Annotated in this window: 51 protein-coding genes; 21 read left to right on the top strand and 30 right to left on the bottom strand. The window is 71.1% G+C overall.

Annotated elements, in window-relative coordinates; all coding sequences use genetic code 11:
* Positions 1–294: 294 nt before the first annotated feature.
* Together E1289_RS12755 and E1289_RS12760 are read right to left on the bottom strand one after the other, a co-directional pair.
* Complete coding sequence (locus E1289_RS12755) at positions 295–918, bottom strand: glyoxalase (RefSeq protein ID WP_131979481.1); 624 nt, start codon at positions 916–918, stop codon at positions 295–297.
* Positions 919–955: 37 nt separating this feature from the next.
* On the bottom strand, positions 956–1312 hold the full coding sequence (locus tag E1289_RS12760) for a VOC family protein (RefSeq protein ID WP_131979484.1): 357 nt from the start codon (positions 1310–1312) through the stop codon (positions 956–958).
* Between the two features lie 157 nt (positions 1313–1469).
* Here E1289_RS12760 and E1289_RS12765 point away from each other — a divergent pair, with 157 nt between their 5' ends.
* Positions 1470–4259, top strand: a complete 2790-nt coding sequence (locus E1289_RS12765) for a LuxR C-terminal-related transcriptional regulator (RefSeq protein WP_131979487.1) — start codon at positions 1470–1472, stop codon at positions 4257–4259.
* 1123 nt (positions 4260–5382) lie between these two features.
* Entirely contained in the window at positions 5383–5778 is a 396-nt protein-coding gene (locus tag E1289_RS12770) for a LuxR C-terminal-related transcriptional regulator (RefSeq protein WP_207928941.1), read from the top strand.
* On the opposite strand, the gene E1289_RS12775 is transcribed toward E1289_RS12770, so the two are convergent.
* Complete coding sequence (locus E1289_RS12775) at positions 5760–6419, bottom strand: response regulator transcription factor (RefSeq protein ID WP_131979493.1); 660 nt, start codon at positions 6417–6419, stop codon at positions 5760–5762. The genes E1289_RS12770 and E1289_RS12775 overlap by 19 nt on opposite strands.
* Positions 6398–7681, bottom strand: a complete 1284-nt coding sequence (locus E1289_RS12780; protein WP_207928937.1) for a sensor histidine kinase — start codon at positions 7679–7681, stop codon at positions 6398–6400. The genes E1289_RS12775 and E1289_RS12780 overlap by 22 nt, the downstream gene beginning before the upstream one ends.
* A 557-nt stretch (positions 7682–8238) precedes the next feature.
* On the opposite strand from E1289_RS12780, the gene E1289_RS12785 reads away from it, so the two are divergent.
* The 4 genes from E1289_RS12785 (at position 8239) to E1289_RS12805 (ending at position 14440) form a co-directional block, all read left to right on the top strand.
* On the top strand, positions 8239–9498 hold the full coding sequence (locus tag E1289_RS12785) for a serine hydrolase domain-containing protein (protein ID WP_207928938.1): 1260 nt from the start codon (positions 8239–8241) through the stop codon (positions 9496–9498).
* A gap of 218 nt (positions 9499–9716) precedes the next feature.
* Entirely contained in the window at positions 9717–10418 is a 702-nt protein-coding gene (locus tag E1289_RS12790; RefSeq protein WP_207928939.1) for an ABC transporter ATP-binding protein, read from the top strand.
* 3 nt (positions 10419–10421) lie between these two features.
* Entirely contained in the window at positions 10422–12368 is a 1947-nt protein-coding gene (locus E1289_RS12795) for an FtsX-like permease family protein (protein WP_131979496.1), read from the top strand.
* A 677-nt stretch (positions 12369–13045) separates the two neighbouring features.
* Positions 13046–14440: a DUF1996 domain-containing protein gene (locus tag E1289_RS12805; protein ID WP_131979502.1), complete on the top strand. Its 1395-nt coding sequence runs from the start codon at positions 13046–13048 to the stop codon at positions 14438–14440.
* 225 nt (positions 14441–14665) lie between these two features.
* Here the strand turns inward: E1289_RS12805 and E1289_RS12810 are convergent, their stop codons facing one another.
* Positions 14666–15448 (bottom strand): VOC family protein, encoded by a 783-nt coding sequence (locus tag E1289_RS12810; protein ID WP_131979505.1) that lies wholly within the window; start codon positions 15446–15448, stop codon positions 14666–14668.
* A gap of 323 nt (positions 15449–15771) precedes the next feature.
* Positions 15772–16608: an LLM class flavin-dependent oxidoreductase gene (locus tag E1289_RS12815; RefSeq protein ID WP_131979508.1), complete on the bottom strand. Its 837-nt coding sequence runs from the start codon at positions 16606–16608 to the stop codon at positions 15772–15774.
* Positions 16609–16926: 318 nt separating this feature from the next.
* On the opposite strand from E1289_RS12815, the gene E1289_RS12820 reads away from it, so the two are divergent.
* Entirely contained in the window at positions 16927–17574 is a 648-nt protein-coding gene (locus E1289_RS12820) for a class I SAM-dependent methyltransferase (protein WP_131979510.1), read from the top strand.
* 306 nt (positions 17575–17880) lie between these two features.
* Here the strand turns inward: E1289_RS12820 and E1289_RS12825 are convergent, their stop codons facing one another.
* Entirely contained in the window at positions 17881–18687 is an 807-nt protein-coding gene (locus E1289_RS12825; protein WP_131979513.1) for an SDR family oxidoreductase, read from the bottom strand.
* 66 nt (positions 18688–18753) lie between these two features.
* Between E1289_RS12825 and E1289_RS12830 the strand changes: the two genes are divergently transcribed.
* Positions 18754–19539 carry a helix-turn-helix domain-containing protein gene (locus E1289_RS12830; protein ID WP_131979516.1) on the top strand — a complete coding sequence of 262 codons (786 nt, stop codon included), beginning with the start codon at positions 18754–18756 and terminating at the stop codon, positions 19537–19539.
* 321 nt (positions 19540–19860) lie between these two features.
* Here E1289_RS12830 and E1289_RS12835 read toward each other — a convergent pair whose 3' ends face one another.
* Entirely contained in the window at positions 19861–20739 is an 879-nt protein-coding gene (locus E1289_RS12835) for a polysaccharide deacetylase family protein (protein WP_131979519.1), read from the bottom strand.
* A 66-nt stretch (positions 20740–20805) separates the two neighbouring features.
* On the opposite strand from E1289_RS12835, the gene E1289_RS12840 reads away from it, so the two are divergent.
* Positions 20806–21186 (top strand): MerR family transcriptional regulator, encoded by a 381-nt coding sequence (locus E1289_RS12840; protein ID WP_131979522.1) that lies wholly within the window; start codon positions 20806–20808, stop codon positions 21184–21186.
* Positions 21187–21299: 113 nt separating this feature from the next.
* Here E1289_RS12840 and E1289_RS12845 read toward each other — a convergent pair whose 3' ends face one another.
* Entirely contained in the window at positions 21300–22226 is a 927-nt protein-coding gene (locus E1289_RS12845; protein WP_131979525.1) for an RNA polymerase sigma-70 factor, read from the bottom strand.
* A 200-nt stretch (positions 22227–22426) separates the two neighbouring features.
* On the opposite strand from E1289_RS12845, the gene E1289_RS12850 reads away from it, so the two are divergent.
* Positions 22427–23911, top strand: a complete 1485-nt coding sequence (locus E1289_RS12850) for an MFS transporter (RefSeq protein ID WP_131979528.1) — start codon at positions 22427–22429, stop codon at positions 23909–23911.
* A gap of 30 nt (positions 23912–23941) precedes the next feature.
* Here the strand turns inward: E1289_RS12850 and E1289_RS12855 are convergent, their stop codons facing one another.
* Positions 23942–24988: a sigma-70 family RNA polymerase sigma factor gene (locus tag E1289_RS12855; RefSeq protein WP_243712791.1), complete on the bottom strand. Its 1047-nt coding sequence runs from the start codon at positions 24986–24988 to the stop codon at positions 23942–23944.
* 218 nt (positions 24989–25206) lie between these two features.
* Between E1289_RS12855 and E1289_RS12860 the strand changes: the two genes are divergently transcribed.
* Entirely contained in the window at positions 25207–25872 is a 666-nt protein-coding gene (locus tag E1289_RS12860; protein ID WP_131979534.1) for a maleylpyruvate isomerase family mycothiol-dependent enzyme, read from the top strand.
* Positions 25873–26017: 145 nt separating this feature from the next.
* On the opposite strand, the gene E1289_RS12865 is transcribed toward E1289_RS12860, so the two are convergent.
* The 3 genes from E1289_RS12865 to E1289_RS12875 all read right to left on the bottom strand — a co-directional run bounded on the left by E1289_RS12865 (position 26018) and on the right by E1289_RS12875 (position 27741).
* Entirely contained in the window at positions 26018–26479 is a 462-nt protein-coding gene (locus E1289_RS12865; RefSeq protein ID WP_131979537.1) for a hypothetical protein, read from the bottom strand.
* 84 nt (positions 26480–26563) lie between these two features.
* Positions 26564–27319 (bottom strand): potassium channel family protein, encoded by a 756-nt coding sequence (locus tag E1289_RS12870; protein ID WP_131979540.1) that lies wholly within the window; start codon positions 27317–27319, stop codon positions 26564–26566.
* A gap of 194 nt (positions 27320–27513) precedes the next feature.
* Positions 27514–27741, bottom strand: coding sequence for a DUF3311 domain-containing protein (locus E1289_RS12875; protein WP_131979542.1), 228 nt, complete (start codon positions 27739–27741; stop codon positions 27514–27516).
* Positions 27742–27887: 146 nt separating this feature from the next.
* Here E1289_RS12875 and E1289_RS12880 point away from each other — a divergent pair, with 146 nt between their 5' ends.
* The 3 genes from E1289_RS12880 to E1289_RS12890 are packed head-to-tail and all read left to right on the top strand — an operon-like array spanning position 27888 to position 30342.
* Complete coding sequence (locus E1289_RS12880) at positions 27888–29432, top strand: sodium:solute symporter (protein ID WP_131979545.1); 1545 nt, start codon at positions 27888–27890, stop codon at positions 29430–29432.
* Complete coding sequence (locus tag E1289_RS12885; protein ID WP_131979548.1) at positions 29429–30061, top strand: SigE family RNA polymerase sigma factor; 633 nt, start codon at positions 29429–29431, stop codon at positions 30059–30061. The genes E1289_RS12880 and E1289_RS12885 overlap by 4 nt, the downstream gene beginning before the upstream one ends.
* Positions 30058–30342, top strand: a complete 285-nt coding sequence (locus E1289_RS12890) for a hypothetical protein (protein WP_131979551.1) — start codon at positions 30058–30060, stop codon at positions 30340–30342. The genes E1289_RS12885 and E1289_RS12890 overlap by 4 nt, the downstream gene beginning before the upstream one ends.
* 63 nt (positions 30343–30405) lie before the next feature.
* Here the strand turns inward: E1289_RS12890 and E1289_RS12895 are convergent, their stop codons facing one another.
* From E1289_RS12895 to E1289_RS12905, 3 genes are read right to left on the bottom strand one after another with little or no spacing between them, the layout of a single operon-like run.
* Positions 30406–31398 carry an ArsA family ATPase gene (locus E1289_RS12895; RefSeq protein WP_131979554.1) on the bottom strand — a complete coding sequence of 331 codons (993 nt, stop codon included), beginning with the start codon at positions 31396–31398 and terminating at the stop codon, positions 30406–30408.
* On the bottom strand, positions 31389–31646 hold the full coding sequence (locus E1289_RS12900; RefSeq protein WP_131979557.1) for a cory-CC-star protein: 258 nt from the start codon (positions 31644–31646) through the stop codon (positions 31389–31391). The genes E1289_RS12895 and E1289_RS12900 overlap by 10 nt, the downstream gene beginning before the upstream one ends.
* Positions 31643–33343: a carbon starvation protein A gene (locus E1289_RS12905; protein WP_131979560.1), complete on the bottom strand. Its 1701-nt coding sequence runs from the start codon at positions 33341–33343 to the stop codon at positions 31643–31645. Before E1289_RS12905 ends, E1289_RS12900 begins: the two co-directional genes overlap by 4 nt.
* A gap of 233 nt (positions 33344–33576) precedes the next feature.
* Here E1289_RS12905 and E1289_RS12910 point away from each other — a divergent pair, with 233 nt between their 5' ends.
* Both E1289_RS12910 and E1289_RS12915 read left to right on the top strand, forming a co-directional pair.
* Positions 33577–34275, top strand: a complete 699-nt coding sequence (locus E1289_RS12910; RefSeq protein WP_131979563.1) for a metalloregulator ArsR/SmtB family transcription factor — start codon at positions 33577–33579, stop codon at positions 34273–34275.
* Positions 34276–34378: 103 nt separating this feature from the next.
* Positions 34379–35659 (top strand): MFS transporter, encoded by a 1281-nt coding sequence (locus E1289_RS12915; protein ID WP_131979566.1) that lies wholly within the window; start codon positions 34379–34381, stop codon positions 35657–35659.
* A gap of 78 nt (positions 35660–35737) precedes the next feature.
* On the opposite strand, the gene E1289_RS12920 is transcribed toward E1289_RS12915, so the two are convergent.
* From E1289_RS12920 to E1289_RS12930, 3 genes are all read right to left on the bottom strand, one after another.
* Positions 35738–36211 (bottom strand): hypothetical protein, encoded by a 474-nt coding sequence (locus tag E1289_RS12920; RefSeq protein WP_207928940.1) that lies wholly within the window; start codon positions 36209–36211, stop codon positions 35738–35740.
* A gap of 163 nt (positions 36212–36374) precedes the next feature.
* Positions 36375–37739, bottom strand: coding sequence for an RICIN domain-containing protein (locus tag E1289_RS39555; RefSeq protein ID WP_131979569.1), 1365 nt, complete (start codon positions 37737–37739; stop codon positions 36375–36377).
* Between the two features lie 27 nt (positions 37740–37766).
* Positions 37767–39179, bottom strand: a complete 1413-nt coding sequence (locus E1289_RS12930; RefSeq protein ID WP_131979571.1) for an endo-1,4-beta-xylanase — start codon at positions 39177–39179, stop codon at positions 37767–37769.
* 382 nt (positions 39180–39561) lie between these two features.
* Between E1289_RS12930 and E1289_RS12935 the strand changes: the two genes are divergently transcribed.
* Positions 39562–40992, top strand: coding sequence for a non-reducing end alpha-L-arabinofuranosidase family hydrolase (locus E1289_RS12935; RefSeq protein ID WP_243712792.1), 1431 nt, complete (start codon positions 39562–39564; stop codon positions 40990–40992).
* Positions 40993–41188: 196 nt separating this feature from the next.
* Here the strand turns inward: E1289_RS12935 and E1289_RS12940 are convergent, their stop codons facing one another.
* Positions 41189–41629 carry an SRPBCC family protein gene (locus E1289_RS12940; protein ID WP_131979577.1) on the bottom strand — a complete coding sequence of 147 codons (441 nt, stop codon included), beginning with the start codon at positions 41627–41629 and terminating at the stop codon, positions 41189–41191.
* Positions 41630–41752: 123 nt separating this feature from the next.
* Here E1289_RS12940 and E1289_RS12945 point away from each other — a divergent pair, with 123 nt between their 5' ends.
* Positions 41753–42562 (top strand): SAM-dependent methyltransferase, encoded by an 810-nt coding sequence (locus tag E1289_RS12945; RefSeq protein ID WP_243712793.1) that lies wholly within the window; start codon positions 41753–41755, stop codon positions 42560–42562.
* The gene (locus E1289_RS12950; RefSeq protein ID WP_131979627.1) at positions 42562–43746 is read left to right on the top strand and encodes a cytochrome P450; all 1185 of its coding nucleotides are present in this window, start codon (positions 42562–42564) and stop codon (positions 43744–43746) included. The genes E1289_RS12945 and E1289_RS12950 overlap by 1 nt, the downstream gene beginning before the upstream one ends.
* Positions 43747–43834: 88 nt before the next feature.
* On the opposite strand, the gene E1289_RS12955 is transcribed toward E1289_RS12950, so the two are convergent.
* The 3 genes from E1289_RS12955 to E1289_RS12965 all read right to left on the bottom strand — a co-directional run bounded on the left by E1289_RS12955 (position 43835) and on the right by E1289_RS12965 (position 46156).
* Positions 43835–44809 carry a CU044_5270 family protein gene (locus E1289_RS12955; RefSeq protein ID WP_131979580.1) on the bottom strand — a complete coding sequence of 325 codons (975 nt, stop codon included), beginning with the start codon at positions 44807–44809 and terminating at the stop codon, positions 43835–43837.
* Positions 44806–45369 carry an RNA polymerase sigma factor gene (locus E1289_RS12960; protein WP_131979583.1) on the bottom strand — a complete coding sequence of 188 codons (564 nt, stop codon included), beginning with the start codon at positions 45367–45369 and terminating at the stop codon, positions 44806–44808. The genes E1289_RS12955 and E1289_RS12960 overlap by 4 nt, the downstream gene beginning before the upstream one ends.
* 190 nt (positions 45370–45559) lie before the next feature.
* Positions 45560–46156 carry a TetR/AcrR family transcriptional regulator gene (locus E1289_RS12965; RefSeq protein ID WP_131979586.1) on the bottom strand — a complete coding sequence of 199 codons (597 nt, stop codon included), beginning with the start codon at positions 46154–46156 and terminating at the stop codon, positions 45560–45562.
* A gap of 75 nt (positions 46157–46231) precedes the next feature.
* Here E1289_RS12965 and E1289_RS12970 point away from each other — a divergent pair, with 75 nt between their 5' ends.
* Positions 46232–47125: an oxygenase MpaB family protein gene (locus E1289_RS12970; protein WP_131979589.1), complete on the top strand. Its 894-nt coding sequence runs from the start codon at positions 46232–46234 to the stop codon at positions 47123–47125.
* Between the two features lie 108 nt (positions 47126–47233).
* On the opposite strand, the gene E1289_RS12975 is transcribed toward E1289_RS12970, so the two are convergent.
* The 7 genes from E1289_RS12975 to E1289_RS13010 form a co-directional block, all read right to left on the bottom strand.
* A complete protein-coding gene (locus E1289_RS12975; RefSeq protein WP_131979592.1) occupies positions 47234–48247 on the bottom strand; it encodes a zinc-binding dehydrogenase in 1014 nt (337 codons plus the stop codon).
* A 46-nt stretch (positions 48248–48293) separates the two neighbouring features.
* Positions 48294–48659: a MerR family transcriptional regulator gene (locus E1289_RS12980; RefSeq protein WP_131979595.1), complete on the bottom strand. Its 366-nt coding sequence runs from the start codon at positions 48657–48659 to the stop codon at positions 48294–48296.
* A gap of 55 nt (positions 48660–48714) precedes the next feature.
* Positions 48715–49962, bottom strand: coding sequence for a DUF6596 domain-containing protein (locus tag E1289_RS12985; RefSeq protein WP_131979598.1), 1248 nt, complete (start codon positions 49960–49962; stop codon positions 48715–48717).
* A gap of 5 nt (positions 49963–49967) precedes the next feature.
* Complete coding sequence (locus E1289_RS12990) at positions 49968–50306, bottom strand: YciI family protein (protein WP_131979601.1); 339 nt, start codon at positions 50304–50306, stop codon at positions 49968–49970.
* A 46-nt stretch (positions 50307–50352) separates the two neighbouring features.
* Positions 50353–50766 (bottom strand): VOC family protein, encoded by a 414-nt coding sequence (locus E1289_RS12995; RefSeq protein ID WP_131979604.1) that lies wholly within the window; start codon positions 50764–50766, stop codon positions 50353–50355.
* Between the two features lie 117 nt (positions 50767–50883).
* Positions 50884–51297 (bottom strand): VOC family protein, encoded by a 414-nt coding sequence (locus tag E1289_RS13000; protein WP_131979607.1) that lies wholly within the window; start codon positions 51295–51297, stop codon positions 50884–50886.
* A gap of 239 nt (positions 51298–51536) precedes the next feature.
* On the bottom strand, positions 51537–52220 hold the full coding sequence (locus E1289_RS13010) for a PaaI family thioesterase (protein ID WP_131979610.1): 684 nt from the start codon (positions 52218–52220) through the stop codon (positions 51537–51539).
* A 113-nt stretch (positions 52221–52333) separates the two neighbouring features.
* Here E1289_RS13010 and E1289_RS13015 point away from each other — a divergent pair, with 113 nt between their 5' ends.
* Positions 52334–53023, top strand: coding sequence for a TetR/AcrR family transcriptional regulator (locus E1289_RS13015; RefSeq protein WP_131979612.1), 690 nt, complete (start codon positions 52334–52336; stop codon positions 53021–53023).
* Positions 53024–53296: the final 273 nt, after the last annotated feature.

A 53296-nucleotide genomic window follows, 5' to 3' on the forward strand; every position in this document is an offset into this window, starting at 1 on the left:
CGCACGGCGACATCGCCAGCAGGACCGCGATCACGACCCTGGCCGGCATCCCGTTCACCGCGGATCCGGCCGCCGACCTCACCTCCGGCGTGGCCGCGAGCTCCGCCCGCCTCGCCGACCTGGACGCCGCCCTGACCGCCCTCACCGACCCCGTCCGCTTCACAGCCATCTAAAGGGAGCTTCTGTCGTGCAATTGACTTCTTCGATCTTCGGCCCGGATCCCGATCCCGACAGACCACGGGCGGCGGGGGAGTGGCCGTGGGCCGCTCATGGTTCGTCGCCCGCTCGTCCTTCTCAGGGCCGGCTTCGGGCGGGCGTGGGTTCCCAGGCAAAACCGTCCGGGTCGGTGATGGGCTCGTTGCCGCCGACCAGCACGAGTCGGTGCGAGCCGGTGCCCTCCTGGTCGACGCCGGTGTCCTTGGCGAGGGCGCGGCGCGGGTAGAGCGCCAGTGTGACGGTGGACGATGGGGTGTCGAACTCGGCGTACTTGCCGCCGAAGCTCTTGGCGACGGCCAGGCCGCGGTCGACATAGAACCGCTTGCTCGCCTTGACGTCCGCTACGCCTAGCAGCAGCGTGATCTGGTCGAACTTGGGGGCGGCGGGCGCGGAGTCCTTCTTCTTTGAGGACGCGACCTTGCAGATCGTCCCGTCCGGGGTCTGGATGACGCCGCCGTAGCCCCAGAACGACTTCGTGGCGGGCTTCAGCGTCGTGGCGCCGGCGTCGAGCGCGGCGGCGATGAGGGCGTCGACGTTGCCGGGCTGGGACGCGACGAGCGACAGCGCGAAGCCGCGGAAGCCGGTGGTCGGCTCGTCCGAGGGGCGGACGTTCACATAGGGCGCGAGACCGAAGATGGCATAGAAGGTCTCCGCGGCCGTGGGGTTGGCGACTTCCAGGGTGATGGATTCGAACGAGGTCATGGTGATTCCTTCTGGTGAGGTGGTTCGGCGGTTGTGCTCAGCGGTCCTGGATCAGCCCGAGGACGTTGCCGTCCGGGTCGGTGACGGCGGCGACCAGCCGTCCGCCGCCGACGTCGTGCGCGGCCTCCTTGACGGTCGCGCCGGCGGCGGTCAGTTCGGCGACCTTCGCGTTGATGTCCGGCACGTGCCAGTAGGCCACCGGCGAGGTCATGTCCTGGGGGCCGCCGGCCGGGACCAGCCCGATGTGCTGGCCTCCGACCTCAAACCCGACGTAGTGGGACGAGTCGGTCTGCGGCGCCTCGCCGAGCAGGGCCGCGTACACCGCCTTGGCCTTCGCCAGGTCGCTCACCGGGTGCAGCACGGTTCTGATTCCCTGGACGGGAGATCCACTCATGGTCGCTCCTGGAGTCGGTGGGGGCCGCATCGGCCCGTTGTTCAACTGCTCATAGCCTCGCTCCAGGCTCACCCTGGCCACATCCGTAGCGACTACGGAAGCGGCTACGGAGCGCGGGCACGGACCGTGCACGGATGGCCTGCGACAGAATGGGACAGTGACCGCGAGTGTGGATGTCTCTCCCCGTGAAGCCGAGGTGTTGGAGCTGGTCGGGGAGCATCTCAGCAACGCCGAGATCGCGGCGCGGCTGTTCATCTCGGTCCGGACGGCCGAGAGCCATGTCTCCGCGCTGCTGCGGAAGCTGGACGTCCCAGACCGGCGGGCGCTCGCCGTGCGGGCCGCCGCGAGCCGCCGCGCCGTCGGTCCGTCGCACGCCGTGCCCGTCCTGCCGGCTCCGCTGACCTCGTTCGTCGGCCGGGCGAGCGAGCGGGCCGAGCTGACCGAGATGATCGGTAAGCACCGGCAGGTGTCCGCGGTGGGGCCCGGCGGCGTGGGCAAGACCCGGCTCGCGCTGGCGGTGGCGGCGGACGCGGCCGGCGTTTTCGCGGACGGGGTGTGGTTCGTCGATCTCGTGCCGGTCAACGATCCGGGGATGGTCGCGGACGCGGTCGCCGGCGCCCTCGGTCTCGGCGAGCAGCCCGGCCGTGGTATGACCGAGTCGGTGGCCGTGGCGCTGGCCGACCGGCATGCGCTGCTCGTGCTGGACAACTGTGAGCAGGTGCGGGACGGCGTGGCGCTGTTCGTCGAGCGGCTGCTCGCGGCGTGCCCCGGGGTGACGGTGCTGGTGACGAGCCGGGCCCGGCTGATGGTGCCGTTCGAGCGGGTGTACCAGGTCCCGCCGCTGTCGCTGTCCGACGACGGTGAGTCGGACGCGGTCGCGCTGTTCAAGGAACGGGCGACGGCGATCGGCTGGCCGTTGGATCCTCCCCTGCACGACCACATCCGCTCGATCTGCGAGCGGCTGGACGGCATGGCGCTGGCGATCGAGCTGGCCGCCGCCCGGTACCCGACGCTCGGGCTGGACGGCCTCACCGCGGCCCTGTCCCAACCGCTGCGGACGCTCACCGGCGGGTCCCGCGCCGACGACCGGCACCGTTCGGTGCGGGCGGCGGTGGACTGGAGCCACACACTGCTGGAGCCGGCCGACCGGAACCTCCTTCGGCGGGTGTCGGTGTTCGTCGCGCCGTTCACCGCCGCGGCGGCGGCGGAGGTGGCCGGGGCCGAGGAGTGCGTTATCGCCGACGGGCTGGCCCGCCTGGCGGAACAGAGCCTGCTGGTCGTGCGGGCGTCGTCGAGCGCGACCGAGTACCGGGCGCTGGAGACCATCCGCCAGTACGGGGCCGAGCGGCTCACCGAGGCCGGTGAGCTGGCCGATGTCCGCACCCGGCACCTTCGCTGGTGCCTGGCCGCGGCCACCGGCCTCGCGGTCGCCGGAACGGACTGGCGGCCCCGGTTCGACGCCGTCGCCGACGACCTCCGCGCTGCCCTGGCGTGGGCGGCCGACGAGCCGGAACACCGCGCGGACGCGTTCGACCTCGCGCGGCACATGGCGGAGCTCGCCTTCACCCGCAATCTGGTCGGTGAGTCACAGCAGCGGTACGAGCAGGCCGCCGCGCTCGCCGGCGACCCGGCCGCCGCCGCGGCGATGCTCCGGAATGCCGCCGCCGTCGCCGGGTGCCGCATGCACGGCGACGACATGTACCGCCTGCACCGGGCCGCCGCGGCCCACGCCCGCCGGTGTGGCGCCGCCACTCGCGCCGCCGCCGACCTGGCGACCGCCGCGACCACCGTGTACCGGTTCTCGGGCACGTTCGTCCGGACGCCGTCCCCGGACCGGGCGCTCGCGCTCATCACTGAGGCGCGGGAGGACGCAGGCGACGACCCCGCCGCACTGGCGGCCGTCGCGCTGGCCGAGGTCGCGTCGGCCGCCGACGCGTTCGGCGCCGACCAGGACCCGTACGACGACGTCGTGACGGAGACGCTCGCGCGTGCCGAACGCGCGGTCGAACTCGCCCACCGCACCGGCGACCCACCCGCCGAGTCCGCCGCGCTCGACGCGCTCGCCGCCGTCCAGAGCTGGGCCGGCGACGCGTTCGCCACCGCGGCCACGGCCCGGCGCCGCGTCCACCTTCTGTCGTCCGCGCCGACCACGCCCGCTGTCACCCACGAGCTCGTCCAGGCGCTCGGCGAGGCGGCCCAGACCGGTATCGGCGTCGGAGACCTGCCCGGCGCCCGCCGTTGGGCGAGTCGGCTCGCCGACCACCCGTCGCTGGCCGAAGTGGGGCACCGCGCGACGAGCTGGCAGCTGGTCGCCGATGCGCTGGCGGGCGACGTCGGCGACGTGCTCACCGGCGCCGTCCGGTTCCTGGACTCGTGGCGGCGCAGCGGCAGCCCGGCCTGGCCGGACCTCGAACCGGCGGTGACCGCCGTCGCGATGGTCCACGGCCTCCGCGACGACCAGGACGCCCGGCACGAGTGGAACACGATTCTGGAGCAGTTCGGCGCGTCCCCGAACCGGGTCCACGGCTACGGCGCGGTCTTCGACGTGATGCCGCTGCTCCACAACGGACAGGTGTCCGAAGCGCTGGAGCGGATGGCTCCCGAATCCGGCGAGGTGTGGAGGTGGGTCACCTGGATCTGGCACCACTGGTACGTGGCGTTGCGCGCGGAGGCCGCCGTGCTCGCGGGAAGCCCCGACGCCCGCCACCGCCTGGCCGACGCCCGCGAGCTCACCACCGGCAATCCCGTCGCCGGCGCCATCGTTGAACGGGCCGAGGCACTACTGGAGGACGACCCGACGCGGCTGCTCGCCACGACGGACGCGTTCGACGCCGCCGGTTGCCGCTACCAGTCGGCCCGGACCAGGATCCTGGCGGGCGGCGAGCACGCCCTTCGCGGAGCGGCCGTACTCGCCGACCTCGGTCTCGCCCCCATGGCCGCCCGGTAGCCGGACGATCGCCGCTCGTAGCAAGTGGCCATCAAGGGAAACATTGGAAAAATAGCCTTCTGGGGTCCGAATTATCGACTGGGCGCACGATATCTCCGAAGCGAAATTCGAGTCCCATACCTCCAGGCGGTGCTCGTTGATATCTCGAACCCGGCCCCGAGTTCGGGGAAGGTGTCTGCCCGATGCGCAGATCGAAGCAATGAGAGGCCGATTCGCTGCCTGGGAACGAGTGCTTTCACCGTAGGCAACGACGCAAATCGCTGCTTGCCGCGCCGACTTGGCGTCGTATGCAGGCATTCATCTACCTGTGTGGACGGTATGTCACTCTTGCGCCTCGGATGCCTGGGATTGAGCATGTTGACGGGCCGACGGTAACCCACGGTAACTGGTCGTCAAGAGCGAGGAGCGTGAATCGTGGGAGATCAGAAGTGACTTGATCTTCCTTGGACTGTTGCCACTGGAGCGGAAGGTGGGCTTCTGACCTGGGCTGATGTCTGGACGGCCTTCGCTGCCGGGCTGTCCAACCGTTTTCACACCGAAGAGGTCACTGGTTCGAACCCAGTATCGCCCACCACGTTTCAGCAGGTCAGATAAGGTCTCGGAGATCATTCCGAGACCTTTTTCAATCTTGAAGGCCCTTGGGGAGCCCGCAGGGCATGGCTGCCTTCGTGGTGTAGGTGCTGATTCGGCTCGGAGCCGACGACGCGGTCACTGCACCGATGGCACAGGATGGCCGGTGGCCGGTGGCCGGTGCGGTTGCGGCGTTCGGGTTGGGGGTGGCGGCACCGCTGGTGATCGAGAAGTTGGCCCGGCTGGTTCCGCTGGCCCTGGACGTGCAACCCCTGGTGGAGCCTCGGCCCGATCCGTCCGTAGGGGGTGGAATTGGCCACCCCGGTCAGGTTGGACAGTCCGAGCAGCCAGCCACGGGAGGGGGCGGCAATGCGCCGTGACAGCCACGCCGGGCTCGTTCTAGCCGCGCTGGCTGGGACTCCCGAACCGCGCGAGGCCACGCCCGGTGCCTGGGCTGGCCGCCTGCCCGGCCGACTCGTCGGCGCACTCGCCCGGTCACCGGTAGACCACACCGCTCCCGGCAGGCGACGGACCGGACTCGCCGGTCGCGGTGATGCTCGAAGCGGCCCGCCCCGCCGAAATGGCGCCGCTGATGGCCGATGCCTACGGTTTCACCGACGGCGAGCGGCGCGTCACCGAACCCATGGCGCATGGCCTGTCCACCAGGCAGATCGCCGACCGGCTGCGGGTGTCGTCGTACACCGTGCAGGATCACCTGGAGTCGATCTTCGCCAAGTCCGGCACCGGCTCACGTGGCGACCTGACTCTGGGAGCCGCAGCGCACCGTGAGTCGCGGGGTTCGACCACACGAGCGCAGACGCACGAGATGTCCGCGGCCATCGCGCAGATCAACCGTCCGGCGAAGAACGGCGATAAACCGGGCGAACCGCTCAGGCGACTCTCACCATGGGTCGGCAGCCACCGAACTTGTCAGCCCTCGCGCAGGTAGGTCAGTACGGCGAGGACCCGGCGATGTCCTTCGTCAGGGTGCAGGTTGAGTTTGCTCATTATGTTGCCGATGTGTTTGTTGACCGCGGCCTGCCCGATGGTGAGCGCCTGTCCGATGGCGGTGTTCGACTTGCCCTCGGCCATGAGCGCGAGCACCTCTCGCTCCCGAAGCGTCAGGTTGCGCAGGGGGTCGCGGCGATGACGCAGGAGCTGGCGTACTACTTCGGGGTCGAGGATCGTCCCGCCGTCGGCGACCTGGCGGATCGCTTCGAAGAATTCCGTGAGCCGACCGATACGGTCCTTGAGTAGGTAGCCGACGCCGGTGCCGTCGTCGGAGTCGAGTAGTTCGCCCACGTATGTTCGCTGCACATACTGGCTCAGTGCCAGGACGGGTGCGCCGGGACGGCGGGCGCGGACCTGCAGCGCGGCGCGTAGTCCTTCGTCGGAGAAGCCGGGCGGCATGCGGACGTCGGTGATGAGTACGTCGGGGCGGTGTCGTTCGGCGGCCGTCAGCAGTCCCTCCGCGTCTGAGGCGGTGGCCAGGACGGTGAACCCGTGGCGGGAGAGCAGGCTGGCCAGGCCTTCTCTGAGGAGCACACCGTCTTCAGCGAGCACCAGGGTCAGCTCACGGGACGTTTGCATGGGATCTCCATCCGGAGCACGGTGGGGCCGCCCGGCGGGCTGGACAGTGACAGCGTGCCGTTCACGGCGGCCAGCCGGTCGGCCAGGCCGGCCAGCCCGGTACCCGAGGCCGGGTGTGCGCCGCCGGTTCCGTTGTCGGTCACCCGCAGGATGAGAGTGTCGCCGATCAACCGGCAGGTCACTTCGGCCCGGTCGGCTCCGCTGTGTCTGTCCACGTTGGTCAGTGCCTCGCTGACCGCGAAGTAGGCGGCGGATTCGACCGCGGGCGGCGGCCGTCGCGGCAGGTCGGTGGCGAGATCGATCGGTACGGTACAGCGATCGGCGATGTCGGCCAGTGCCGGACCCAATCCATGGTCGTTGAGGACCTTGGGATGGATGTTGAGTATCAGTTCACGCAGTTCGGAAAGCGCCTGGAAGGCGTGCTCCTGTGCGCGGTCGAGCGGGGGCGAGGCCGGCGCGTCGGGTGGCGTGCCGAGCCGTGCTTCACCGAGTTCCATGGTCAGAGCCACAAGCCGTTGCTGTGCGCCGTCGTGCAGGTCCCGCTCGATGCGTCGCCGTTCGGCTTCGAACGCTTCGAAGAGCGCGCCGCGTGATCGAGCCATCTCGGCCAGTTCGGCATCGCGTGCCTCATCGGGCGTCGCGGCCAGCAGGTACCGCGCCAGCGCGCCCTGTGCGCCGGCGACCAAGGCGAGCCCGTACAGGGCCAGGGCCGTGAGCCCCACGCCGACGGGGACCGTGGCCCACGCGGTGTGCCGGTCGGCGAGGACCCACCGGTCGATACGGAACGCCAGGTCGGGCATCACGTGGGTCCACAGCGGAGCGCCGATCGCCAGCACCGAGCCGATGGCGGATACGGCGACGAGTACCAGGTCCAGCGGCCACAGCAGGCCGCACAGCAGAAGGACGTAGATGAGCTCCCGCCACGTGGCGGGCTCGCGGATCCGGGTCAGCGACCACCCGAGTGGCCCGGCACGGTCGGGTGTGCGGTGGCGGCCGGCCAGGCGGCCCGGTCCGAGCAGCCATAGACGTCGCCGCTCCAGCACACCCACGGGTATGCCGAGCAACACGACGCCCGCCAGCAGGGCCACCCCGATGACGACCGGGACGGTCATCGCCCCGACGCCGGCCAGCACCACCAACGCGACCATGCACGCGAGGCCGACGGGGACGGTGGTCACCAGGTATGCCAGGGACCGCCACGGCCACGGCGACACCAGAAACCCCGGATGTGCCAGAGCCTGCCACAGGTTCTGAGGTTTCACCGAGCTGCCTCCGGGCGCGGGTGGTGGTACGTCGTTCGCGTGGTTCGGACCAGGTTACGGACGGGGTGTACAGCGGCGAATCAGGCAATCCGGAGTTGTCGGGGTAGTGCGATCCCTACCCCGGGCGTCGAGAGTCGCTACCAGACATCCGGCAGTCAGCGTCATGGCCAGAGATGCCGCCGTGCCGCAACCCTTCAGGGATGGTTCGATCGCTCGATCTGGAGGGAATTCGTTGGCCCGTGCTCATACAGCCGGACTGGGAAGAGCAGCTCAGGCTCACCGACACGGTGGAGCGCATGCTGCCGGGCCTGGGGACGGGCGCCCGCGGCAGATGACCGCCCGCGAAGTGGCGGCACACCGCGGGCGTCCATGTCGGTGAGTACCGCGCCCTGTTCGGTGGGTGACTACTCGGCCAAAAGGGAACCGACCGAGATGCGCACGACCGTACCGGTCAACGCCGACACGGCACAGATCTGGCCGGAAGCCCGATACGGCCTCGGCCTCTTCTCCCGCCCGTGTGGTGATCTCCATTTCCGCCGCGCGTTGTGTGATGTGCCATGACCAAGCTGTTTGCGCGATTTCACGACTCAAGAGATTGGACAAAGATGAGCGGAGAATTCTGTACCGGACGGACGATCCGGCTGTGGGCGTGCGTGGCCGTCGCGGCGGCGTCGGCCTCGGCCTTGGGAATCGTCGCCGCCAACGCGACGACATCCGCCTGGCCCGGGACGAACCGAAACAATCTGCAGGCCGACGTGCGCGCGGTCCACGCGGCGGGAGCCACCGGAGTGCTGGCCCGGGTGCGGACCGACGCCGGCGATACCGTCGCCCGCGCCGGTTTCGCGGACCTGGCGACCAGGCAGCCGATGCCATGGAAGGCGTACTACCGCATCGGCAGCACCACGAAGACGTTCACCGCCGTGGTCGCCTTGCAATTGGCCGGAGAGGGCAGGCTCGGCCTGAGCGACAGCGTCGAGCGCTGGCTGCCCGGACTCGTGCGCGGCAATGGAAACGACGGAAGCAAGATCACGATTGAGAACTTGCTGCGTCAGACCAGCGGCCTGAACGACTATGACGAGCAGCTGCCGTGGGTGAAACAGTTCACTCCCGAAGTATTCCGGCGGGAGCGGTTCCATGCCTACGAGCCTCAGGAATTGGTGGGCATGGCGATGAAGAATCCTCCCCAGTGGATTCCGTCTTCGCCCGGCGAGACCAGGTGGGGGTACTCCAACACCAATTACGTCCTGGCCGGCATGATCATAGAGAAGGTGACCGGCCATGCCCTGGCCCAGGAGATCAACGACCGCGTCATCGAACCGCTGGGTCTGGGGCACACGATCGTCGCGGGAACCTCGGCCTATGTCCCGCAGCCCAGAGCGGTCGCGTACACGCAGTTCCCCGGACGTTCGGGACTGACCGACACCTCCGTGTTCGTTCCGTTCCCGGACGCCCCGCTGATCAGCACCACGGCCGACGTGAACACCTTCTTCCGCGCCTTGATGGGGGGCCGGCTGCTGCGCCCGGCTCAGCTGGCGCAGATGAAGAGGACCGTCGAAGCCAAGGACCTGTGGGACGTCGAGCCCGGCGCCCGATACGGCCTCGGCATCGGCTGGCGGCCGGTCAGCGGATGCCCCGGCGGGGTCTGGTCCCACGGCGGGACCATGCCCGGCTTCATCTCCGATGCCGGTGTCACCGCCGGCGGCCGCCGCGCCGCCGCGGTCTCGGCGAACACCTGGCGCCCCGCCGACGACCGGCAGGACACCCAGGACGAGGCGATGACGAGACTCATCGACCGTGCCCTTTGCGGGACCCGCTGACCATCACCTGAACACGCGAAACGAAAGGCGAGATGATGCGACCGGCCCGCGCACGGGACACGCATGACACGCTCCCACCGTCCGGTCCGGGGCGAAGGCCCCCGAACCGACCACGGGCCGGTCGGGTTCCCCGATCACCGTCCAGGCACGGCGATGAGCTCGGGCCGCCTGTGCCCCCCTCCACGATCATCGAAGGCCCGCGCTCCGCCGTTCACGTCATGACCGCCGTCAAGGAGTACGGCGCGAAGGACGCACGCGTTCGGGCCCTCGACGGGATCGACCTGACCGTGTCCGCCAGTACGTGGACCGCGGTGATGGGGCCGTCCGGGTCAGGGAAGTCGACTCTGCTGCACTGCATGGCCGGCCTGGAGCGCCTCGACGGCGGCCGCATCGTCCTCGACGGCGAGGACATCACCAACACGTCCGATTCCGTGCTGACGAAGCTGCGCCGGGCACGCATCGGATTCGTCTTCCAGAGCTTCAACCTGATCGGCTCGCTGACCGCGGAGCAGAACGTGGCACTGCCGCTACGGCTCGCCGGTACGAGGCCGTCGCGCAAGGAGGTACGCGCGACTCTCGCCGCGGTGGGCCTCGGTGACCGGCTGTGGCACCGTCCGGGCGAGCTGTCCGGGGGCCAGCAGCAACGGGTGGCGATCGCCCGGGCGATGATCACCCGCCCGGCCGTGCTGTTCGCCGACGAACCGACCGGCGCGCTCGACACCTCCACCGCACGCACGGTCCTCGGCCTGCTGAGAGACACGGTGAGCACCGGTCAGACGATCGTGATGGTGACCCACGACCCGATGGCGGCCGCGCAGGCGGACGAAATCGTGTTCCTGCGCGACGGCCGGGTCATCGACCGGCTCGGCCCCTCCAGCGCCGCCACGATCGCCGACCGTCTCGCACATCTGGAGACCTGAACAGTGCTCATCCTGTCGTGGAACTCCTTCCGGCAACGCTGGCCCCTGTTCGTCGGCGCAGCCCTAAGCCTGGCCGTCGGCGTCGCGCTGGTCAGTTCGGCCGTGCAGCTCGCCGCATCGGCAACGCCGCCCCACCCGCCCGCAGGGCTGACCGCGCTGGAGCGGGAACGACTGCGCGCGGGCTACGACGACGTGGCGACGATCATGATCATCGCCGCCATCCTGGCCGCGTTCCTCACGGTGTTCATCGTGGCCACCACGTTCGTGTTCACCGTCGACCAGCGCCGTCGGGACCTCGCCCTGCTGCGCCTCCTCGGTGTCGGCAGGTTGCAGGTCCGCCGGGTCCTGGTCGGTGAGGCGTTGCTGCTCGGCGTCGCCGCCATCATGCTGGGGCTTCCCCTCGCGACGCCCATGGCCCGCGCGCAGCTGTGGCTCGTCGGGAGGGCGGGCCTCCTCCCGGCCGCGTTCACGCTCACCTGGCGGCCCTGGCCGTTGGTCCTTGGTGCGGGAATCGGCTTGACGGTCGCCGTGCTGGGAGTGCTGGCGGCCTCACGGCGGGCGGCGCGGATCCCCCCGCTCGCCGCGCTCCGCGACGGCGACACGGCGGCCCGGGCCATGACCGCCTCCCGTTGGGGCACCGGGCTGGGGCTGATGGCCGTCACCGTCGCTCTGGTGGCACTCGCCCCGGTGGCCGGCCTGGTCGCCGCACTGGCCCTGTCGCTTGGTGTGGCGCTGTGCGGCGGTGTCGCGTTGAGTCAGCTCAGCCCGCTCATCGTCCCCGCCGCCGGTCACGCCCTGGGCTCCGTGTTGCGCGGCGGCACGATCGGCACGCTCGCGGCGGCCAACGTCCGCCACGCCGTTCGGCGCAGCGCCTCGACGGCGGCCCCCCTGATCGTCCTCGTCTCGCTGGTCGCCGGGCTGGCGGGAACGCTCGGCGCGGTGACCAAGGCCTCCGAGGTCGAACTACGGCAGACGACGGTCGGCGACCTGGTCGTCGAGACGGCGGGTCGCCACGCAGACCGCATCTCGGCACTCCCCGGCGTGACGAGCGCGTCGGTCGAGATCGACGCGCCGGTGATGCTGGACATCGACGTCAGGAACGGCGGCCACGTCGAGCGCGAGCGCATCACCTCGGGAATCGTCGCGATGGACCCCGCCGCATACCCGCGCGCTCACCCCATCCAGCCGATCGCCGGAACCCTCGATGACGTGCACGGGCCAGCCATCGCAGTGATGCAGCACACCAGTGACGGGGAACGCCTCGAACTCGGCCAGCGAGCCGTGCTCAAACTCGGTGGTCGCACCCGGGCGGTGCGCGTCGCCGCTGTTCTCCCCGAGATGCTCAACACCGGCTGGCAGGTCCTCGTCCCCCGCGATCTTCTGCCTGCGCGCGTCCTCGCCGGCGCCCCCGCCCATATCGTCCTGCAGGTCGCCGCCGCCGACGACGCGCGCACGCACGTCGTCCGCACCGTCCACGAGCAACGCCTCGGCACCGTCACGACGCTGGACGGCTGGATCGCCGACGCCGTCGCCACGCAGCAGCGCACCAACGACGCCACCATGATCGTGCTGCTCGGCCTCTCCGGCCTGTACGCCGCGATGGCCGTGATCAACGCCGTCGTCATGGCCGGCGCGGACCGTGGACGGGAACTCGCCATCGCGCGCATGGCCGGCCTCACCCGGCGCCAGATCCTGCTGATGACATTCGTCGAATCGATCACCATCACAACGGTCGGCCTCACGCTCGGCGCAGCGGTCGTCACCGCCGCCCTGACCGGCATCGCCCTCGCCTCCGCCAGCACCATCGGCACCGTAGTGATCGCCATCCCCACCGTGCTGGCCGCGGCGATCGCCATCAGCGCACTCGTCGTCACCGCAGCGGCGAGCACGGCCACCACCTGGCGCATCACCCGGCTCCGCCCGATCCACCTCGCCACCGCGCGCGACTGAAACAGACGATGTAGTCGAGGAATACGTCTTGCCTGAGGCGCGGTAGCCAGTCGGCCGCTATCTGTTCGCCGAGCCGTTCCAACAGGTGGGCGGCCTGGACGATGCACTGGTTCGGGTCGTCTTCGATCTCCATGAGCGTAGGCGTCGGCGATATGGGTCTGGCGGAGTCGGTCGTCGGTGAGGATCGTCGCCCGCAGACGGCGATGACGGGCACGCCTGCCCGTGCGGCGGCGCTCGCCACGCCGAGGGGGGCTTTGCCACGCGACTGCGGACTCGGTGACGTGCCAGTTTCCGGGCAGGGCCCGACGGGCAGCGGGCCGCCGCGGGCCAGGGCGTCGCGCAGCGGTTCGTCGCGGCCGGTGGCCTGGCCGGTGTCCCAGGTAGCGGCGAGCTGGTCGAACAGATCGGTGAGGAACCGCGCCGCCTCACCCGTCCAGGGCCGTACGGGGCGCCGGCGTGGGGTTCGGCCCGGGCGAGTCGGCGTAGGTCGGGTTGGCTCCCCATCGACTTCCAAAATCGGAAAAGGGCTTCGGAATGATCTCCAAAGCCCCTCTGAGCACCCCTTCCCCTGCGAGGACCGAGAATCTCTTGCACCGGTGAACGGTTGCGGTGCCGCGTCCGTACGACCTGCGGTAGCGGGGATTGTGGGGGAGCGGGGAAGAGCAGAAGGGTGCCAGATGCAGCGCTCAACGCATGCACGACACAAGAAGAGAACCCACGCCGTCCTCGCAGTCGGCGCGGGGCTCGCCATAGTCGCGACCGGATGCGGTCAGTCGGCTCAGACCAGCCTGTCGTCCGCCGACGGCGCAGCTGCCCAGAAGGTCAACTGTCCGGCGGTCAGGCCACGGCTACCGCAGGTCCCCGCGTCGCAGCAGGCCGCGGTCTCGCGGGAGCTGGCCCTGCTGGACTCCCAGATCGCCGCGGCCAACCGCAGGCTGAGGACGCTGCGCGGCGGTGACCCCCAGCTCGCGCAGAACGCGGTGATGAAGCCGCTGGAGGCTAAGCGCGCAGCGGTCATCGACCGCATCGACATCAGCTTCCAGCGTGCCGGGCAGCGGCCGCCCGGCTTGAACACGCTCGCCCGATGCTCGCTGACCAAGGGCAACGGTGACGGCGCAGGGAACGGCCAGGACGGCGACGGCCAGAACGGCGACGGGCAGAACGGCGGCGGGGCCGTCGGGCCGTTCCCCGACGACTTCGTCGACATTCGCCAGGTGCGGCCGAACCAGCGGAACGTCCGCACGAGCCGGGGCGGCTCGCGGGGCACCTTCGTCTCTGAATGCGGAACCGACCAGGAGAAGCACCAGAACACCGACAACATCATCATCGCGCCCGGTAAGCCCAACGGTGCGGAGCACCTGCACGACTACGTGGGCAACCTGTCCACGGACTTCTCCTCCACGGAGGAGAGCCTGGCCGCGGCCGACACCAGCTGCGCGATCAAGGCGGACAAGTCAACCTACTTCTGGCCCGTGCTGCGGACCCGGAAGCCCGGCGACCTCGCTCAGGGAGCCGCCGAGATCGACAAGAACAACGTCGGCACCTCGGTCCTCCCGTCGAAGGTGACCCTGCTGTACAGCGGCAACGCGCGCAGCAAGGTGACGCCGATGCCGCAGTTCCTCCGGTTGTTCACCGGGGACGCCAAGACGGTCACGAACGGAGACGGCAACGCCCAGGAGACCTGGTCGTGCACCGGGTTCGAAAACCGGGTCACCGACAAGTACCCGCTCTGCCCGGACGGCAGCAACCTGTTGCGGATCTTCGACGAGCCGGGCTGCTGGGACGGGCAGAACACCGACAGCGAGAACCACCGGACCCACGTCGCCTTCGCCCGGGCCAGCGGCGCGTGCCCCAACGGCTTCAAGGCCATCCCGCAGCTGACGATGACGCTGGAGTACGAGGGAATCCCCAACACGGCGCCCAAGAGCGAGGACGACGTGCCTTTCGCGGTCGACGGTTTCTCCACCGAGCAGCACAAGCCCAACAGCGACCACGCGGGGTACATCAACGTGATGTCGAAGCGTCTGAACGCCGCGGTCGCCAGGTGCATCAACAGCAACCGGAGGTGCTGACCGGTCTTTCTCCGTCCGACCGGCTTTCGGTGCGGCCCCGCCGCACGAAGCCATGAGGCCTGCCGACGGCCGCCGTCCGTCGGCAGGCCCCATGGCGCGGTTCGGGGCGCCTTCGCTTCAATGGAGTCGGGCCGACTGGAACCTCAGCGGCGCGGTGCTCGGTTCGACGCTCGGACGCCTCACACGGGTCGCCCAGGGCACCACCTGCAGGCCCGTCCGGGTTCCTCAGCGCGCCAGCTGGATGACGGCGAGCGCCGCGCCGCTAGGGTCGCTGAGGAGTGCCACCCTGCCGGTCGGCGTATCCGATGAGGGGCGTTGCAAGGTGCCACCCAACTCGACGGCGCCGACGGCGGCATCGTCGGAATCGGTGACGGCGAAGTAGGGCATCCAGTACGCCACGGCACCGGCCGGCAGGCTCTGGTCGGTGCACACGGCACCGGTGACGGGCCGTCCGCCGATCTCCCATTCGAAGCAGTTGTCGCTGGCGATCCCCTCGCTTCGAACCGGATCCTTCCAGCCCAGCACATGGCTGTAGAAGCGCTGGGCCGCGTCGGCGTCCCGGCAGATCAGTTCCACCCTGGACATCGTGCCCGGCTCGTCGACCACGGCCGCGCCGACCCACGTGTAGGGCTTCCAGAGCCCGAAACCGGCCCCCTCGATATCGGCGACGAGCGCCAGACGGCCCAGTTGGGCGACGTTCGACCCCTTCACGAACACCGTCCCGCCGGCCTCCCCGACCCGCGCGACAGCGGACTCCAGATCGTCGACGTTGAAGTAACAGGTCCAGGTCGGCTTGACCCCGTCATCGGCGGCGGCCATCATCCCGGCGACCGCATGATCCGTCGACTTGCCGAGCGTGAAGATCTCGTAGTCCGCATTGGGAAGTGTCATGGTGTAGGAACCCCAGCCCAACAGCCCGCCGTAGAAGGCTTTCGCGCCCGCAGTGTCGGGACTGAGCAACTCGACCCAACTCGGGGCCCCCTCGGCGTAGGACGTCATCTCGGGCATGCGCGACCTCCGTTCCCCGATGCCACGTTAGTTCCCGCAGGCCAGCGGCTATAGCCAGGAAAAATAAAAGCCGCTGGCCGTGGGGGCCTCCCAGCCGCGGCGGACGATCGCCAAGACGAGTGGTCTCATGCGCCGGTGAGTTCGCTGGGGGCCGGGGCAGTCGATCGGTCTTCGGGCTCTGCCCGGGATGCGCACGCTAGGACGGCTGACCGCACGCTCCGATCGCCCTGGCGTGAGCGGCGGGGTGGGGCACGTCCGCTCATGCCGAGAAGAGTGCCGATGCGCTGCTGCCCGTCCAACTGCCCGTTCGCTATCTCGCGGGCCTAATGTCCGGCCAACTCGGCTACGACCGGGGCGAGCGTCTCGGCGAAGTCGGCGCCGAAGACGAAGTAGGAGAAGCCGATCTCCTCCCGTCGCCGCTGGATCTCCTCGGCGGCCGCCACGGGGTCGTCGGGAAGCACCGCCAGCGAATCCGCCGCGCGGAGCGCAGCAGGGTCGGTGTCGGAGGACGCCATGAAGGGCGCGACGCTGTCGCCGACCACCGCCACGTGCTGCGCGAGTTCGACGTCCCGGATGGCGCGGGAGCGGAAGTCGCGTACCACCCGGGTGATTTCAACTCGATCGTCTCCCGGCATGAGTGCGAAGGCGACCGTGTCCGCGAGGTCGGCCGCCAATGCCTGGGCTTTCGGCCCGCGCACGGCCATCACCACCGGCGTGTGCGAGTCGGGACCGTCGAGATCTCGCAGGGCTGTCACGGTCTGGCGCACCTGGGCCAGCCGCTCGCGCGGTGGTGCGGCGGGCAGTCCTAGTTCGCGTAGTTCGTCTTCGATGCCGGGCCTGCCGGTGCCGATGCCCATCTCGAAGCGGCCGTCGGTGAGCACCGACAGCGAGTGCGCTTCCCACGCGGTGCTCCAGGCCGGGCGCAGCGGGGAGGCGTACACCCAACTGCCGACCCGCAGGTCGGTCAGGGTGGCCGCGACGGCCAGCGTGGGGGCGGGCGCCGGCTGCCAGCGCGGGACGTCGGGCATCAGCAGCGTGGAGTATCCGCTGTCGGCGATACGGCGTACCCGGTCTCGCCACGTCGGCAGGTCTGCTCTGAGCGGGGCGACGACCCCGAACCTGAAGGGCCTGGGTCCGCCGTCCGCCGTCGAATCGATCATCGTTCCTGTCCTCATCGGTGGAGGGATGGGGTTCCGGTCCTGCTGTGTCGTCGATCGCCCTGGGCGGCGCCTCATCCCTACTACGAACGCGGATTCCCGATTCGACACCGCCTTCCGGAAATTCTGGCGAGGATTTCCGGGACGCCAGTCCTGAGCGTTCCGGTAACGCGACGGGTGCGGGACCACGTCCTCAAGCGCGCCTGGTGCGGACGACCTCTGGAACCAGATGGACAACGGACACCCTGACCCGTCGTCCGCACATGCCGAATCGAGGGCGGGCACCTGTCGGCGCTCGGTCGGAGGGGCTACGGTCGTTCGATGACCTGGTTGGCCGATACCCGGAACTCCTACGATGCCGTCGCGGCCGGCTACGCCGAGGAGACCCGCGACCTGCTCGACAGGCTGCTGCACGTCCGCGCGGGCGTTGTGCTGTTCGCCGACCTGGTCCGCGCGATCGGCGGCGGGCCCGTGGCCGACGTGGGCTGCGGGCCGGGGCACACCACCGCCCTGCTGCGGGAGCTGGGCGCGGACGCGTTCGGGATCGACCTGTCACCCGCGATGATCGAGATCGCCCGCCGCGAGCACCCCGGCGCGCGGTTCGAGGTCGGTTCGATGACCGACCTGCAACTTGCCGACGGCTCTCTGGCGGGTGTGCTCGCGTGGTGGTCGCTGATCTACATCCCGGACGAGGCGGTGCCGGGCGTGCTCGGACAGTTCCACCGGGTGCTGCGGCCGGGCGGGGTGCTGGCCGCGGGATTCCACGTCGGTGACGAGTCGAAGATCGAGACGACCGGTGACGGCACCGAGCGCGTGCAGACGTATGTGCACCACCGCCAACCGTCCTGCGTCGCCGATTGGCTCCGCGAGGCGGGCTTCACCGTGGAGGCGCAGCACCTGCTGAATCCGGACGCACCGAAGCCGGGCGCGATCCTGTTCGCCCGCCGACCCGCGGCACCGCCCGGGTAGCGTCGGCGGCCAGGTGCGAGTGCCCAAGCAGTGTCAGTCGACTGGTTCCCACCCTCCCGTCCGGGTCCTCATCGCGCCCACTCGGGGATTCGATGGGCTCCAGCGACGGCCTGAACATGTCAGCGATTCAGCGACCACACATAGACAGGCGGGCCGGAGTCGACGTCACGCCCGGCGGCGGCCAGTCTGTGGTCGCCGAGGAACGCGACGGCGCTCATCGACTCCTGAAGCCCGCGCAGATGGGCCGGTCCCCCTGCTACTTGCCCGACGCTGCGGGTGGTGGGCGCCAGGGGGTAGCCGGATGGGTCACTCGGTCTCGGCCAGCTCGCGCCATTGGTGCCAAGTGGCGAGCCGTTGCTGGTACACGCTTTCGGCGATCGGGTAGGGGTAGCTGCCGAGGAACAGGCGCAGCGGCGGTTCCGGCAGGTCGACCAGGCTGAGGACGACCTCCGCGGTGGCCGACGGGTCGCGCGGTGCGCGGGCGGTGGCGCCGGCCCGGCGGGCCTGCCGGATCGGCTCGTAGGCCGCCATCGGGGCGGTGTGCGCCGCCGACGCCCCGGCCCAGTCGGTGCCGTACGGTCCCGGCTCGAGGATCGTCACCTTGATACCGAGCGGGCCGACCTCCTGGGCCAGGGCCTCGCTCATCCCTTCAAGGGCCCACTTGGAGGCGTTGTAGAGGCCCAGCGTCGGGAACGCGGCGATGCCGCCGATGCTGGAGACCTGGACGAGGTGCCCGCTACCCTGCGTCCGCATGATCGGCAGAGCGGCCTGGGTCACCCAGAGCGGGCCGAACAGGTTGGTCTCGATCTGGGCCCGGGCCTGCTCCTCGGTAACCTCCTCGATCATGCCGAACAGGCCGTAGCCGGCGTTGTTGACGACCACGTCCAGGCCGTCGAAGGCTTCCGCGGCGCGGTCCACCGCGGCGAAAACCTGGACCCGGTCGGTCACGTCGAGCGCGATCGGCAGAAGGCGGTCGCCGTAGGTCTCGGCCAGGCCGTTGAGCGTCTCGGGCCGACGTGCCGTCGCCGCGACCCGGTCACCGCGCTTGAGTGCCGCCGCTGCCCAGATGCGTCCGAAGCCGCGTGAGGCCCCGGTGATGAACCATGTCTTCATGGCCTCGACCATGCCCCTGCGCAGCATCGCCAGCCAGCACCCTGGCAGGGATACCCTGAACAAGCGATGACACGCGACAACCTTCTCGGGGAGTTCCTCCAGGCGCGCCGGGCCCGCGTGCGGCCGGAGGAGGTAGGGCTTACGCCCCACGGTCGGCGCCGGGTCACCGGACTCCGCCGCGAGGAACTCGCGAAATTCGCCGGCGTCTCCGTCCAGTACCTGACGAGGCTGGAACAGGGCGTCGACCGGCACCCGTCCCCACAGGTCGTGGACGCGTTGGCGACGGCGCTGCGCCTCGACCTCGACGCTGCGAGGCACCTGCGCGCCCTGGCCGCCCCGCCGACTGAACCACCCGGGCCCAGCGAGTTCCGCGGCGAGGTACAGCACTTGCTCGACTCATGGGGCGGCACCCCGGCCTACGTCCGCGACCGCCGTTTCGACGTGCTGACGGCCAACAAAGCAGCGATGGTGCTCTCCCCGATGTACCACCCCGGCCACAACCTGGTCCGCGACGTATTCCTCGACCCCGCCACCCGCAGCTTGTTCCCGGATTGGCCGGACATCGCCGAACAGACGGTCGCGGCCCTACGGGCGACAGCCGATCCACGCGACCCACGGACCGCCACCCTCGTGGCCGAGTTGCAGCGCTGCGACGAATTCCGCTCGTTGTGGGCTAGATACGACGTACGCCCGTCCCGCAACGAGACCAAGCGGTTCGATCACCCCGATGCCGGCCCCCTCACCCTGCGCCGCCAGACCCTCACCATCGCCGGAGCCGAGGACCAGGTGATCATCGTCTACCAGCCGGAGCCCGGCAGCGCTTCTGCCCACGCCCTGGCCCGGCTCCTCTAACCCGAGGCTGCTGCGTCCCGCGTCCCGCGGCCCCTCGATGTCCGCATGCATCGTCCGCTCATGCGGAATCGGTTCGCGACGAAGGACGATGGGGACGAGGACAATCCGGGTGCCGGCGGTCGCCGACGACAGGTTATAGAGCGTCCGCTCATGGCCGTGAGAGAGCCACACGACCAGCGTGGGCAGCCGCAAAGAGACCGACGGCCCGAGCCTCGCCCAATCCGTAACGAGGAGGTGCGGTGGCCCTGTGGACCACCGCACCCTCGCCGAGGAGCAAAGGCGTTCTTGAGATCGGGGGAAGGCGCTGGTGACCGCTTGGCTCTATGCGTGCTCCCGGGGCGTGTGCAGGTAGTGTTCGGCGATCTCGTCGCTGGTGGTCAGCCAGATGTCGGGTTGTGCGGCGAGGTAGGCCAGCGCCTGGTCCAGGTACTTGGCGCGGAAGGCCTGGCCGGTCACGAACGGGTGCAGGGCCAGCGCCATCACCCGGCCGCTGTGCTCGGAGTCGGCGTGCAGTTGCTCGTACTGGTCTTTGACGATCTGGACGAACTCCGGGCCGGTGGTTCCTTTGCCGAACAGGGGCAGGTCGTTGAGTTCGACCGAGTACGGGACGCTGATCATGCCGGGCTCGTTCAGCCGGTACGGCTGGTCGTCGTTGGTCCAGTCCAGGACGTAGCTCAGGCCGAGTTCGGCGAGCAGCGCAGGGGTGTTGAAGGTCTCGGTCAGCGCCGGCCCCATCCAGCCGCGCGGCCGCCGGCCGGTGGCGGCGGCGATGGTGTCGACGACGTCGGTGAGAAAGGTGAGTTCCTCGCCGCGGGTCATGTCGGTCTGCAGGATCGAGTTCGTCCGGCCGTGGGCGAGCCAGGCCCAGTCGCGTTCCAGGCCGGCCTTGATGATCTGCGGATAGTGGGTGGCGGCGTCGGAGTTCAGCAGTACGCTCGCCCGGATGCCGTGCCTGTCCAGGCTCTCGATCATGCGCCAGATGCCGACGCGCGGTCCGTAGTCGCGCCAGCCGTAGTTGAGGGCGTCGGGGACCAGGTCGGCGGTGCCGGGCCAGATGCTGGTGGACGGGCGGTCGATCATGAAGTGCTCGACGTTGAGACCGATGTAGACGGCGACCCTGGCGCGGCCGGGCCAGATGATCGGCGGACGCTCGGTGATCGGGCTGTAGTCGAAGAGCCGGTTCTGCGCGGTGGTCGTCATACCGGAACGGTAGAAGTTAACATCAATGTCAGGATCAAGTGCCGGGCCGGCGTCCGGAGGGACGAGATGCGGATTGGTGAGCTTGCGCAGCGCACCGGTGTGAGCGAGCGATCGCTGCGCTACTACGAGCAGCAGGGGCTGTTGCGGGCCGGCCGCACGCCCGGCGGCCATCGCGAGTATCCCGAGCAGGCCGTCGACCGGGTCATCCGGATCCAGGAACTGTTCGCCGCGGGACTGCACAGCAAGAAGATCGCGCAGTTGCTGCCGTGCATGCGCGACGCGGACGGCGGCCCCTCCGAGATCGCCACCCCCAAGCTGGTCACCGATCTCGTCGCCGAACGGGACCGCATCGACCGGATGATCACCGAGTTGGCCAACTCCCGGGCCGTGCTGGACGAGGTGATCGACGGAGCGGCCGACCACCGCCGCCAGACGGCCGACGGGTGACCAAGGCGCGGGCAGCGGTTCAGCCTCGGAGCGCGTGGCCGTGACGGTGGGCGACGCCCGCCGTGCGGAACACGCACGGGCCGTGGCGATGCCGGGCAGGGCGGTGGGTGGGGTCAGCGGCTCAGTGTGGTCTCGCGCTCCACGCGTGACAGCTTCTCGGGGTTGCGGACGATGTAGAGCCCGGTGATGAGGCCGTCCTCGACCCGCATCGCCACGACGCCTTCGATGTGGCCGTCGAGCCGGAAGACGAGCCCCGGGTAGCCGTTGATCTCGACGGCTTCGGTCGTCACCCCGGAGGTGAACGCGCGCAGGCCGCCGGACAGCAGGTTCCCTACCTTCCCGGCCCCCACGACGGGCTCCTTCATCGCGTGCGCGAGTCCGCCGCCGTCGGTCAGGAGGACGACGTCCGGCGCGAGGATGTCCAGCAGGTCCCGCAGGTCGCCGGTTTCGGTCGCCCGCTGGAAGGCCCGGAGCGCGGCCCGCGTCTCGGCGGGGGAGACGACGTCGCGGGGCCGCCGCGCGGCGACGTGGGCCCGCGCGCGGTGGGCGATCTGGCGGACCGCGGCGGGGGTCTTGCCGACGGCTTCGGCGATCTCGCCGTAGGCCAGGTCGAACACCTCGCGCAGCACGAACACCGCCCGCTCCGTCGGCGCGAGCGTCTCCAGCAGCAGCATCATCGCCATCGAGACGCTGTCGGCCAGTTCGACGTCCTCGGCCACGTCGGGCGTGGTCAGCAGCGGCTCGGGCAGCCACGGCCCGACGTAGGACTCCTTGCGCCGGCCGAGCGTGCGCAGCCGGTCCAGCGCCTGGCGCGTGGTGATGCGCACCAGATACGCGCGCCGGTCCCGCACCGTGCCGAGATCGACGCCCGCCCACCGCAGCCAGGTCTCCTGCAGGACGTCCTCGGCGTCGGCGGCGGAGCCGAGCATCTCGTAGGCCACGGTGAACAGCAGGTTGCGGTGCGCCACGAACGCCTCGGTGGCCAGGTCCAAGCGGCCGCCCGCGGGCCTCCCCGTCGTCCGTCCGCCGCCGTCGCTCATCGCCCGGCTCCCCTCGTCGCCTCCCGACCATGCCATACGCACAAGACGCCGCCCCCCGCCGCCGTGTGACACCCCCGGGCGGTGGGCCACGTCACATGATGCGCGCTGTCACAGGCGCCGGGTCGCCGCCGTCTCGTGCTCGTCAGGGCGCCGCGCGAACGATCCGCGCGGCACGCACCACCGTGAGTGAGGACGGATCCATGGCAACCACCAAGGCACCGGCGGGCGGCTCGCACCGCTGGGCCGTGCTGCTCTTCATCGGGCTGGCCCAGCTCATGATCATTCTGGACGCCACCGTCGTGAACATCGCGCTGCCGTCCCTCCAGCGGGACCTCGGGATCTCCGACGGCGACCGGCAATGGGTCATCACCGCGTACACGCTGGCGTTCGGCAGCCTGCTGCTGCTCGGCGGCCGGATCGCCGACTACACCGGCCGCAAGCGGACCTTCCTGATCGCGCTGCTCGGCTTCACCGGAGCGTCCGCGCTGGGCGGCGCGGCGAACGGCTTCGAGACGCTGCTGATCGCCCGTGCCCTCCAGGGCGGGTTCGGCGCGCTGCTCGGCCCGGCCGCGCTGTCGCTGCTGACGGTGACGTTCGCCGAGCCGAAGGAGCGGGCCAAGGCGTTCGGGATCTGGGGCGGCATCGCCGCCGCGGGCGGCGCCCTCGGGCTGCTGGTCGGCGGGGCGCTGACCGAGTACCTGGACTGGCGCTGGTGCCTGTACATCAACATCCCGATCGCCCTGGTCGCGGCGATCGGCGGGCAGGCGGTGCTGACCGAGTCGCGGCGCGCGGGCGGGACCCGGTTCGACATCCCCGGCGTGCTGCTGGTGACGACCGGGCTCGTCGCGATCGTGTACGGCGCCGGCCGGGCCGAGTCCGACGGGTTCGACTCGGCGGCGGTCATCGGCCTGCTGGCCGCCGGCGTGGCCCTGCTCGCCGCGTTCGGTTACGTCGAGAGCCGGGTGGCGCAGCCGCTGCTGCCCCTGCGCGTCATCGCCGACCGGACCCGCGGTGGCGCCTACCTGGCCGTGGGCGTGGTCGTCGTCGGAATGTTCGGGGCGTTCCTCTTCATGACCTACTACATGCAGGTCGTCAAGGGGTACTCGCCGGTCAAGACGGGTGCGGCGTTCCTCCCGATGACCGCGGCGGTGCTGCTGGCGGCCGGCGGGCTCACCACCCGGTTGCTGCCCAGGGTGCCGCCGCGTGCGCTGATCGTCCCCGGGATGCTCATCAGCGCCGGCGGGATGCTGTGGCTGCTCACCCTGGAACCCGGTACCGCCTACGCGGGCGGCGTGCTGGTCGCGCAGCTCCTGTGCGGTTTCGGGGCGGGCATGATCATGCCGGTGGCCCTCAACTACGCCACGCATGGTGTCGCCGAGGGCGACTCGGGCGTGGCCTCGGCCACCGTCAACACCGCGCAGCAGATCGGTGCCTCGATCGGCATCGCGGTGCTCAACACCATCGCCGCCGCCGCGACCGCGGACCATCTGGCCGCGCACGGCACGACCCCGGCCACCGCCGGGCAGGCGGCGGTGGAGGGCTTCGCGGCGGCCGGCGCCTGGGCGGCGGGGATCATCGTGGTCGGCGCGCTGGTCGTCGCCTTCCTGATGAACACCCCGCGCCCGGAGCCCCGGCCCGTCCCCGAGGACACCGAGGCGGCCGAGCCGCTCCTCGCCCGCCCTTGAACCAGGGTCATGCGGTGGGCGGGCTGCCGGTCAGGGAAGCGAGGCGGGCAGGTCGAAGCGGGCGAAGTGGCCGGGGCCGATGAATGAGGTGATCTCGGCGATGTGGTGGCCGCGCAGGGTGAGCACGGTGATCGACCAGCCGTGGTGCGGGCCGGCGTCGTCCTGGCCGAGGTAGCACGCCACCCCGGGCTGCCCGTTCGCGCTGGTCGCGAGGTGGCGCCAGCTCGGGCATCTGGTCATCGGGATCTGGAGGGCGAAGTCGATGGCCGCCTCGATTCCGCGGTACCAATGCGGCAGAGGCGGCATCGACCAGGTGACGTCCTCGGTGACCAGCGCGACCAGCGCGTCGGCGTCGCCGCGTTCCAGCGCCGCGGCGAATCCGGTGACGACCTCGCGCACTCGTGCGTCGCCGGCCGCCCGCAGCGTCTGCTGCTGGGTGGGCGAGGGCACCTTGTCGGCGATCATCCGGCGGGCCCGTGCCAGGGCGGAGTTCACCGAGGTGGTCGAGGTGCCCATCATGGTGGCGATCTCGGCCACGGAGAAGCCGAGGACCTCGAACAGCAGCAGCGCGGCCCGCTGGTTCCCCGACAGGTGCTGCATCGCGGCCACGAATGCCAGCTCGACGGCTTCGCGCTGCTCGTAGCGCGCGTCCGGGCCGGTCGTGCCCGGCGCGAGGCCCGCGTCGGGATAGGGGCCCAGCCAGGCGACATCGGTCAGCGGGGCGGCGTCGACCACGGCGCGGTCGCTGGAAGGCCCGAGATCGACCGGCATCGCCCGCCTGCCGCGGGACTTCGCGATGTCCAGGCAGGTGCGGGTGGCCACGGTGTACAGCCAGGTACGCAGCGAGCTGCGGCCCTCGAAGCGTGCCAGCCCACGCCAGGCCCGTAGCAGAGCATCCTGGAGGGCGTCGTCGGCGTCGTGAACCGAGCCGAGCATGCGGTAGCAGTGGGCGTGCAGCTCCCGGCGCAGCGGCGCCACAAGGCGGGTGAACGCGGCGTCGTCCCCGTCGCACGCCAACGCCAGGTCGTCGACCTCTGTCGTGGAGTCCGCAGCCGCCCCGGAAACAAAATCGCTCACAAGAGACGATTCTGCCGCACGGCGAGAGTCTCCTCTGCCGACCGGACCCGCACGGGCCTCGTCGGCAGGACCACGCGACGCCGAATTGCTCCGGGCACGGGGCCCACAGGATGTCGGCACCTCCACGCGCGACGCCCCGCGAACCCGACGTTTCCTCCCGGGCCACTGACGATCATGGCGGCCGGACGGTCGGCATCCACGACAGGAGAGCATCCGACATGACCGAGACAGCACCGCGAACAGCTCCCCGGCGCGGCACCGGGAACTGGCCGCTGATCCACGCCGAGCGGGCGGCCCTGGCGGCCGACCTGGCGAACCTCACCGACGAGCAGTGGGCGACGCCGTCACTGTGCGCCGGGTTGACGGTGCGTGAGGTGCTGGCGCACCTCACCGCGGCGGCGAGCCTGACGCCCGTGCGCTGGCTGGCGGGCGTGATCCGCTGCCGGTTCGACTTCGACGAGCAGGTGGCCATGCGGCTGGCCGAGCAGATGGGCGCGACTCCGGCCGAGACGCTGGGAAGGTTCCGCGGCGTCGTCACCAGCACCACTAAACCACCCCTCCCGACCATGGCGATGCTCGGCGAGACGATCGTGCACGGCGAGGACATCCGGCGGCCGCTGGGCATTCGCCGCGCCTACCCGATCGAGACGCTCACCCAGGTTGCCGAGTACTACCGGGGCTCCGACCTCGTCGTCCCCGCCAAGGGGCGCATCCGCGGCCTGCGACTCGTCGCCGGGGACGGGCCCTTCACCGCGGGCTCCGGCGCGCCGGTGTCCGGCACCACCCTGGCGCTGACCATGGCGATGACCGGACGCGCGGCCTACTGCGACGAACTCGACGGCGACGGTGTCGCATTCCTACGCGACCGCTGCCGGCCGGCGTGACCATCCCCGGTCACGCAGCGCGGCCCGGCGCCGAGGGCGGCGGCGACGCCGCCGGGCCGAGGTAGCCGTTGACGACCGTCGTGGCCGACCGCTCCTACTTGCCGATCACGGGTGCGACTTCGTGCGAGAGGCCGGTTGCCGATGCCTACGACGCGGTCTGCGTCCGCCGCCAGGTGCGGAGGTTGCGTACGAGCAGGACGGAACCGGCCGGGCAGAGCAGCAGGAGCAGCACGGCGCCGATGAGGGGCTTGACCCACGGACGGCTGCCGGGCCTGTAGACACGGTCGGTGTCGCCGCCGGCGACCGCGTCCAGGGACGGCGGAGGTGCGGCCCCGGAGGCGGGTTCGACCCCGGCGAGCCGGACGTCCCGCAGCCGCACGGATCCGTCGTCGCTGGTGAAGTCACCGACCCACCAGCGGGCGCCCCTGCCGTCGCCGTCCATCCTCTCGGCCGCGAAGACGCCTGAAACGCCGCTGTGGGTGGCCCGGTAGGCGTCGATCGCGTTGCCGAGGAGGCTCCCTCCCGCCGCCAGCCCGAGCAGGAGGACGAAGCCCGCGCCGCACCACACCCCGAGCGTGGTCGGCCAGGTCCGGCGGGCAGGTGTCACGGCCTGTCCCCGCCGGTGCCGTCGAGGAGTGATTCGCCGCAGTGGTCCATGCTGACCGGCCCTTCGGTGGACAAAGGGAGAACTCTACGATGCCTGGACGTCGGTCGGGCGCTTTCTACCGGCCAGTTCGGCTCGCAGGGATCGCACCTCTTCCGTGAGGTCGGCGACCTGCTTCTGCGTGGCCGCGGCGCTTGCCTGGCCCTCGTTGAACTTCTCCACGAACCACGAGGCCAGCGTCGCGGTCACCACACCCAGCAGAGCGATCCCGGCCGTGAAGAGCACGCTCGCGACCACCCGGCCGCCCAGCGTCACCGGGTACAGGTCTCCGTAGCCCACCGTCGTGACCGTGGTGGCCGCCCACCACAGGGCATCAGGGAAGCTCGTGATGACGGCGTCGGGCGCTCCTCGTTCGGCGTCGAGGACCGCCAGGGCCGCGCAGAGCACGATGAGCACCGCGGCTACGGCGGTATACCGGGACACGCTGGCGCGCAGGGTCGTCGAAGTATGTTTGTTGACCAGCCCCAGCACCATGATGACCTGGATCAGCCGCAACGACCGCAGCATGGGTGCCAGCAGCACCAGCAGATCGAACCAGTTGCTCCGGACGAAGTTCCAGCGGCGCGGTGCAAGCCCGAGGCGCACCAGGTAGTCGGCACCGAACAGCCCCCAGACGAGCATCACCACGGCATCGCAGACGTTCCGCCCAGCGGCGGGCAGCCCGGGGTCGATGATCGGCCAGGCGTAGGCGACCAGAAAGGCCATGCCGGCCACCACCATGGGCACGAGTGTCCGAGCCCGCCACTCGTCCAGACGCTCGTCACTGCGGCGAGGGGTCTCCATTAAGTCTCCTCCGTGCTCGCGAGTACCATGCGCCTTGACTTGGCGCCGACTGCCGGGTACACCCCTCCCGACGCGAAAGCGCAGCCCGCCCCGGGGTTGTCGGTGCCGAAAACTATGTCATCGTGCATGGTCAGTGGCATACCAGGGCGGCCTGGGGAGTGCGAGCGCCTTGCCGGGCCGCCCGGCCCGGCGCGCTACCGGTGCGGCGGGCGGCGCCTGCGCCCATGGAGCAGCAGATACGCGACCAGCATGCAGATGACGCTGCCCGGGACCCACGCGAACTGGTACCAGTAGAAGAACTCCACACCGGCCAGCCGCGGCGTCGAACGGGCGTACCAGGGCACGCACAGCAGCGCCGCGACCGGCAGGGCCAGGAAGGCGCCGGCGGCGACACGTCGCGCGGGCCGGACCGGCTTCGCCATCACGCCTCCAGGTTCCCGGTCTTGAGGCACAGTTGTCGGTGCACGCGATCCGGTTGGCCGAAATCCCACTATATTTCCCGGCAATCGTGTCAACCAGACATGTGACCTGGGCAACCAAGGGGCGTGTACGGATGCGGCGGTGACGGATGATCGAGCCTGTGGGCGTGGCGGCCTTCGTCGCCGTGCTCGGTGGGACGTCGCTGGTCGCGGTCACGGCCCGCCGGTTCCGCCCGGCCCCCGAGCTGCCCACCCTGGAGAGCTGGGCGCTGGCCGACCGCCGGATCGGCGCGCCGGCCATGTGGTTCCTGCTCGGCGGCACGATCTACACCGCCTACACCTTCGCGGCCGTTCCCGGCCTGGTGTACGGAATCGGGGCGCTGGCGTTCTTCGCCCTGGCGTACACCGTGATCGTGTATCCGCTCGCCTTCGTGCTGCTGCCCCGGATGTGGACGGTCGCGCAGCGGCACGGGTACGTCACGGTGGCCGACTTCGTCCGCGGCCGGTACGGCTCCCCGATGCTCGCGCTGGCCGTGGCCGTCACCGGTGTGCTGGCCACGATGCCCTACATCGCGCTGCAACTCCTGGGCATCCGCGCCGTCCTGGCCGCGGGCGGGCTCTACCCGCGCGGGGCGGCGGGCGATCTCACGCTGGTCGCGGTGTTCGCCGTCCTGGCGGTGGCGACCTACCACCACGGGCTACGCGCCCCTACGGTGATCTCGCTGGTGAAGGGCACGGCGATCTTCTGCTCGGTGGTGGCCGTGGTCGTGCTGGCACTGGAGCGCCTGGGCGGGCCCGGGCCGATGTTCGCCGGTGCGGAACGCCGCCTGTCGGCCGGCGGGACCGCCGGGGCCTCGCTGACCCTGGACCCGCAGATGTACTCCGCCTACGCCACCCTCGCGCTCGGCTCGGCGATGGCGCTGCTGATGTACCCGCACGTGCTGACCGCGGCGTTCGCCGCCACCGGACCCGGCGCACTGCGCCGCACGTCGATCGCGCTGCCCGCCTGGACGGCGGTGCTCGGGCTGTTCGCGGTGCTGGGCATCGCGGCCCTGGCCGCCGGGATCACCGCACCGCAGGGCCACGCCGAGGTCGCGGTGCCGCTGCTGGTCGAGGAGGTGACGCCCGCGGCGCTGACCGGGCTGGTGTTCGGCGCCCTGGCCGTCGGCGCGCTCGTTCCGGCGGCGGTGATGTCGATCGCGGCGGCGACGCTGTTCGTCCGCAACATCTACGTCGAGTTCTTCCATCCGACGGCCACGCCCAAGCACCAGCGCCGGATCGCCCAGGCGGTCTCGCTCGTGGCCAAGGTCGGGGCCGTGGTGTTCGTGTTCGGGCTGCGCGACCAGGACGCCATCAACCTGCAGCTGCTGGGCGGCGTCTGGATCCTGCAGACCTTCCCTGCGGTGGCCGTCGGACTGTTCACCCGGCGGCTGCACCACGTGGCGCTGCTCGGCGGGTGGGCTGCCGGGATGGTCGCGGGCACCCACATGGTGGTCGGCGCGGGATTCACCTCGGTCATCCACGTGGGGCTGGGCGGCTGGCAGATACCGGCGTACGCCGCCGTCGCCGGCCTCGGCCTCAATCTGCTGATCGTCGCGGTACTCACACTGCTGCTGGATAGGTTGGGGGTGCCGCGCGGTCCTGACCTGACGTCGCCGGCCGGCCCACGGCCTGGAACGGAGCCGACGACATGACCGTCCTGAGACCTGGTCTCCCGTTTCTGGCGCCGCGGGCCGCTCCGGACGTCGCGGCGTTCGCCCCGCCCCGCGGTGCGCCGCCACCGGCACCGGCCCCGCAGGCGCCGGACGCGGGACGGGCCGACACCGACGGGCGCGCCACGGATCGCGAGGCCATGCTGACCCGGCTGTTCGACTCGCACTACCCGGGGCTCCTGCGGCTGGCCGTGCTGCTCGGCGCCGACGACGCCGAGGACATCGTCTCCGAGGCGTTCTGCCAGCTGCACCGCCGGTGGAACCGGCTGCGATCGCCCGACGCCGCGCTGCCGTACCTGCGGTCGGTGGTCTGCAACCTGACCCGCATGCGGCTGCGGCACCTCCAGGTCGTCCGCCGGCACATCGACCAGCGGGTGGACTCGGTGCAGTCGGCCGAGAGCGCCGCCCTGCTGCGTGACGACCAGCGGGCGCTGGTCGAGGCGCTGCGGCACCTCTCGGCGCGGCAGCGCGAGGCGCTGGTCCTGCGATACTGGCTGGGGCTGGGGGAGAGTGAGATCGCCACCTCGATGGGCATCTCGCAGGGCGCGGTGAAGACGCACGTCTCCCGCGGCATGGCCACGCTGACCAAGCTCATGCAGGAGCGGCAATGACAAGCGGTCCCGGCCTCACAGGAGACCAGCTGCGCGCGGCCTTCGACGTGCTCAGCGACGGCGTCCGGCCGGCGCCGGACGCCTACCAGCAGGTCCGGCGCGAGTGGCGGCGCCGGGAGCGGCGGCGACGCCGGATCGTGGCCACCCTCATGGCCGTCCTGTTCGTCTGCGCCGACGCCGTGGGCCTGTGGGCCCTCAACCAAGGCGACGACCGGCCGCACGTCATCTTCGACGACCCGGCGCCGACGCAGCGGCAGACACCGGCGATCGACCCGCCGTGACGTGCCGCGGGCGAAAAGAGCGCCGGCCCGGCGCCCGGCACGGTCCGGCCGGTCCTCCGGGGACTAGGACGGGCCGAGCCGGCGGGCCAGCGCGGCGAGCGCCTCCGTGCCCACCAGATCCCCCGGCAGCAGGGGCACGTCGAGCAGCGGTACGTCCGGGATCCGCCGCCGCAGCCGGGCGAGGTGCTCGTCCTCCCGCCCCCGGCGGCCGGCGAGCAGCTCACCGGCGTCCGCCGGGGATCGGCGGTTGGCGACGAGGGCGGTCACGTCGACGCCGAGGCCGGTTAGCTTTTCGTACACCTCCATGGTCTCGGCGATGGGGAGCGGCTCAGCGGTCAGCACGACCACGAACCCGGTCCGCGCCGGGTCCCGCACCATCTCGCGCAGCCGGGCGAAGCGGTTGCGCCGGCGCAGGAGGATCCGGCGCAGCTCGGCGTCGCGGTCGGTCTCCTCGCCGCCGCCGAGACCGCGCAGCGCGGCGCCGAGCCGCTCGGACCGGTCCCGGTTGGCGAGCAGGGCCCCGGCCCAGGAGGTGAGCTGCTCGGGCAGCGCGAGCAGCCGCAGCGTGTGGCCGGACGGCGCGGTGTCGAAGACCACCAGGTCGTACGCCTCCTCCCCGAGCTCCACCGCCTCGGCGATCCGCTCCAGCACGGCCGACTCGTGGGTGCCGGGCGCCTGCCGGGCCAGCTCCAGGTGCCGGGCGGCCGGTGCGTGCATCCGCTCGGGAAGCAGCCGCCGCATCGTCCCGGCGACCGCGGACAGGTGCCGCTCGACCGTGCGCTCCGGGTCGATCTCCAGCCCGTCGACGTGGCCCGCCGCCCCGGACCCCGCCCGGGGGGCGAGGTCCGCGGGGCCGGCGAGGCGCACGGGCTCGTCGCCCACGGGGCGGTCCCAGAGGTGGCCGAGGTTGTGGGCGGGATCGGTGGAGACCAGCAGCACGCGGGCACCCGCCCCGGCCCGGCCGAGGGCGAGCGCAGCGGCGATGGACGTCTTGCCGACCCCGCCCTTGCCGCCGACGAAGACGACCCTGCGCGAGGTGATGAGGTCTAGCAGCACCCGACATGCTCCAGTGGCGAGCGGTCCATGCCCATCCGGCGGTGCCAGGCGTGGAAGTCCTCGTAGAGGGCGGGCATCAGCTCGGCGGTGTAGTACGCCGCCGGGTCGGGCACGCCCAGTGCCTCCGCGAGGACGACCATCCGGAAGAGGTCGTCCTCCTCGCGCCGGGCGCGGGCGAAGGTACGCCGGTAGGGACCGGCGTAGAACTCCTCCAGCCCGGCCCGGAACGAGGTCCAGCGGGACGTCACGCCCTCGTCCCGGCCTTCTCCGTCACATCGGCGTCGGGGGCCTCCGGCGGCTCCTGGGACGCCCGGCGCATCGCGACGACCGCCTCCAGGGCTACCCACAGGGCGGCGACGATGATGACGACGTCGATGGCCAGCAGCAGCCAGTCCCGGGCGTCGTAGAGGTCGCCGAGCTGCGCGAGCGCGGCCCAGAACGACATCACGAACACGAACGCGAGCGGCACCAGCGCGGGCGCCGGGTTGCGCCGCTTGCGGATCAGCATGACCACGACGATGGACAGGGTCAGGGAGGCCAGCAGCTGGTTGCTGGTGCCGAACAGCGGCCAGATGCGGAGGCCGCCGGCGCCGTCGGCGCCCTGGCTGAAGGTGAGTCCCATGCCGGTGACGAGCACGACGAGGGTGCCGACGCCATTGCTGATCTTCACCTTCGCGACCTCGCCGGCCTCCTGGACGACGAAGCGCAGCAGGCGCACGCCGGTGTCCATGGTGGTGGCGGCGAACAGGATCGCCATCGTGGCCAGGACCGTCGAGCTCAGCGAGGCCGGCAGGCCCAGGCCGCTGTTGACGATCGCGCCGCCGCCCGTGACGAACGCCTGGACGCCGCCCTCGCCGAAGTCGCTGTAGACGGCCTTCCAGTCGGTCAGGGTGCGGTAGCCCGCGACGGCGGCGATGATCGCGCCGAGCGCGAGCATGCCCTCGCCGACCGCGCCGAAGTAGCCGACGAAGCGGGCGTCGGTCTCCTTGTCCAGCTGCTTCGAGGAGGTGCCCGAGGAGACCATGCCGTGGAAGCCGGAGATCGCGCCGCACGCGATGGTGACGAAGAGCAGCGGCAGCAGGTCCGGGGTGCCCGCGGGCACGGCGTCGTTGATGGCCGGGGCGACGATCGCCGGGGCGCTCAGCAGCACCGAGACGAACAGGATGCCGAGCCCCACGAAGAGCTGGACGCCGTTGATGTAGTCACGCGGCTGGAGCAGCACCCATACGGGCAGCAGGGACGCTATGCCGGCGTAGAGGAAGAGGGCCACGATCCAGAAGGTCGCCGGGGACATGCCGAGGATCGGGTCGGGCAGCTCCACCGGGACGGCGTCACCGAGGAGGATGAGGCCGTAGAGCGCCGTGACGCCGAGCACGGTGACCAGGCCGAGGCCGATCTTGTAGCGGTAGACGGCCTGGCCGACGAGCAGCGCCACCGCGACCGCGCCCCAGGCGGGGATCACCACCGAGGGGCTGGAGATCAGCAGGTTCTTGATGACCACCGCGAAGGCCGCGATCACCATCAGCAGCAGCAGGAAGATCACGACGAGGAAGAGGTTGGCGCCCCGGCGGCCGATGTAGCGGCCGGAGAGCGTGCCCATGGAGCGGCCCTTGTTGCGCGCCGAGGCCCACAGGGCGCCCAGGTCGTGCATGCCCGCGAAGAAGACCGTGCCGAGCGTGACCCACAGGAACGCGGGCAGCCAGCCCCAGATCACGGCGATCGCGGGGCCGACGATCGGCGCGGCGCCCGCGACCGAGGTGAAGTGGTGACCCCACAGCACGAACTTGTTGGTGGGGACGTAGTCCACGCCGTCCTGCAGCCCGTGCGCGGGCGTCTCGAAGGACGCGTCCAGCTTGAAGACCCGGTCGCCCAGGAACTTCGAGTAGAGGAGGTATCCGCCCGCGAACGTCGCGAGGCCGATCAGTAGCAGCGGAAGTGCATTCATACGGGATGCCTTTGGGGGTCTGGGAGGTGGTTCACACAAGAGTTGCCGAGGGTCCCGATTCGGTTGACAGGGGACGGCCCCGAGTTCCGGGTGCCCGGGGCGCACGGGATCGAGGGCCCCGGCCGCAGGGAAGCGTCGTGCTCGGCGCCGTCCCGCGGGACTCCGTCGCGGCCGGACCGCGGTGCGGACGAGGCATCGGTTACAATATTCCATTGTTTATTGGAGGATGGTCCATGGAGCCAGGGAGAACCCAGGCCAAGGCGGAGCTGTACGAGGTGTTCGCGGCCAGCGGCAAGGCGCTGGCCAGCGGCAAGCGCCTGGAACTGCTCGACCTGCTGGCGCAGGGCGAGCGCACCGTCGACGCATTGGCCAGGGCGGCGGGACTGAACCTGACGACGGCCTCGGCCCATCTGCAGACGCTCAAGCAGGCGGGGTTCGTCGCCACCCGCCGCGAAGGCGTGCGCATCCACTACCGGCTCGCCGGCGATGACGTCGCCCGGCTGTTCGCTCTGCTGCGCAAGGTCGCCGAGACCCACCAGGCCGCCGTCCCCGCCGCCCGCGACGCCTACCTCGGCCGGGACGGCGCCGACGAGATCACCCGGGCGGAGCTGCTCGCCCGCGCCGAAGCCGGCGACGTGCTCGTCCTGGACGTGCGGCCGGTGGAGGAGTACCGCGCGGGCCACATCCCCGGCGCCGTCTCCATCCCGGTCACCGAGCTCGCCGACCGGATCGGCGAACTGCCCGACGACATCGAGATCGCGGTGTACTGCCGCGGCGAGTACTGCGTCCTGGCACACGACGCCGTCCGGCTGCTGACCGACCGCGGCCGCCGCGCCATCCGCCTCAGCGACGGCATGCTCGAATGGCGCCTGGAGCAGATGCCGGTGGACGTCGGTGACCTGGACGGTGCGGCCCCCGGTCAGCGGACATGACGCCCTCCACGGCATCCGGGCCGCACCGGGGGCCGGACTGCCCGGCCGCCGCGCACTGACCGGGCCTGCCGCGAACCCCCCGACCACCGAGGAAAGAAGCACCGTGACCGCACATGCCGTCGTCGGCACCGGCCCCTCCCCGCGCCCGGAGATCCAGCGGCGCATCCTCGCCGTCCTGGTCGTCTCGCAGTTGCTCAGCGGCGCCGGACTGGCCGCGGGCATCACCGTCGGAGCCCTGCTGGCCCAGGACATGCTCGGCGCCACCGACCTCGCCGGCCTGCCCAGCGCGCTGTTCACGGCGGGCTCCGCGCTGGCCGCCGTCGCGGTCGGCCGCATCTCCCAGACGCGCGGCCGCCGCCCGGGACTCGCCGCCGGCTATCTCACCGGCGCCGCGGGCAGCGGCGGCGTCCTCGTCGCCGCCGCTGCCGACATTCCGTGGCTGCTGTTCGCGGCGTTGTTCGTCTACGGCGCCGGCACCGCCACCAACCTGCAGGCCCGCTACGCCGGAGCCGACCTGGCGGCTCCCGCCCACCGCGCCCGCGCGGTCTCCACCGTCCTGGTCGCCACCACTCTCGGCGGAGTCATCGGCCCGAACCTCGCCTCGCCCACCGGCCGCCTCGCCGAGGCCATGGGCATCCCCCACCTGGCCGGTCCCTTCATCCTCGCCGGTGCCGCCTACGCCCTGGCCGCCCTGGTCCTGACCGTCTGGCTGCGTCCCGACCCGCTCCTGCTCGCCCGCAGTCTCCACGCCCGGCAGGAGGCCGCCGCAGCGGACGCCGCCGCGACGGCCGCGGCCAAGGGCGAGCGGCTCACGCCGGACACCGCCGAACGCGGCGGCCGTGGCGTGCTGCTCGGGGCGCTGGTGATGATCATGACCCAGCTGGTGATGGTCGCGGTCATGACGATGACGCCCGTCCACATGCACGACCACGGACACGGCACCGCCGCGTCCGGCCTGGTCATCGCCATTCACGTCGCCGCGATGTACCTGCCCTCGCCGCTGACCGGATGGCTCGTGGACCGCCACGGCCGGCTCACCGTCGCCGCCGCGTCCGGCGTCACCCTGCTGGCCTCCGGCATCGTCGCCGCCCTCGCCCCCGCCGACTCGGTCGCGCTGCTGGCCTTCGCCCTCGCCCTGCTGGGACTCGGCTGGAACTTCGGGCTGGTCTCGGGCACAGCGATCATCACCGACACCGTGCCGCTGGCCACCCGGGCCAAGACCCAGGGCATGGTCGACGTCTCCATCGCCCTGGCCGGCGCCACCGGCGGGCTGACCTCGGGGTTCGTCGTCGCCGCCGCGGGCTTCCCTCTCCTGGCCCTGGCCGGCGGTGTCCTCGCCCTCGCCGTCCTGCCCGCCATCGCCGTCACCGCACGCGGCCGTTGAACCGCCTCGCTCTCCGCAAGCAGGCCGTTCCCAGGGTTCGTGGCGGCACGGCCCGCCTGGTCGCCCGTGCCCTGCTGATCAACCAGAGTCGGTACCGCGGTTTTCCCGGCCTCGCCGGCCGGGAGGCGCCGCGGCGATGAAGCCGGCGACGGCCGCCAGGCCGAGCGTCCCCGCGACCGGGTTGACGTAGCCGGGTACCGCCGAGGTGACGTAGCCTCCGCCGCCGGCCAGGCGGCACTCGAAGCGGAGCGGCACGAAGCGCACCCTGTAGTCGATCACCCGCGCCACCGTCGCGGCGTCCGCCTCCCCGCGGCACGGGATGAGCGGGGAGGAGTCCGTACCGCCGTCCGCTGCCTCCAGAGCCGCCATCCCGGCGTGTGCCATGCCCCAGGCGTACACGCCGACCGCCGGCCCGAGCGCGAGGAGGGCGGCCGCTCTCAGCCGCCCGGCCCGGGTGCGGCGCCGGACCGCGAGCACGATCCCGCCGACGACCGCGACCAGGGCGCCGGCCGTCCCGGCCAGGAAGCCGAACAGCAGGACGAGCACCACCACGATGACTCCCTCGGCCGTGCGGGCTCCGAACCGAGCCGCAGGGTGATCAAGGGTAGAGGGTGGGTCCGGCGGCGGGTCCGCAGTGGGTACCCATACCGCTTCGAGATGGACGTCGGAGTGGAGCCAGGGAGATCCTGGCTCCACTCCGTTGTGCGTGCTCGTGTTACTGGAACTGTGCGAAGAACCTCCAGATCTCTCCCTTGGTCCACGTGGCGACGCCGCTCTCGTTGGGGGAGCCGTCGACCGGACCGGGGATGTGGCCTCCGTCGAACGCGGCCCACTGGACCGGGTACCCGGCACGGCAGCCCGAGTAGGCGGTGGTGATGTGCGTCAGGCTGCCCGGGGCGGGCTCGCGCGGGTTCTGGGGAGTGCAGCCGTTGTTGGCGACGAACTTGTCCCGCAGGGACCGTCCTTGCGCGATGTTGAGGACGGAGTCATTGATGCCGTGGATTCCGAAGTAGGCGATGGGCTGGTTGCCGCCGCTGCACCCGCTGATCTGGGCGCCCGCGATGACCGCGACGGCTCTGAAATCGTTCGCCCTGGCGCAGGCGAGGGCGTAGCTCATACCGCCGCCCCAGCTGAAACCCGTGGCGAAGCGCTGGGTCGTGTCGACGCAGAGGCCGCTTTCTATCGTCCGGATCATGTCGTCGACGAAGGCGACGTCCGCACCGCCCGAATTGGCCCAGCCGTTGCCGAGGCCCTGGGGGGCGACGAGGATCGCGCTGTTGTTCGACTGTTCCTGCTGGCCGTAGTAGGACCAGGCGCTCCCGCTCGTGCCACCCGAGGCGACATCGCCGGCGGTGCCGCCCCGCCAGTGGAACGCGAAGATCAGCCGGTAGGGGTGGCTGTTGTCGTAGCCGTCGGGGACCCTGAGGATGAAGCTGCGGCTCTGCCCGCCGCTCTGGATCGTGTGCGTACCGCTGGTGAGCGCCGGGGCGCTGCCGCATCCGCCGTCGCCGCCGCCACCGGACGACAGTTCGACCAGCTGCCACTGCTGGTTGGCGCCGCCCCAGTCGGTGTACTGGACGACGTTGGCGCCGTCGGCGGTGGAGGCGCCCTGGACCTCCACCGCCTTGCCGCTGCTGCGGCCGATCAGCCGGACGTGGCCCGCGTCGGAGTCGGCCAGGCGGAACTGCTGGTTGGCGCCGTTGTGGTCGGCCCACTGCTGGATCGCGGCGCCGTCGGCCGTCGAGGCGCCGGCCACGTCGAGCACCTTGCCCGAGTGCCGTGCCTTCAGCCGGTAGAAGCCGCCGCCGGAGTCCACGAACTGCCACTGCTGGTTGGCCGCGTCGTGGCGCGTCCATTGGTGAACTCGCGCGCCGTCGCCTGTGGACGCGTCAGAGACGTCCAGCGCCTTGCCGCTGCCGCGGTTGACCAGGACGTACCAGGCGTTGGTGTCCACCGTCGCCGCATCGGCCGGCGCCGGTTTCACCGCGACGAGCATGCCGATCGCGAGGGTCGCCGCCACCGCGGCGGCGAACCGGGACCACCGGCGGCGCCTTCGCGAAGCCGTAGCGTAGGTATTCATCGATGCACCCTTTCCGCTTGCGGCAGGTCAGGTGAGGGTCCAGCGCTGGTTGCTGCCGTTCCAGCAGGAGTAGAGCTGGATCGGGGAGCCGTTGGCGGAGCCGGCGGCGTCGAGGCAGAGGCCGGACTGGACGCCGACGATGGTTCCGTCGGAGTTGACGCGCCATTTCTGGTTGTCGCCGCCCCAGCAGCTGTAGATCTGGACGCTGGCGCCGTTGCCGGTGCCCGCGGCGTCCAGGCACTTGTTGCCGTAGACCCTGAGCTCACCCGCGTCGGTGGGCTCCCACTGCTGGTTGGTGCCGCCGTGGCAGTCCCACAGCTGGAGCTGGGTGCCGTCGCTGGTGCTGGCGTTCGGCACGTCCAGGCAGCGGCCCGAGCCGGCGCCCTGGATCGTCCCGCCCTCGGGGGGAGGCTCCGAGGTGCCGCCGTTGAGGGCGTTGAGGACCGAGGTGTAGGCGGCCTTCTTGTTGCCGTTGCCGTCGAACAGCAGCGGCGTCTGCTCCGAGCGCCAGGAGTCGCTGTCGCGCACACCCCAGACGGTGATGCCGAGGCAGCGCTCGACGGCCAGGCAGTCGTTGGTCACGTTGGCGTAGGTCGTGGGCGAGGCGCCCTGGATGTCCAGTTCGGTGATGGCCACATCGACGCCGAGGGCGGCGAAGTTCTGCAGGGTCGTGCGGAAGTTGCTGTTGTAGGGGCTGCCGCTGTTGAAGTGGGACTGGAAGCCGACGCAGTCGATGGGCACGCCCCGCTGCTTGAAGTCGCGGACCATGGCGTACATGGCCTGGGTCTTGGCCCAGTTCCAGTTCTCGACGTTGTAGTCGTTGTAGCAGAGCTTGGCGGCCGGGTCGGCGGCGCGCGCGGTGCGGAAGGCGACCTCGATCCAGTCGTTGCCGGTGCGCTGCAGGTTGGAGTCGCGGCGGGCTCCCGAGTTGCCGTCCTCGAAGGCCTCGTTCACCACGTCCCACTGGACGATCTTGCCCCGGTAGTGGGCCATGACGCCGTTGATGTGGTCGATCATGGCCTGGCGCAGTGCGCCGCCGCTGAGGTTCCGCATCCAGTCGGGTTGCTGGGAGTGCCAGGCCAGGGTGTGGCCGCGTACCTCCTTGCCGTTCTGGACCGCCCAGTTGTAGACGCGGTCGGCGGCGGTGAAGTTGAACTGGCCCCGCTGGGGTTCGGTGGCGTCGATCTTCATCTCGTTCTCGGCGGTCACCGAGTTGAACTCGCGGTTCGCGATCGTGGTGTAGACCGAGTCGTTGAGCCGGCCCGAGGCGATGGCGGTGCCGAAGTAGCGGCCGCTCTGCGCCGCCGCGGCGCCCAGCGTGCTCTCCGCGGCGGCGGCCGGGGGCGGTGCCACCAGAGCGGCGGCCGCGGTGAGGACCCCGAGGGCGCCCGCGAGGGCCCGCCTGCGGAACCCGGACCTGGGCATGGCGTTGGTACGCACGTCTGCTCCTCCATGAACGAACGGGGATGGGAGCACGGACACAGCCGTGCAACAGACGCCGCGCTCCGTCACGGAACGCACACACCACCGGGGCGTCGCGGACCCAGTGTGTGAGCTACTACAGATCTCGTCAATAGTTTCAAAACCTTTCATCGCGCGTACTCGGCCGCCCGGTGCCGGCGTGAGATCTAGCAGGAAACCTGTGCTCGAAACTTTTCGATGGTCCGGGGCTCTTGACGATGTCGCTCAGCCTCGTATTTACTCCGGCCACCACCACCCCCCAATCCACCGATGCAGAGAAGGGCTACTCGCGGCAGGAAATGTTAGCGCTAACATTCACTCGGAGGAAGGGAAGAAGTTCATGTTGAGGACCGGTGCGGCAGTGCTGGCATCGCTCCTGCTGTCGGTGTTCCTGTCCGTGATCAACGTGCAGACGGCTCAGGCCGCGACAGTGGATGTGAACAAGTGGTACGTCCTGGTCAACGGCAACAGCGGCAAGGCCCTGGACGTCTACAACCTGGCGACCGACGACGGCGCCCGCATCACCCAGTGGACCAGGAACGACCAGTACCAGCAGCAGTGGCAGTTCGTGGACTCCGGCGGCGGTTACTACCGCCTCAAGTCCCGCCACTCCGGCAAGGTGCTGGACGTCTACAACTTCTCCACCGCCAACGGCGGCTCGATCGTCCAGTGGTCCGACCTGAACGGCACCAACCAGCAGTGGCGGCTGGCCGACAGCTCGGGAGGCCACGTCAGGCTCATCTCGCGCCACAGCGGCAAGGCCCTCGAAGTACAGGGCGGCTCCACCGCCGACGGCGCGAACATCGTCCAGTACGACGACTGGGGCGGCAGCAACCAGCAGTGGCAGCTCGTCGAGGTCGGCGGCGGCACTGACCCCGGTCCGTCGTGCGAACTCCCGTCGACGTACCGCTGGTCCTCAACGGGCCCGCTGGCGCAGCCCAAGCCGGGATGGGTCTCGCTCAAGGACTTCACCGTCGCCCCCTACAACGGCAGGCATCTCGTCTACGCGACGACGCATGACACGGGGACCAGGTGGGGTTCGATGAACTTCGGCCTGTTCAGCAACTGGTCCGAGATGGCCTCGGCCAGCCAGAACACGATGTCGAATTCCACCGTCGCACCCACGCTCTTCTACTTCGCGCCGAGAAACATCTGGGTGCTCGCCTACCAATGGGGCAGTACCGCCTTCTCCTACCGGACGTCGACCGACCCCGCCAACCCCAACGGCTGGTCATCGGAGCAGGTGCTCTTCTCCGGAAGCATCAGCGGCTCCGGAACGGGACCCATTGACCAGACGCTCATCGGCGACGGCACGAACATGTACCTGTTCTTCGCCGGCGACAACGGCAGGATCTACCGGGCCAGTATGCCGATCGGCAACTTCCCGGGCAGCTTCGGCTCGAACTCCACAGTGATCATGAGTGATACGACCAACAACCTGTTCGAAGGCGTTCAGGTCTACAAGCTCCAGGACCAGAACCGCTACCTCATGCTCGTCGAGGCGATCGGCTCCCAGGGCCGTTACTTCCGCTCCTTCACGGCCACCAGCCTGAACGGCTCGTGGACACCGCAGGCCGCGACCGAGGGCAACCCCTTCGCCGGCAAGGCCAACAGCGGTGCCACCTGGACCAACGACATCAGCCACGGCGAACTGATCCGCGCCGGCGCCGACCAGACCTTCACCGTCGACCCCTGCAACCTGCAACTGCTCTACCAAGGGCGCAGCCCTGACTCCGGCGGCGACTACGGCCTCCTGCCCTACCGGCCGGGCCTGCTGACACTCCAGCGTTGACAGCGCGCCCCGGGTCCCGCCCCGCCGGCCAGCCGGCGGGGCGGGCTCGGTGTCGGCGCGGCACGTCCCGACGCCATCCGGCCGCGCTCCCGCGCTGTTGTGGGTGAACCGGCCACCTGCCGCGAGAGACGTTTTGTACCGGCCGAACAGACGGGCTCGGCCCGCCGCGCTCAAGGAGCTGCTCGGTGGCGTTTCGTCACCGTGTGAGTTCGGCGGCCAGTTTTGTCAGCTGGGCGTCGTAGATTCGCTGGAGGCCCTTGGGGGCGAAGGTTCTCTCGAAGAAGCCTCCGATGCCGCCCGCGCCGTTCCAGGTGGTCTCGATCTGGACCTGTGCGCCTTCGGAGGCGGGGGAGACGGTCCAGGTGGTGACCATGGAGGAGTTGGTGTCCTTCTCCACCACCTGGTCCGGGCCGGGTGTGCTCACGGTTATGAGGCAGTCGCGTACGCGTTTGCTGGTGGCCGCCAGTTTCCAGTGCACCACGGTGCCCTCGCCCTGGCCGCCCTCTCGGACGTCGTACTCGCTGAAGTGCTCGGTCAGCATGCGCGAGCGCACGCCCGTGTAATCGCCGAGTGCTTCGAGTACCTGCTCCGGGCTCGCGTTCAGCGTCTTTTCCGTGGTGACCACGACCTGTGCCATGCCGGTCATCTTCCCATGGCGCTCCGCCACACGCGTTCGGCCTGGGAGTTGCCGGAAAGCGGAGATCAACTTGGCTTATGGCCCTAAAATCGTGCGATCTGTAGCCAGTCGGGAGGTCTGTCGGTGAATGACGAGCATCATCCAGAGTGGGTGATCGATCCCGAGACCCCCAGCGTCGCCCGGATGTACGACTACTACCTCGGCGGCAAGGACAACTTCGCCGCGGACCGGAGGGCCGCCGATCAGGTGGTGGCGGCGATGCCGAACGTGCTGGAGTTCACCCGCGCGAACCGCAGGCTGCTGTCCCGGGCCGTGACGATGATGGCCGGACGCGGCGTGCGGCAGTTCATCGACATCGGGTCCGGGCTGCCGACGCGGGAGAACGTGCACGAGGTGGCCCAGCGCGCCGCACCCGACGCCCGCGTCGTCTATGTCGACAACGACCCGATCGTGCTCGTGCACGCGCGTGCGCTGCTGGCCGACAACCCGCTGACCGCGGTCGTGCAGGGCGACCTGCGCGAACCGGAGAGCCTCATGAACGATCCCGAGGTCAGGGCCCGGATCGACTTCGACCGGCCGGTCGGCCTGCTGCTCCTGGCCATCCTGCACTTCGTCCCGGACGAGGACCGTCCGGCAGAGATCGTGGCGAAGCTGCGCAAGCCGCTGGCCCCGGGCAGCTTCCTGGCCATCTCCCACGGGCACCGGGGCGAAGTCGGCCAGGCCGTCGAAGACCAGGTGCGATCCGCCTACGGCAGGACCGGGGCGGGCGACATCATCCCGCGCGGGATCGACGAGGTCATGGGGTTCTTCGAGGGCACCGAGCTGGTCGGGCCCGGCCTGGTCCAGGTGGCCGACTGGCGGCCGGACGCCGAGCCGTTCGTGCCCGACATGTCGCGGCCCGGCTTCCTCGCCGGGGTGGGGGAAGTGGTGTGATGCTGCCGCTGGAGTTCCTGTTCGGCCGGGCGTTCAGCGAGGACCCGTACGCCGCGTACGACGAGCTGCGGGCGTCCGGGCCGGTGCATCCGATCGACTTCCCGCGCGGGGCCACCGCCTTCCTGGTGGTCGACCACGAGCACGGCCGCGCGGCGCTGAACGACCCGCGGCTGTCAAAGGACAGCGCGCACAGTTCCGTGCCCGTGAACGGCGAGCTGTTCTTCGGCGGGACGATGCTCGCCATGGACCCGCCCGACCACACCCGGCTGCGCGCGCTGGTCGCGAAGGCGTTCACCGGGCGGCGGGTCGAGAAGCTGCGCCCCCGCGTCCAGGAGATCACCGACGGGCTGCTGGACGGCGTCGCGGCTCGCGGCGAGGCCGACCTGATCGAGGACTTCGCCGTCCCGCTGCCGATCCAGGTCATCTGCGAGCTGCTCGGCGTGCCGGCGTCCGACCGGCCCCGGTTCCGCGAGTGGACGGCCGTGCTGACCGTCCCCGCGCTGACCGCGGAGGCCCGGGAGCGCCGCCGGGAGGCCGCCCGCGCGTTCAACGGCTACCTGGTCGAGGTCATCGCCGAGCGCCGGGCGTCCCCCGAGGACGACCTGATCAGCGGTCTGGTCACCGCCCGCGACGGGGACGCCGCCCTCACCGATGCCGAGCTGCTGGGGAGCATCGCGCTCCTGCTCATCGCCGGGCACGAGACCACGGTGCACCTCATCGGCAACGGCGTCCTCGCCCTGCTGCGGGCACCCGGCCAGCTCGAACTCCTCCGGGCGCGGCCCGAGCTGCTGCCGTCCGCGATCGAGGAGCTGCTGCGGTTCGACGGCCCGGTGGAGCGCGCGAGCCAGCGCATCGCCCTGGCGGACATGGAGATCGCCGGGACCCCGATCCCCAAGGGCGCCTGGGTGCACGTCTCGCTGGGCGCCGCGGACCGCGACCCCGCCGTGTTCGAGGCGCCCGGCCGGCTGGATGTGACCCGCGCACCCAAACGCCACGTCGCCTTCGGTCACGGCATCCACTTCTGCCTCGGCGCCCCGCTGGCCCGGCTGGAAGGCCAGATCGCCATCGGTTCCCTGCTGGACCGCTTCCCCCGCCTGGCCCTGGCCGTACCGCCCGAGGAGTTGCGCCACCACCGGACCGGTTCGATCGTCCGCGGCCTGGTGTCCCTGCCCGTCCGGGTCTGAGCCCGGTCGTCAGGTGCGGTTCCGGCGAGTGCGCCCCGGTGCCGTCAAGGCACCGGGGCGAACTGCGTCCTGACAGGCACGCGGTGGTCTAGGGGCGTTCTCCCGGTTCGTTGACGACGGCCGTGTCGAGGATCGCGTGGTCGCGGTCGCCCATGTAGCGGTAGGTCTCGGGGTTCAGGACGATCAGCCGGCCGTCCCGCCCGCGGCCGCGGGCGGCGATCACTCCGATGCCGTGCCGTCCGGCGTAGTCGGTGGCGTCACGGGTCACCCGCACGCCGGGGATCTTCGCCAGCGCCCGGTACAGCGCCGCGTTGGTTCTGGGCGGGATGAGCTGGTCGTCGCGGAGCAGACGGGCGATGACCCCGAAGGTGGTCACGTCCCCTCCGTCGTCGCCGTGGTCCCGCCTGATCCGTTCGAGCAGGGCGTCCGGGTCGGTGGGCAGCCCGGCCACGTAGTCATAGAGCCTGTTCGGGGTGCGGCTCACCACACCGGGTCCGCCGATGATCCCGCCGTTGAACCGCGGGTCGGCGCGGCCGGGCGCGGGCCGCTCTCCGGGCCGGAGGATGCGCGTCACCCGGACCTGCCCGCCCTCCACGGACTTCGCCATCTGCCTGCCGTCGAACTTCCACCACTCCTCGACCTTCACCTTGTCGTGCAGTTCCGCATCCCGCCCGGCCGCGTTGCCCGGCTTGATCTCGAAACGGCTCGTCTGCCGCGTGTAGACCCACTGCCCCGGCGTGGGGCGAGGGGGCGTCCTCTGGTGCTCGACGGTGCTCGCGGCCAGTTCCAGTGTCCGCAGGTTCGTGTCCGGGCCGCGCTCAGGCGTGCCGCCGGAGAACACACCGCCCAGCTGCGCCGCGACGAGCGTCATGGCGCCCACCGTGGTCGCCGCGACGGCGAGGGCCGCGCGCCGGTCGACGCGCGCCCGCGGCGCGGGACGCCGGTCGGAAGCCGAGCCGAACTCGGCCTGCAGGCGCGCCCACGCCCTCGCCTTCGCATGGGGATCATGCGGTTCGGCACTCGGGCGGATCCGGCTGATGAGTGCGATGTCCTCGTCGTTCATGAATCCTCCTGCATCCGCATGGGGTCGATGTCGCCGAGGGCCCGGCGGAACTTCTTGCGCCCGCGATGCAGGCGTGACCTGACGGTGCCCAGCGGAAGGCCGAGTGCTTGCGCCGTCTCCTCGTACGTCAGGTCGGCCCAGGCGATCAGAAGTAACAGGTCGCGTTCGGCGGGGGAGAGCCGCGCCAGCGCGGAAGCGAGCCGGGGTCCGAGCCGCTGCGCGGTCAGCCGGTCGTCGCTGCTCTGGTCGAACGCCTCGACGGACCATTCGGCGTCTACGCGGGCCAGCAGGCGGTGATGGCGGCGTTCGGTCCTCCTGTGCTGGCGGATGAGGTTGGTCGCTATGCCGTACAGCCACGGGCGGGCGTCGGCCCGCCCCAGGTCGTACCGCTGCCGGTTGCGGAACGCGACCGCGAAGGTCTCCGCGCCTACGTCCTCGGCGAGCTGGGGGCCCAGCCGCCGGGTGATGTAGCGGTGGATCTCGTCCCAGTGCCGGTGGAAGATCCTGGCGAATCTCTCGGGCTCGGTGAGGGACGCGCCGATCGCCTCACCGTCGGTCATCCCTCCGGAGTCCGGAGGCCCTGTGATCGTCACCAACCGCTTCCTCTCTGCCGTCTCGCGCCGGTCACCCGGTACTTGTCGGCAGGCCCGCCCCTTGTTCCACCTTTTTCGCGCCCGGCGCCCTGCTTCAGGCGGCCCGGCTCGACGGCGATGCCACCGGAAGTACCGCCGCGTCGGCGGAGGCATCCGGTCAGGGCTTCAGGGCGGGTAGCAGCATGCCGTCGAGGAGGGCGTCGACGTCGGTGGGCGGAGGCGCGAGGACCAGCATCATGAAGACGCGCAGGAGCCAGTGGGCGAGGTCGAGCGGGTCCTGGGGGCGGATGCGCCCGGCGTCCATCAGGCTCTGGTAGAGCGGGGCCAGCATCCGGGCGCCCTGATCGAGCATGGGACCGGCGTGCGCGGCGAGAGCGCGTCCGATGAAGTCGGGCTCGTCGCGCAGCACCTTGGCCAGCACCGGGTTGGCCCACGCGTGCCGCAGCAGCGCGGCCAGCGGCCGGGTGATCACTTCGGGTCCGTCGGCCTCGCCGAACATCCGGGGGAGCGTGCCGTAGAAGGCGTGCAGGTCACGGGAGAGCAGCAGCCAGGCGGCGTTCTCCACCGAGCCGATCTGCCGGTAGACGGTGCTGCGCGAGACGCCCATCTCCCGGGCGATGTCCGCCATCGAGGTGCGGGACAGGCCGTGCCGGGCCAGGCAGCGTGACGCGGCATCCAGGCAGGGACCCAGTTCCGGGGCGGGCGGGGGCGGCAGGCGCCGGGCGAGGTCCGGCAGGGCGATCGCGGCGTCCACCCGGCCATTATGCCCCCTCTGGACACATGCAACATTTCCGTGTCATCGTCTCATGAACAGTGAAGGAGGCCCGGGATGGCGGCAGCTGAGCACCTCGACGACCGGACCGCGCAGGCGGCCGAACCCATCGGCCCGCAGTCGCTGCTGTGGCGGATCGCGGGCGACTCGCGGGCGGCGCTCCCGGGCGGCGCCACCGGACTGCTCCAGCTGATGTACCCGCCGCTGGGCACGGCCGTCGCCGAGCAGTCCGGCTTCTTCGACGACCCGTTCGGCCGGATCTGGCGGTCGGTCCCGCAGATCTGGGCGACGATCTTCGAACCGGACGGCCCCGAGCGCGCCCGCCGGATCCGGGACCTGCACCTGGACATCAAGGGCGTGGACTCCGAGGGGCGCAGGTTCCACGCCCTGGACCCCGAGACGTTCTGGTGGGCGCACGCCACGTTCACCTGGCACATGTTCCGGACGGCCGAGCTGTTCTTCCCGGCCGGCGCCCTGACCGCCGCCGACCACGACCGCCTCTACGCCGGGACGGTCGCCTGGTACGCCCGGTACGGCGTGAGCATGCGCCCGGTGCCGCCCGACTACGCCGCCTTCCGGACCGCGTTCGACGCGTTCTGCGCCGAACGCCTGGAGATGACCGCCCCGGCCGCCCGGTCCATCGAGATCGCCCGCACGGACGGCATCGGCGCGGTCCCGTTCGTGCCGGCCATGGCCATCCGGGCGGCCCGGCCGGTCCTGCGGCCACTGGGCACGCTGGTGGCGATCGGCTGCCTGCCCGAGCCGGTCCGGACCCGCTTCGGCATCGAGTGGTCCCCGCGCGACCAGCGCCGCTTCGACCGCATGGCCGCGCTGGTCCGCGCCTCGGCGCGCCTCGTCCCACGGCGCCTCGACCAGTGGATGCTGCTGACCCAGCTGCGCATGATCGGCGCCAAGACCCGCAGGGAGCGCTACCGCCCCACCGAACACTGACCGGCCCCGGCCGGGGCGGTTCGCGGACACCCCTGGAGACGAGCGTGTGCGGGAATCCCTCCTCCGCAGACGGCCGCCTCGGCGGACGCCTTCCGGGCCGGCACCACGTCAACGCCAGGGATCGAGGGCGTGCTTGCCGCGGGTCCGGCCCGCCGCCAGGCGCCGCAACACGTCCGGCCCCGCGGCCAGCGGATGGACCCGGGGGTTTCCAGGTGGGTAGACGCCGCAGGCGATCAGTGCCTCGATCTCGGTGAGGAGCGACCGGTAGAGGGCCGGGGCCGCGTCCGCCAGCGCCCCTATGTGCAGGCCCTTGAGCTGCACCCGGTGCCTGAAGACCAGGTCGTGCGTGGACAGACCGGCGTCGCCGGACGCGGCACCGAACACCACGACGCGTCCGGTGAAAGGCCGGGCGGCGGACAGGCTGGCCTCGAACGTGGCCCGCCCGACCGATTCCAGGACCAGGTCGACCCCGCCGGTCAGGCGGAGGATCTCCGCGGCCAGATCGGGGCGCCGGGCGTCCAGGACCTCGTCGGCACCGAGCGCCCTGACCGTGCCGTGCTTCGCCGGTGACGCGGTGGCGATCACGCGTGCGCCGTAGTGCCGGGCGAGGCGGACGGCGGCCTGCCCCACACCTCCGGCCGCGGCGTGGACGAGCACCGTATCCCCGGGGCTGATCTCGCCCAGCGGCTTCAGCGCCGCCAATGCGGTGGCCCAGTTGAGCACCAGGCCGAGGGCCTCGGCGTCGCTCCAGCCGGAGGGGACGGGAAGCGCACCCGCCGCGGGCATCGTCATGTACTGCGCGAAGGCACCCGGGCCGGCCCCGATGACGCGGGTGCCGGGTCGCAATGGCTCGTCGATGCCCGGCCCGGTCCCCACGATCTCCCCGGCGGCTTCGAAGCCCGCCACGTAGGGCGGCTGGGGGCCGCCCCCGTAAGTACCGTACGACTGCATGACGTCCGCGAAGTTGACCCCGGCGGCCCCCACGCGGACGAGGTACTCGCCGGGGCCCGGGACGGGACGGCGCTGACCGGCCGTGAGCGTCAGATCCTCCGGCCCCCGATCCGACCGCTGGACGAGTGCCCGTACCGTCTCCCCGGCGGTGTTCCGCTCGTTGATCTCCATGCGCCGAAGGTAGGAGCCTCACACTTGCGGCAATGTCAAGCGGCGGTCATCGACGGACGCCGCGGGCCTTGCCCAGATAGGCGTCGAGGGCCGCCCGCTGGTCGCTGAGGACGGCGATGCGCGCGGCAAGCCGGTCGCGATGCCGCTCCACCTCCCGCAGGAACTCCGCGCACACCGCATCCGCGCCGGCATCGGGGTCGTCGGCGAGGTGGGGGAGGACCTCCCTGATCAGGCGCACGGGCAGCCCGGACTCCAGCAGCGAGCGGATGACGAGCACCCGGTCGATGGTCGACCGGCAGTAGTCGCGGAACCCGTTGCTGCAACGACCCGGGACGATCAGGCCCTCATCCTCGTAGTGCCGCAACGACCGCGGACTCACGCCGCTGACTCGGGAGGCTTCACCGATCTTCACACCCGCTGGCAACGCCCTGGCGCACCCCGTTCTTCCGGTGCCCGCCGTTCCGAGGTCACTCCCAGTGCAGGCGTTGGCGGAGGAGAGCGTGCTGCGCCGGGTTGGTGGTGTGGGCCAGGGCGTGCCGGTCGGCGGTGTGGGCGTCCTCGTGGTGGCCGGTGGCGCGCAGGAGTTCGGCGCGGGTGGCGTGGAACAGCGGGTAGTGCTCCAGGGCCTTGCGGTCGGCCGGCGGAAGGGCGTCCAGGTCGGCCAGGGCGTTGCCGGGGCCGCCGCGGGCACCGGGGTGGTGGTGCAGGGCGATGGCGCGCTGGAGCCGGTGGACGGGTGAGGGTGCCAGGGCCAGGAGCATGTCGTAGAGCACCACGATCTGCGGCCAGTCGGTATCGGCCCAGGTGGGGGCCTCGGCGTGGCAGGCGAGGATGGCGGCCTGCAGCTGGTAGGGGCCGGGACGGCGCAGTTTCGCGGCGCGTTCGATCAGCCGGGTGGCGCCGGTGATCGCCTCGTGGTCCCACCGGGCGCGGTCCTGGTCGGGCAGGAGGACCAGGCCGCCGGCGGGGTCGAAGCGGGCGCCGGTGCGGGCCTGGTGCAGGCGGATGAGGGCGAGCAGGCCGAGGACCTCGGGCTGCCGGGGCAGCAGCCAGGCCAGCTGGGCGGCCAGCCACTCGGCGTCGTCGGCCAGATCGGGCGCGTGGGGGCGCTCGCCGGTGCTGGTCAGGTAGCCCTCGTTGAACAGCAGGTAGATGACCGCGAGGACCTGGCCGAGCCGCTCGGGCAGCTCGGCGCCGGCGGGGATGCGGTACGGGATGCCCGCCTCAGTGATCTTGCGTTTGGCGCGGGTGATGCGCTGCCCCACGGTGGCCTCGGGGACGAGGAACGCGGCGGCGATCTGGGCGGTGGTCAGCCCGCACACGGTGCGGAGGGTCAGCGCGATCTGCGCGGTGCGGGGCAGCGCGGGGTGGCAGCAGGTGAAGACGAGCTTCAGCCGGTCGTCGGGTTCGGCCGGCGCCGGCCAGGTGAGCTGGGCCAGCTTGCCGCGGTAGGTGGCCTGGCGGCGCAGGAGGTCGATGCCGCGGCGGCGGGCGGTGGTCAGCAGCCAGGCGTCGGGGTGCTCGGGGATCCCGTCGGCGGGCCAGCGCCGCAGGGCGGTCTCGATGGCGTCCTGGACGAGGTCCTCGGCGGCGGCGAAGTCGCCCAGCACCCGCACCAGGCACGCCGTCAGCCGGCCCGCGTGCTCGCGGACCACGCGGGCCAGCTCGGCGCGCACCTCGTCGGGCGGGTGCGCGGGTTCGTACGGGGCCGTCATCCGTGTCAGGTGATCGGCCGGATCTCGACGACCGGGCAGCCCGGCCACGCGCGCGCGACCGCCATCGCCTCGTCCAGGTCGGCGACCTCGAGCTCGGCGTAACCGGAGACGACCTCCTTGCCCTCCACGAAGGGGCCGTCGGTGACGATGGCGTCGCCGCCGGTCAGCCGCATCGTGGTGGCCGTCTCCGGGGCGTGCAGGCGCGCGTGGTGGGTGATCTGGGCCGCGTGCTCGCTGAACCAGCGGCCGACCGCCTCGAACGCCTCCTGCCGCTCGGCCTCGGACATCGCCTCCAGGTCGCGGGCGAACTCCTCGGTCTCCGCGAACATCAGCACGTACTTCACGCTTTCGTCCCTTCCCGAACTCGTGGTCGTTTGGTCCCCGGGGCGGTCACTGTACGTCGGACGGTTCGGCCAAGGGGCAGTACAGGTCGATGCCGTTCCCGTCGGGGTCGGTCACGGTGGCGTACCGCATGCCCCAGAACGCGTCCCAGGGCTCCTGCACGCCGGGGTATCCGGCGGCGGTGAGCTCGGCGTACTTGGCGTCGACGTCGGCCGGGGAGCCGAACCGGAACGCCAGGAAGTTGCGCGGGTCGCCGGACGGGCGGTTCCAGCCCCCGGTCTGGGCGGAGCCGCGGAACTTCTCGGTGTCCAGCATCAGGTGCAGGCCGCCGGGCAGGTCGCAGCTCGCGTGGTCGGGGTAGGCGGGGTCGACGGTGAAGGTCAGGCCGAGCCGGGCGTAGAAGCCGATGGCGGCCTGGATGTCGGCGACGACGATGTCGACGGTGTCGAGGGTCGGGTTCACGGGTCCGCTCCTTGCGCTTGGGGAATGATGCCTTCACCCCCCAGACGAACGGGACCGGGCCCGATCCGACAACGGCCGCGGGTCCGGCCGGCCGGGGCGGCACCCGCCGGGCTCCGGTCAGTCGGACGAGCCGGTGATGTTGACCATCCAGTTGATGCCGAAGCGGTCGGTGCACTGGCCGTACTCGTCGCCCCACATCTGCACCTCCAGCGGGACCGTCACGGTGCCGCTCTCGGACAGCTTCGCCCAGTAGCCGCGCAGCGTGTCGGCGTCGTCGCCGCTCAGGCTGATGGTGATGTTGTCGCCGGGGTTATGGGGCATGCCGGGCGGGGTGTCGGCGGCCATGAGCGTGTAGCCGAGCTCGGACCGCAGGGTGCCGTGCATGATCTTCTCGCCTTCCGGCGCGTCCGGGTCGCCGTACTCGCCGAAGGTGTGCATCGTCACCTCGCCGCCGAGGACGTCGTGGTAGAACTCCATCGCCTCCCGGGCGTTGCCGTTGAAGCTGATGTATGGATTGAGCTGCGATGTCACCGGGCGCCTCCTTTGTGACCCAGGTTGCGCTTCGATCCTCACCGTCCGTCTCCGCACGCGGCAACCGGCATTGGGACTCGGCATGGCCGAACTTCGGTAAAGGTGTTCCCGGCGACGGTGGTGTCGACCACCCTGGAAGGCCCCCTGGACTGGCCGGACGCGGACGTCGTGAGCGGCGACGCCGTCGACGTCGTCGCCCCCGTCCGCCACCGGCCGGCGCGGCGTGCACATAGCGGGGTCTATGTGCTGGGTTGCTCCGGGACGGCGGGGGTGCCCAGCGGCTGGATGAAGATGCCCTCGGCCTCGACGGTGACGCCGTCGGCGTCGGAGATCGAGCCGGCCACGAAGATCTTGCGGCGCTCCTCGCCCACGATTCTCCCTTCGAGCCGCAGGGGGCCGAGGGGAGTGCCGCGCCGGTAGCGCATGGTGAGCGTCCCGGTGAAGGCCGTCCGCCGCCTTCCGGACGCCGTCTCGCCCAAGATGTGGTCGAGCAGCAACGCGGAGACTCCGCCGTGGACCAGTCCCGGAGGCCCCTCGTAGGCCGCGCCGAGGACCACGTCGGCGTGGCACCCGGCCGGATCATGGACGATGCGGAGCGGCGGGGCGATCCCGTTCGCCGCACCCACCACGGCGTTGCCCCAGTTCCAGGACCGGAATTCGGTGTTGTACCTGACTCCGGCGGGACCGGGCAGCTGGGCGGCCCGCAGCCTGTCGACGAGCGCGGCGAGGTCGTCCCTGACCCGATGGACCTCGTCGTCGTCGACCGTCGTGCGGATCGTCGCGTCGATCAGGTCGCGGACGGTTCCGGCCAGCGACTCGATCACCGCTTCCCGGCGTTCCACCTCGGCGGTCGGCGTATCGTCGCGGACGAAGCCGCCGGCTTTCCACGCGGACGCTCTGAGGGAGGGCTGGCGGCTCGTCATGCGCCGACCGTATACCCGCGGGAACCGGCGCCACCAGCATCACATAGATGTGTCTATGCTCACTCCGCCGATGCGGCCGTCCTCGCCATGGCGCCCGAACTACAATCGCTCCCGTGACTGAGCCCTCGTCCGCCCAGGGCGCGAAGCCGGAGGAACCGGCGGGCCGCGGTGTCACCGGCCCTCCGCTGAACGCGCGGGGCGCCCCGCTCAACCGGCGCGGTCTGGAGACGCGTGCCCGCGTGATCAGGACCGCGATCGCCATGCTCGCCGACAGCGAGCACGGCGGCGAGGCCAGCGCCAACCTCGTCGCGAAACGCGCCGGGGTCACCTGGGGGACGGTCCAGCACCAGTTCGGCGGCGTCGACGGGCTCTGGGCCGCCGTCCTCGAAGAGCTGGCGAACCAGGGCGACATGCTGCCGTGGAAGGACATCGACGACGGGTCCGTCACCGAACGGATGAGCCGTATCGTTGACGCCCTCTGGTCGGGCCTCGACTCGCCCCCGGGCCGGGCGGTGGCGGCGCTGCGGAGCCTGCTTCCGCGCAACACGGCCGAGTTCACCGAGGCGTACCCGCGAACGGCCGAACAGCTCGGCCGCTGGGACCGCCGGTGGCGGCGCGCCTACGCGCGGGCGTTCCGCGGGCTCGTCGTGGACGCCTACCGGCTGGAGCGCGTGCGTCACCTCCTGCCCGCGGCCGTCCGCGGCCTCTACCTGGAACAGCACCTGAGCACCTGGGCCGACATCGATGACGCGCGCGCCGTGCTGGCGGAGTCGATCGCCGGCTATCTCGAACCCCGCCACTGAGGCGGTGCCAGGACCGGATGCCGTCCATCAGGTGCCGGGCGAGTGCGGTTCCGGCGCCCCCGCGTCGTCGCGGAACTTACGAATCTACAAAGTAAAGGGCGCGGGCCGTGGCCAAAGAGAACGCGATTCGTCACCGTGTACAGACTTGTTCCGTTCATCGAATGCAATCGGCATGCCCGAGGTGGGGTTCCGGGGTGCTGATCTAGCCTGACCTGGGAGGACGGGGACGTCGGCGGGGGGAATCGTGGCGGCCAGGGTGGGGCTGGGCTGCGT

The organism is Actinomadura sp. 6K520 (assembly GCF_004349245.1).
Classification (GTDB): Bacteria; Actinomycetota; Actinomycetes; order Streptosporangiales; family Streptosporangiaceae; genus Spirillospora.

Excerpts from the sequence above, each read along its gene's own strand:
- E1289_RS12840 (WP_131979522.1), top strand. The coding sequence starts at position 20,806 with ATGCGGATTGGTGAGCTTGCGCAGCGCACCGGTGTGAGCGAGCGATCG.
- E1289_RS12975 (WP_131979592.1), bottom strand. The coding sequence starts at position 48,247 with ATGGAGATCAACGAGCGGAACACCGCCGGGGAGACGGTACGGGCACTC.
- E1289_RS12880 (WP_131979545.1), top strand. The coding sequence starts at position 27,888 with ATGATCGAGCCTGTGGGCGTGGCGGCCTTCGTCGCCGTGCTCGGTGGG.
- E1289_RS39555 (WP_131979569.1), bottom strand. The coding sequence starts at position 37,739 with ATGAATACCTACGCTACGGCTTCGCGAAGGCGCCGCCGGTGGTCCCGG.
- E1289_RS12955 (WP_131979580.1), bottom strand. The coding sequence starts at position 44,809 with ATGAACGACGAGGACATCGCACTCATCAGCCGGATCCGCCCGAGTGCC.
- E1289_RS12885 (WP_131979548.1), top strand. The coding sequence starts at position 29,429 with ATGACCGTCCTGAGACCTGGTCTCCCGTTTCTGGCGCCGCGGGCCGCT.
- E1289_RS12960 (WP_131979583.1), bottom strand. The coding sequence starts at position 45,369 with ATGACCGACGGTGAGGCGATCGGCGCGTCCCTCACCGAGCCCGAGAGA.
- E1289_RS12815 (WP_131979508.1), bottom strand. The coding sequence starts at position 16,608 with ATGATCGATTCGACGGCGGACGGCGGACCCAGGCCCTTCAGGTTCGGG.
- E1289_RS12820 (WP_131979510.1), top strand. The coding sequence starts at position 16,927 with ATGACCTGGTTGGCCGATACCCGGAACTCCTACGATGCCGTCGCGGCC.
- E1289_RS12950 (WP_131979627.1), top strand. The coding sequence starts at position 42,562 with ATGCTGCCGCTGGAGTTCCTGTTCGGCCGGGCGTTCAGCGAGGACCCG.
- E1289_RS12755 (WP_131979481.1), bottom strand. The coding sequence starts at position 918 with ATGACCTCGTTCGAATCCATCACCCTGGAAGTCGCCAACCCCACGGCC.
- E1289_RS12890 (WP_131979551.1), top strand. The coding sequence starts at position 30,058 with ATGACAAGCGGTCCCGGCCTCACAGGAGACCAGCTGCGCGCGGCCTTC.
- E1289_RS12830 (WP_131979516.1), top strand. The coding sequence starts at position 18,754 with ATGACACGCGACAACCTTCTCGGGGAGTTCCTCCAGGCGCGCCGGGCC.
- E1289_RS12870 (WP_131979540.1), bottom strand. The coding sequence starts at position 27,319 with ATGGAGACCCCTCGCCGCAGTGACGAGCGTCTGGACGAGTGGCGGGCT.
- E1289_RS12985 (WP_131979598.1), bottom strand. The coding sequence starts at position 49,962 with ATGACGGCCCCGTACGAACCCGCGCACCCGCCCGACGAGGTGCGCGCC.
- E1289_RS12790 (WP_207928939.1), top strand. The coding sequence starts at position 9,717 with ATGACCGCCGTCAAGGAGTACGGCGCGAAGGACGCACGCGTTCGGGCC.
- E1289_RS12810 (WP_131979505.1), bottom strand. The coding sequence starts at position 15,448 with ATGCCCGAGATGACGTCCTACGCCGAGGGGGCCCCGAGTTGGGTCGAG.
- E1289_RS13010 (WP_131979610.1), bottom strand. The coding sequence starts at position 52,220 with ATGACGAGCCGCCAGCCCTCCCTCAGAGCGTCCGCGTGGAAAGCCGGC.
- E1289_RS12910 (WP_131979563.1), top strand. The coding sequence starts at position 33,577 with ATGGAGCCAGGGAGAACCCAGGCCAAGGCGGAGCTGTACGAGGTGTTC.
- E1289_RS12805 (WP_131979502.1), top strand. The coding sequence starts at position 13,046 with ATGCAGCGCTCAACGCATGCACGACACAAGAAGAGAACCCACGCCGTC.
- E1289_RS12905 (WP_131979560.1), bottom strand. The coding sequence starts at position 33,343 with ATGAATGCACTTCCGCTGCTACTGATCGGCCTCGCGACGTTCGCGGGC.
- E1289_RS12825 (WP_131979513.1), bottom strand. The coding sequence starts at position 18,687 with ATGAAGACATGGTTCATCACCGGGGCCTCACGCGGCTTCGGACGCATC.
- E1289_RS12860 (WP_131979534.1), top strand. The coding sequence starts at position 25,207 with ATGACCGAGACAGCACCGCGAACAGCTCCCCGGCGCGGCACCGGGAAC.
- E1289_RS12760 (WP_131979484.1), bottom strand. The coding sequence starts at position 1,312 with ATGAGTGGATCTCCCGTCCAGGGAATCAGAACCGTGCTGCACCCGGTG.
- E1289_RS12770 (WP_207928941.1), top strand. The coding sequence starts at position 5,383 with ATGCTCGAAGCGGCCCGCCCCGCCGAAATGGCGCCGCTGATGGCCGAT.
- E1289_RS12785 (WP_207928938.1), top strand. The coding sequence starts at position 8,239 with ATGACCAAGCTGTTTGCGCGATTTCACGACTCAAGAGATTGGACAAAG.
- E1289_RS12835 (WP_131979519.1), bottom strand. The coding sequence starts at position 20,739 with ATGACGACCACCGCGCAGAACCGGCTCTTCGACTACAGCCCGATCACC.
- E1289_RS12845 (WP_131979525.1), bottom strand. The coding sequence starts at position 22,226 with ATGAGCGACGGCGGCGGACGGACGACGGGGAGGCCCGCGGGCGGCCGC.
- E1289_RS12850 (WP_131979528.1), top strand. The coding sequence starts at position 22,427 with ATGGCAACCACCAAGGCACCGGCGGGCGGCTCGCACCGCTGGGCCGTG.
- E1289_RS12775 (WP_131979493.1), bottom strand. The coding sequence starts at position 6,419 with ATGCAAACGTCCCGTGAGCTGACCCTGGTGCTCGCTGAAGACGGTGTG.
- E1289_RS12875 (WP_131979542.1), bottom strand. The coding sequence starts at position 27,741 with ATGGCGAAGCCGGTCCGGCCCGCGCGACGTGTCGCCGCCGGCGCCTTC.
- E1289_RS12940 (WP_131979577.1), bottom strand. The coding sequence starts at position 41,629 with ATGGCACAGGTCGTGGTCACCACGGAAAAGACGCTGAACGCGAGCCCG.
- E1289_RS12970 (WP_131979589.1), top strand. The coding sequence starts at position 46,232 with ATGGCGGCAGCTGAGCACCTCGACGACCGGACCGCGCAGGCGGCCGAA.